Consider the following 56,328-nt stretch of genomic DNA (forward strand, 5'->3'; position numbering starts at 1 on the left):
AATTACCGTCTGCAAACTGGCGACTTAACCCAAATTCCTATGTAAAACATAGCGATAACAACCTGGATAAAAGTTAAATACATGTTTTTGAAGAATGATTAATGCGATATCAATAATAACCTCATTAAACTGTTTTTAGATAACATTGCACGCCTGCCTCATTTCTTTTCCTGCAAAATGCTGTAAACTGCGAGATATTGCGACATTTTGCAGGATAGTGCCCTCATGCATAAAACCGCCAGACAGAAATATGTGCTTGATATTATTAGTGAACAAGGCCAGGCCAGCATCACCGAGCTGGCAGAAAGGCTACAGGTATCGGCTGACACCATCCGTCGCGATTTGACCGACCTGGAAAAGCAGGGCCTTGCGCAAAAAAACCATGGTGGAGCCATCGCACTCAATCTCTCGACGATGACCCGTGTCAGCAGGAATACCTTGCTTCCTGAAATTAAGCAGCAGTTGGGTAAACAGGTGGCGCAACATGTGCCTGCGGGCTCGACGCTTTTTCTGGACGCGGGAAGCACAATACTGGCCGTTGCCTCTTTCCTTCAGGGGCCGCTGACCATCATTACCCCTTCTCTCGATATCGCCCAGCTGGTTAGCGCTCGGGAGGATATTGACCTGATCCTGCTCGGTGGAAAGTGGGATCAGAAACAGCGCCTGTTTGCCGGAAGTGCCACCCTTTCCCTGCTCTCTCGCTACCGGGCAGATATCGCCATTCTTGGCGCATGCGCCATTCATGCCGAGCTCGGGTTAAGCGCCAGTCAGGAGGCGGATGCCGAGGTCAAGCGAGCCATGCTGGCCGCAAGCCAGGCGCGCTGGATAGTCGCCGATCACCTGAAGCTCAACCAGTGCGAACCGTATCTGGTTTCGGGGTTATCCCAGATTCATCAACTGTTTTTAGATCGTCCCTGGGCAGAGCTCGGGGACCCTGGCGCCTTGCAGGTTACCGTTTGCGCGCATTAACGTGGAGAAGGTCATGAATAAAGTGAAGACAATCAATATTGCGCTGATCGGGTATGGTTTTGTAGGTAAGACGTTTCATGCCCCGCTGATCCGGTCCGTCGATGGCCTGAAGCTGGCGGTGGTCTCATCCCGGGATGAAGAGAAGGTCAAACGCGATCTGCCCGACGTCCTCGTTGTCGCCACGCCAGAAGAGGCCATTCAGCACCCGGATATCGACCTGGTGGTGATCGCCTCCCCCAACGCGACCCATGCGCCGCTGGCTACGCTGGCCCTGAACGCCGGCAAGCACGTGGTGGTAGATAAGCCGTTCACGCTGGATATGCAGGAAGCGCGGGATCTGATTACGCTGGCTGAAGAAAAACAGCTGCTGCTTTCTGTCTTCCATAACCGCCGCTGGGACAGCGATTTTCTCGGCATTAAGCAGGTGATTGCGCAAGGCAGCATCGGCAAGGTAAAACACCTTGAGTCACATATCGATCGTTTCCGCCCGGAAGTTCGCGTGCGCTGGAGAGAGCAAAACGTTCCCGGCAGCGGCCTGTGGTTTGACTTAGGCCCGCACATGATTGACCAGACGCTACAGCTTTTTGGACTGCCACAGTCGGTGCAGGGCAACATCGCCACGCTGCGTGACGGCGCAGAGATTAACGACTGGGCGCACGTGGTGCTGAATTATCCTGAACACAAAGTGATCCTCCATTGCAGCATGCTGGTGGCGGGCGGCGTTTCACGCTTTAGGGTCCACGGCGACAAAGCGAGCGTGGTGAAAGCGCGCATCGACCAGCAGGAAGCCCAGCTGCTGGCGGGCGTCATTCCAGGCAGCGAAAGCTGGGGTGAAGACAGCGACGATATGGTGCTGTTTAATGCTCAGGGTGAAGCCAGCGCTATCCCTGCGCCAAAAGGCGATCAGCGACAATACTATATCAACGTGCGCGATGCCCTGAACGGCAAGATTGATAATCCGGTCCATCCGGTGGAAGCGCTGGCGGTGATGGCGGTGCTGGAAGCGGCGGTAAAATCGTCGGAAACGGGTTCAACCCAGACGCTGGAGTTAACGGCGCAGGAATGCGCGCAGCTGCAATAAACAGCGAAAAAAATGCCCTGCGGACTGGCAGGGCATTATCGTTTACTGACGCTTTTTCGGCATCATGCGCAGCAGCGTGTTGTCCTTCCAGAAGTAGTGATGCATTAGCGCGGCAAAGGCGTGCAAACCAATGACGAAATAGCCCAGATTCGCCAGGGTCACGTGCCACTCTTTTAGGCTGTCCACCAGGTCAAAATTCCCCTCCGCCGCATGCGGCATCGTCAGGCCAAAGGCAAACCAGTCATTTCCGCGGTTATACATCATCACGATGCCGATCAGCGGCAGCGCAATGAACAGCAGGTAGATAACCAGGTGCCCCAGATGAGACAACCCGGTGATCATTGCTTTTGGCTTCGGTTGAATAGGCGGAGCCGGGAATTTAAGGCGAATAAGCAGGCGCGCCACCATCAGCACCAGGATGCTGATCCCGCAGGAAACGTGGATCATATTAATGAGCGGACGATCGCTTCGCGGGAACCATCCCCTGAACTCCATGGCGCAATAGGCCATAATGACTAACAGAAAAACCAGCCAGTGAATGCTGATTTGCAGACCCGTATATTTTGTGCGCATGTCGTTTCCCGATAAATAACAACTAACGCGCCAACATAACCACCTTTCCTGAAAATGTGAACCCCCTCGCACGGAGGGGGCTCTTAATTACGACTGCAAATAGACCACCTGCGTCTGCAAATACTCATTCAGACCGTGTTTACCGTCCGCCCCGCCGATACCGGATTTCCGCCAGCCCGCATGGAAGCCCTGCATCGCTTCAAAGTTTTCGCGGTTAATGTAGGTCTCACCGAACTTAAGCCCTTTAATGGCTTTCATGGCGACGTTCAGATCCTGCGTATAAACAGACGAGGTTAAACCGTAGTCACTGTCGTTGGCCATTTTCAGCGCCTCTTCCAGCGTGTCGAAAACCACCACGGGCAGCACCGGACCAAAGGTCTCTTCGTGCATGATGGTCATATCCTGACGCACGTCCAGCAGCAGCGTTGGGGGATAGAAATACCCTTTGCCTTCTGCTGCCTTACCGCCAAGGACAACTTTTGCCCCTTCCTGCACCGCGCGCGCCACCTTCTGCTCCACGCGCTCCAGCGCGGCGGCGTTGATCAGCGGCCCCATGGCAATGTCGGTTCGTTCCGCCGGATTGCCGAACTGGACGGCTTTCATGGCCTCGCCCAGACGATTGACAAAGCGGTCGTAGATCCCTTTCTGGACGTAAACACGTTCAGCGCAGTTACAGACCTGTCCGGTGTTGATAACGCGTGAATCGACAATGGCCTTCACGGCCAGCTCGAGGTCGGCATCGTCCATCACGATAGCCGGTGCTTTACCGCCCAGCTCCAGCCCAACTTTGGTGATGTTTTTCGCAGCCGCTGCCATGATCTTCTCACCCGCCCCGACGCTGCCGGTCATGCTTACCATCGCCACCTTCGGGTTCCCGGCCAGCTCCTGTCCAACGGTTTCACCGCGGCCCAGCACCAGGTTAAAGACGCCTTTCGGCAGGCCAATCTCGTCAACGATTTTGGCGAACGCAATGGCGTTGTTTGGGGTAAATTCGCTCGGTTTGATAACGATGGTGTTGCCGGTGATCAGCGCGGGGGCGAGCTTACGGGCGATCAGGAAGAAGGGAAAGTTCCACGGCAGGATACCGGTGGTCACGCCGAGGGCGCGTTTAAACACCAGAATATTCTCGCCCGGACGGTCGCTCTGAATGATTTCCCCTTCATAACGACGCGCCCACTCGGCCATATAGTCGATATAGTCAGCGGTAAAGTTCACTTCCACTTCCGCCAGCTGCTGGATCTTGCCGCCTTCGGCCACAATCAGCGCGCTGATTTCACTGACGCGCTCGCGGATCCCGGCGGAAATTTTGCGCAGCCAGCCTGCGCGTTCAATGGCAGGCAGCGCCTCCCAGCCAGCCTGCGCGCGCTCTGCCGCATCAATGGCTTTGCGGGCATCCTCGGCGCCGCCGTCGGGAATACGGGAAATGACCTCTTCCGTGGCCGGATTGATCACGTCAATCCATGCATCACCCTGCCAGGCAACAAACTGTCCATCGATATACATAGGATGTTGTACGGGTACTGTCATAACCTGCTCCTGTAATTACACTGTTTTCAACAAGTAAACTTATTGTTAAAAACTATAATTACCGGGGCAAATGCCTACTGTATGAGCTTGTTTTTGTGAGATATCTCATAAAAGAAACGGGTCAGCACGCTTCAGGAATTACAAATCGGCAACATGAGATGCCCGTTTGCGTAAAAGATGGCGCAAACGGGCAGATTGCTACAGCAGAGAACGGCTCACCAGCGCGTCGGTGAGAATGACGTCGTTTCGCAAGGTCTGCCACGCCGACTCCACCTCGGCGGGGATGTCGACGTGGGCAATAAAGTCACGCCCCGCCGGACCGTAGCCGTTAATGTCGTCCCTTAATCGCGGAAGTTCACCCAGCACCAGCGACAGGTAGCGCTCTACCGGCCATAACCCCTCAACCGGGCCGCTAAAGAGCAGACCGTCGTCGCTGTTTTGCAGCACCGGGGTCAGGCCGGGGTGACTCACCCAGGCGGGCGATACGCTCTCGTCGCGGCATACGCGGGCAAACGTAGCCATTGTGCGACGCTGCATCGTCGGGTCCTGCACCACCAGCACCCGTGCGGCGTTCAGGCCGGATTGTTTCATTAACGCCCAGCTGAAGCGGGCGTTTTCCCCGCAGTTGGTGGACTGGTCCTCAACGTGCAGTTTCTCAGCAGGAATATTCCAGAACTCGCGGGCAATGTCGGCCAGGATAGCCGCCTCGGCCCGCCCGGTGGTGGGTATCCTGTTGTAGCGGGGGTGTTTCGCAATCGCGGCGTAAAGGAAGGTCGTCGAGTGACCGATCCCGCCGCTGATGATCAGAGGAACACCCTGTTCAGCCGCGATTTTACAGGCAGCATCAATCGCGGGAATAACCGCGTTACCCGCCAGAATCACCAGATCAACGGGCTGGTTGTCCTGATAGTCATCCTGAGCAAGCCACGCCCCGACGGTATTCACGGCGTCGAGGGTTGTGCCAGGCAGACAGGGGAAAAGTGCCATTGTCATCGTTACCTCCTTACAGCATTCATCTTTAGAGTACTTCACGCAACAGGGTTGAAAAGGAGATCACTCTGAAAGCGGAGGTGCTCATTACGCTGCATATTTGTCATTTTGATGAAATAACCAGAAACATCCAAAAACAATTGGGTTGCACCCTGGGTTTGTGCTTTTGATTATCTGCCCTTCAATACATCCTGCCAAAACAGCGTGCTGAAAAAGCACCTGTTGCTGCTTAATCCATCGTGATCTGACCCGTTTTAGTTCTGGCTGACTTGCCAAATGTAACATCAAACCCTAAGTTTCTTAACAATTTAACAACCATTACACACCGACAGGTTGCACCTGAAGCGCGCCAGGTAACACCTCTATTATCATCCACGTGGCGGAGTTTTGAGTCATGACACAACATGAGAGCACGACAACGGTATTGCGGAAAAACAAAAAGGTATTAATTGCCAGTCTTACGGGAAGTTCTATTGAATGGTTTGATTATTTTCTCTATGGCACCGCTGCCGCCCTGGTGTTTAACAAGATTTTCTTTCCGATGGTCGACCCGGTAATCGGGCTGATCCTCTCCTATCTCTCCTTCTCGTTGACCTTCTTTATTCGCCCCATTGGCGGCGTTCTCTTTGCACATATCGGGGATCGTATCGGTCGCAAAAAAACGCTTGTCCTCACCCTTTCATTGATGGGAGGTGCAACCGTGATGATTGGCCTGCTGCCCACCTACGACATGATCGGGATGTGGGCGCCCGCGTTGCTGATCCTGATGCGTATTATTCAGGGGATGGGTATCGGCGGTGAATGGGGTGGCGCGCTGCTGCTGGCTTACGAGTATGCTCCAGAAAAACGCAAAGGCTTCTTCGGCAGTATTCCGCAGGCGGGCGTTACCATCGGCATGTTGATGGCGACATTTATCGTCTCGCTAATGACGCTGTTCAGCGAAGAGGATTTTCTCTCCTGGGGCTGGCGCATTCCGTTCCTGCTCAGTTCCGTGCTGGTATTATTGGGGCTGTGGATCCGGAAAGATATTGACGAAACGCCTGATTTCCAGAAAGTGAAAAAATCCGGTCAGGTTGCGAAAGCTCCGCTGCGCGACACCCTAAAACACCACTGGCGTGAAGTGCTAATTGCCGCCGGGTTTAAGGTTGTTGAGACAGCTCCGTTCTATATTTTCTCCACGTTTGTGGTGAGCTACGCCACTACTACCCTGACCTATCAGAAATCCCAGGCGCTGGAGGCAGTAACTCTTGGCGCACTGGTCGCCACTATCATGATCCCGCTGATGGGGCTGCTCTCCGACAGGGTTGGCCGCCAGCGAATGTACGCCGTCAGTGTCTTCATGCTCGGCCTGTTTATCGTGCCCTGGTTTATGCTGCTGAATAGCGGTACCACCTGGGGAATTGTGCTCGCGACCGTTATCGCTTTTGGCGTACTGTGGGCACCGGTGACGGCAGTTCTCGGGACGCTCTGCTCTGAAATTTTCAGTGCCAACGTTCGCTACACCGGTATCACGCTGGGTTATCAACTTGGGGCCGCGCTGGCAGGCGGAACGGCACCGCTAATAGCTACCGGACTGCTGGCGAAATACGACGGCGACTGGGTACCCGTGGCCTGGTATCTGGGCGTGACGGTCGCTATCTCCCTCGTTGCAATTTTTTGTGCCAGCCGCATCAACCGTGAACGCCACCTTCAGGCGCAGCCGGAACAGCGATAATATTATTGCGGCTCCGTTCGCGAGCCGCACTTTTTCTTCATTATTCCCTCTACATTTGATTAACATACAATAATCGTATTCACTTGAATTATGATTTGCGGCAACCGTAGAATCATTAGCCCGCTCACAATTCAACTTTTTGAAAGGTAAACCCCGTTATGCGCCTGCCCCAACGCGATCCTTATGCTCCTCGCGAGTGGCAGCCACACGAGAAACCCGCCCTGCTGGGTTCCCCTTCCACCCCGGAACATCCCACCCCAAAACGGATCGCCTATGGCGTGGTCGGCCTGTTGGTGTGTTTGACCGGGGCGCTGGGTAACGCGGTCGTCACCGCCAATCTGCAAAATCTGCAAGGCACCTTCGGCGCCTGGTCGACCGAAATCGCCTGGCTGCCCGCGGTCTATGTTATGACCAACGTCTCCATAAACTTGCTGCTGGTGAAGTTTCGCCAGCAGTACGGTTTACGCGCGTTTACGGAAGGCTTCCTGGTGCTGTATGTGCTGGTCACCTTTTTCCACCTGTTTGTGAACGATCTCAGCTCGGCGCTGATGGTGCGTGCGGCGCACGGGATGGTCGCCGCCGCGCTCAGCTCGCTCGGCATTTATTACCAGATACAGGCCTGGCCCGCGAAGCATCGACTGAAGGCGCTGACCATCGGCATTACCGGATCGTCGCTGGCGATCCCGCTGGCGCGGCTGTTCTCCACCGAGCTGTTACAGCTTGACGAGTGGCGCGGACTGTACTTCTTCGAACTGGGGCTGGCCCTGATATCGCTGGCCTGCGTGATGGTGCTAAAGCTGCCCCCGGGCGATCGGCGCAAAGTTTTCGAGAAGAAAGATTTCATCACCTTCTTTTTGCTGGCACCCGGCATGGCGCTGCTGTGCGCGGTTCTGTCGTTAGGGCGTCTGGACTGGTGGTTTGAAGCGCCGTGGATCGGCTGGGCGCTGGCTCTCTCGCTGGTGCTGATTGTCTCAGCGATTGTGTTTGAGCATAACCGCAGCAACCCGCTGCTCAATACCCGCTGGCTCTCCAGCGGCAGCATCGTACGTCTGGGGCTGATTATGCTGCTGATCCGCATCGTGCTGGCGGAGCAGAACACCGGCGTCATCGGCTGGCTGCAATATGTAGGCCTACAGAATGAACAGATGACCCATCTGGCATGGGCTATTTTCGCCGGGATTGTCTGCGGTATCGTCACCAGTTGCCTGACGATAAAACCCACTAAACTGGCCTGGCCGATAATCACCTCGCTGGCGCTGATGATTATCGCCTCGCTGCTGGACAGCCAGTCTAACAACCTGACCCGACCGGATCAGCTAATGTTCAGCCAGTTCCTGCTGGGCTTCGGCAGCGCTTTCTTCCTCGCGCCTGCGATGCTGGCCGCCATTGGCGGGGTGATCGCCGACCCGCGCAACCTGGTCAGCTTTTCCGTGATGTTTGGCATGAGTCAGAACCTTGGGGGCCTGCTGGGTTCCGCGATCCTCGGCACCTTCCAGACCTGGCGCGAGAAGTACCATTCCAGCCTGCTGGCCGACCAGCTCACCACCCTGAACCCGCTGGTGAACGAACGTATTCAGCTTTACACCCAGATGTATAAAAGCCTGATTGGCGACAGTTCCCTGCTGGGCACTCAGGCCATTACCCAGCTCCAGACGGTGACGGCGCTTGAGGCAAATATTCTGGCTTACAACGATACTTATTTACTGACGGCGAGCATTGCCACTGCCACGCTGGTCTGGATTTTATGGCGTTTGCTGCGCCTGCGCATTACCGCCCGTATGGCCCTTAAGAACGCCACTGGCAATAAGTCATGATTATTTTTCAGGAGAGGTTATGAGTCAGCAGGATGCCGCCAAAGAGCAGGCCAACACCCGTAAAAACGTGCGCGTCGTGTCCATTTTCACCGCCGCGGCTATCGGTATTGTCGGGGTGCTGGTGATCCTTTATGCCTGGCAGTTGCCTCCGTTCACGCGTCACGCGCAGTTCACCGATAACGCCTACGTGCGCGGCCAGACAACGTTCATCAGTCCACAGGTAAACGGCTACATTACCGAGGTACACGTTCAGGATTTCGTGCAGGTTAAAAAAGGCGATCTGCTGTTGCAGATTGACGACCGGATCTATCGCCAGCGCGTCCATCAGGCCGAGGCGCAGCTGGCAATGAAAATCGCTGCCCTGAACAACAACCTGCAACAACGCAAAAGTGCGGAAGCGGTGATTGCCAGAAACGAGGCGGCGCTGAAAAACGCCCGTGCCCAAAGCCTGAAAACCCAGGCGGATCTGAGGCGCGTGAAGGATCTGACCGCAGACGGCTCCCTGTCCATCCGCGAGCGCGATGCAGCGCTGGCGAGTGCCGCGCAGGGTAGCGCCGATATCGATCAGGCAAAAGCGACGCTTGAGATGTCGCGCCAGGATTTACAAACGGTCATCGTTAATCGCGGTTCGCTGGAAGCGGACGTTGAAAATGCCAAAGCCGCCCTTGAACTGGCGCAGATCGATCTGCAAAACACCCGAATTGTCGCCCCGCGCGACGGCCAGCTCGGGCAGGTTGCGGTGCGTCTGGGGGCGTACGTGACTGCCGGAACGCACTTGACCACGCTGGTTCCGCCGCAGCACTGGGTGATCGCCAACATCAAAGAGACGCAGCTGGCGAATATACGCGTCGGCCAGCCGGTGAAATTCACCGTCGATGCGTTGAACGATAAAGCCTATCAGGGGCGCGTAGAGAGCATTTCCCCGGCCACTGGCGTGGAGTTCAGCGCTATCACCCCGGATAACGCCACAGGCAACTTTGTCAAAATCGCCCAGCGCATCCCGGTGCGCATTGAGGTTCTCGGTGAGGCGGAGGACTACCGGCTGCTGCGCCCTGGCATGTCGGTGCAGGTCACCATCGACACGCGGGAGGCGAAACAATGACGCTTCGCCCGATCGCTGGCCTGCTGATGATGGCTATCCTGGCGGGTTGCCAGTCGGTAGACGTTGAGCCCGCCACATCGTCACTGCACATTCCGGCCCAGTGGCGCGCCACGTCGGGGCCGTCCAACCCGGCAGAGCAGCTCTGGTGGCGCAATTTTCACGACAGCCATCTGAACCGCTATGTGGATCAGGCGCTGAAGAACAACAGCGACGTGCTGATTGCCCGCGAACGGATTAATGAGTATCAGGCCCGGGTGTACGCCGCCGACGGCAGCCTGTTTCCGTCGCTAGATGCGGGCGTGACGGGAACGCGCGGACGCTCGCAGTCCGCCGCCACCGGGCTTCCGGTATACGGTACGCTGTATAAAGGTAGCCTGACCGCCAGCTACGACGTGGATATCTGGGGCGTAAACCGCGGCACCGCCCGTGCCGCTGAAGCATCGCTGGAGGCACAAAAAGCGGCGGCTGCGGCGGCAGATCTTACCGTCGCGTCGTCGGTGGCCTCCGGGTACGTCATCCTGCTGTCGCTGGATGAACAGCTCCGCGTGACCCGTGCCACGCTGAAGTCGCGTGAAGAAGCGTTTAACCTTGCTAAACGGCAGTTTGAGACGGGATATAGCTCTCGCCTTGAGCTGATGCAATCGGATTCTGAGCTGCGCGCCACCCGCGCGCAGGTTCCACTTCTACAGCACCAGATTGCGCAACAGGAGAATGCGCTTAGCCTGCTGCTTGGCGGCAATCCGGGTGACGTTCCGCGCGGTGAAAGCTTCGACGCCCTGACGCCGCTGAAACTGCCTTCACAACTGCCGTCGACGTTACTTAACCGACGTCCGGATATCGTCCAGGCGGAACGTCAGCTCGTTGCGGCGGACGCGACGCTGGCGTCATCGCGCGCCAGCCTGCTGCCGTCGATCAACCTCACGGCCACGGGATCGGTGCAGGATCGCACGCTGTCGGGGTTGCTGGATAACCCCCTACAGCTCTGGAGCGTGGGCGGCAGTATTCTTGCGCCGCTGCTGAACCGTCAGGCGCTGAATGCACAGGTGGATATCTCTCAGTCCCAGCGTAATCAGGCACTCTACAGCTACGAAAAAACCGTACGTAACGCGTTTGTCGAGGTGAATGATAGCCTTGATGCCATCACCCGCTATCAGGAACAGCTTACCGAGCTGCTGGCACAGCAGCAGGTCGCGCAGGAGACGCTGCGGATTGCGCAAAACCGCTACCGCAACGGGTACTCTTCCTATCTGGATGTGCTTGACGCGCAGCGCACCTTATTCTCGGTGCAGACCAGCGTGGTACAGGTGAAAAATAACCTGCTGCTGGCGCAAATTGATTTGTATAAAGCGCTGGGAGGCGGTTGGGCCAGTGCGTGAAAACATGCCGGGTGGCGGCTACGCCTTACCCGGCCTACACGTCTGGTGATGGTGGAACGCGGCCACGCCTCACGAGGCATACATATGTTTCTGTAGGCCCGGTAAGCGCAGCGCCACCGGGCAAAGGTTTTAGCCGGAGAAACGATAGTGGCGGCTACGCCTTACCCGGCCTACACTTCGCATCTGGCGATCCCCCCAAGGAGTCAATCTATGCAACAGCAGTGGTGTTCAGTAGATAATTACATGATTTCGTCGCTTATTCCTGAAGATGAGGTTCTCCAGAACGTTCTTGAAAACAACAAACGCGCCGGTTTACCCGAGCACGACGTTGCCGCAAATCAGGGGCAACTGCTGGCGCTGTTTGTCCGCATGATGCAGGCCCGCCGCATTCTGGAGATCGGTACGCTTGGTGCATATAGCTCAATCTGGATGGCGCGCGCCCTGCCGCCGGACGGAAAGCTGATTACGCTAGAAGCGGACCCGACACATGCCGCAGTTGCACGACAGAATATTCATCTTGCTGGACTCGGCGATCGCATAGAACTGTTTGAAGGCCCGGCGCTAAAGTCGCTCGAGAATTTCGGTGACGTCCCGCCCTTTGACCTGATCTTTATTGATGCCGATAAGCCAAACAACCTCGGCTACCTGGAGTGGGCGCTGCACTACTCCCGTCCCGGCACAGTCATTATCGGCGATAACGTGGTGCGCGACGGCGAGGTGGTTAACGGGCAAAGCGACGATGCACGCGTGCAGGGGGTACGGAAGTTTATCGAGATGACTGGAGATAACCCACGCTTAACCGCCACCGCGCTGCAAACGGTGGGCGTTAAGGGATGGGATGGGTTTACGCTGGCGATGGTGGAACGATAAAAAGCCGGGTGGCGGCTACGCCTTATCCGGCCTACATGTTCTTCCGTAGGCCGGATAAGCGCAGCGCCACCGGGCAAATGTTTTAGCCGGAGATCTGCTCCATCGCCTGCAAGATACGCTTGTCCGAAATCGGGTACGGGGTGCCAAGCTGCTGAGCGAAGAAGCTGACGCGCAGCTCCTCGATCATCCAGCGGATCTCCTGCACGTCGTCATCCTCCCGACGCGCCGGCGGCAGTTTGTTCAGCCACTGCTGCCATGCCTGCTGCACGTTTTCGACTTTCAGCATCTGCGCCCGGTCGCGATGCGGATCGATCGCCATTTTCTCCAGACGTTTTTCGATCGCCTGCAAATAACGCAGCGTATCGCCCAGCCGCTTAAAGCCGTTGCCGGTCACAAAACCGCGATAGACCAGCCCGGCCATCTGCGCCTTCACGTCCGACAGCCCCAGCGCCATGGTCATATCCACCCGCCCTTTCAGGCGCTTGTTGATATTGAACACGGCGGTGAGGATCTGCTCGACCTGTTTCGCAATCTCTACCACGGTATCGTTCAGCTCCGCGCGCACCTTTTCATGAAGCTGAGCAAAGCCCTCTTCCGTCCAGACCGGACCGCCCGCCTCGTGGATCAGCTTGTCCACGCCGCAGGAGATGCAGTCGTCAATCAGATCCAGCACTTTGCCGTACGGGTTAAAGTACAGCCCCAGCTTGGCTTTGTTCGGCAGCTTCTCATGCAGATACTTAATCGGCGATGGGATGTTGAGCAGAAGCAGTCGACGCAGCCCGCGCCACATCATCTGCTGCTGCTCTTGGGGATTGTCAAAGAGCTTAATCGCCACGCTGTCGCGCTCATCCACCAGCGCAGGCCAGGCTTTCACCTTGTAGTTGCCGCGCTTCTGCTCGTAGCTTTCCGGAAGCTGACCAAAGCTCCAGATATGCAGCCCGCTCTGCTCGATACCGTCGTCCGCCACGGCAGACAGGGTCTCCTGCACTTTGCCCTTCAGGGCGTCCTTCAGTTCCGAAAGCGAGCGGCCTTCCAGCAGCTTTTTGTTTTTATCGTCCACCACGCGGAAGGTGATTTTCAGGTGATCGGGCACCTGATCCCAGTTCCAGTCCTCGCGGTCAATGGTGGTCCCGGTCATACGGCGGAACTCGCGCTCAAGCGCGTCCAGCAGCGGCAGCTCCAGCGGCGTGACGCGGCCTAAAAAGGCTTCGGCGTAGTTCGGTGCTGGCACAAAATTGCGCCGTACCGGCTTTGGCAGCGACTTGATCAGCGCAATCACCAGCTCGCGGCGCAGGCCGGGAATTTGCCACTCAAACCCGCTCTCTTCCACCTGGTTTAACAGCGGCAGCGGAATGTGCACCGTCACGCCATCGGCATCCGCGCCCGGCTCAAACTGATAGGTCAGCCGCAGCTTGAGGTTCCCCTGATGCCAGAAGTTCGGGTAGTCGAGCTTGCTGACCGACTCCGCGCCCTCTTTGATCAGCATGCTCTTTTCGAAGTTGAGCAGGTCTGGGGTCTCTTTGCTGGCTTTCTTCCACCAGCTGTCGAAATGGCGCGCCGAGATCACATCGTGGCTGATGCGCTGGTCGTAAAACTCAAACAGCGTCTCGTCGTCCACCAGAATGTCGCGGCGGCGGGACTTGTGCTCAAGCTCTTCCACCTCGGCGCGAAGCTTCAGGTTTTCGCGGAAGAACGCGTGGCGCGTCTGCCAGTCGCCCTCCACCAGCGCATGGCGGATAAACAGCTCGCGACTTAACGCCGGATCGATCTGGCTGTAGTTAACCTTCCGCGCAGCGACCACCGGCAGGCCATAGACGGTGACTTTTTCGGTTGCCATCACCGCGCCCTGCCCGCGCTCCCAGTGCGGCTCGCTGTACGAGCGTTTCAGCAGGTGCTGCGCAACCGGTTCAACCCACTCCGGATCGATGCGTGCGGCAATTCGCCCCCACAGACGGCTGGTTTCCACCAGCTCGGCGACCATGGTCCACTTCGGCGGCTTTTTGAACAAGCCCGAGCCCGGGAAGATGGAGAAACGCGCGTTACGTGCCCCGGTATACTCCTGCTTATCGGCATCTTTCATCCCGATATGGGACAGCAGGCCAGTCAGCAAGGCGATATGAATTTCGCGGTACTCCGCCGGTTCACTGTTCACCGGGATGCCCAGCTCTTTTACCACCTGGCGCAGCTGGGTATAGATATCCTGCCACTCGCGCACGCGCAGGTAGTTGAGGAAATCCACCCGGCACTGACGGCGGAACTGATTCGAAGAGAGCGCTTTTTGCTGCTCGCCGAGATAGTTCCAAAGGTTCACAAAGGCCAGGAAATCAGACTCTTTATCGTGGAAGCGACGGTGTTTTTCATCCGACGCCTGCTGTTTGTCCATCGGGCGCTCGCGCGGATCCTGAATGGAGAGCGCCGAGGTGATGATCATCGCCTCGCGCACGCAGCCATGCTTTTGCGCTTCCAGCACCATGCGCGCCAGACGCGGATCAACCGGGAGCTGGCTAAGCTGACGGCCTAATGGCGTTAGCTTGTAGGCCGTCGCCTGCTCGTCGGTGGTGATGGCGCCCAGCTCTTCCAGCAGGCGCACCCCGTCCTGAATATTGCGCTTGTCCGGCGCTTCCACAAACGGGAAGGCGGCGATATCGCCCAGCCCCAGCGCGGTCATTTGCAGAATAACGGACGCCAGGTTGGTGCGCAGGATCTCGGGGTCGGTAAACGCCGGGCGCGACAGGAAATCGTCTTCCGAATAGAGACGAATACAGATCCCTTCCGACACGCGGCCACAGCGCCCCTTACGCTGATTCGCCGATGCCTGCGATACCGGCTCGATCGGCAGGCGCTGGACCTTGGTACGGTAGCTGTAGCGGCTGATGCGCGCCGTGCCAGGGTCGATCACGTATTTGATGCCCGGCACGGTGAGCGAGGTTTCGGCCACGTTGGTCGCCAGCACGATGCGGCGCCCGCCGTGCGGCTGGAACACGCGGTTCTGCTCGCTGTTCGACAGGCGCGCGTACAGCGGCAGGATCTCAGTATGGCGCAGGTCGCGCTTGCTGAGCGCATCGGCGGTGTCGCGGATTTCGCGCTCGCCGCTCATAAAGATCAGAATGTCGCCCGAACTCTCATTGCCCAGCTCGTCGACGGCATCAAAGATGGCCTGAAGCTGGTCGCGCTCGGTATCGTCCGCCTCTTCAACAATCGGGCGATAGCGCACTTCCACCGGATAGGTGCGGCCCGACACTTCAATAATCGGCGCGTTGTTGAAATGTTTTGAGAAGCGCTCCGGGTCGATGGTCGCGGAGGTGATGATGATTTTCAGATCCGGACGGCGCGGCAGCAGCTCTTTCAGGTAGCCGAGCAGGAAGTCGATGTTCAGGCTGCGCTCGTGCGCTTCATCGATGATGATGGTGTCGTATTGCATCAGCAGACGATCCTGCTGGATTTCCGCCAGTAGAATACCGTCGGTCATCAACTTAACCATGGTGTTGTCGCTGACGCGATCGCTGAATCGCACCTTGTAGCCGATGCAGCCGCCCGGCTCCGTTTGCAGCTCTTCGGCAATACGGTTCGCCACGGTGCGCGCCGCCAGACGACGCGGCTGGGTATGGCCAATCAGCCCCTTCACCCCGCGGCCCAGCTCCATGCAGATTTTCGGCAGCTGGGTGGTTTTACCTGAACCGGTTTCGCCCGCGACAATCACCACCTGGTGGTCGCGTACGGCCTCAAGAATGTCCTGTTTTTTCTGGCTGACGGGCAGGTTTTCCGGGTAGGTAATCTCCGGACGTGCGGCTTCGCGCAGCACAACCTTCCCTGCCGCCTGTTCAATCTCTTTGGCCATCTCCTGGTAAATGGCCTGTTGTGCATCAGGATTTTTAACCTTCTTAACGCCGTGCAGGCGGCGCGCAAACCGCTGTTTATCGCGCAGCATCAGCGAATTAAGCTGCTGCATCAGCATCGGGAAGGTCAATTTTTGTTGTTCTGTCATAGCGTTAACGGGCAGTGCACTGCCGGATAAAATCTCTTTTTAATGATTGCTATAGAGTACCACATCAGCGCTTTTCGCGCCTTATTCAAAAAATTCGAACATAGACTTCGATATATTGCGCTATCCCTGTGGCAGGATTGTGAATAAAGTGTCAACAAGCAACGGGGCAACCCCCTTCAATCAAATACAAAACAGGAATTTCCCATGAGCAAAGTATTAGTGTTGAAATCCAGTATTCTGGCAGGGTACTCACAGTCTGGTCAGCTGTCCGACTATTTCGTTGAGCAGTGGCGCGAACAGCATACTGCGGATGAAATCACCGTTCGCGACCTGGCGGCAAACCCGATTCCTGTGCTGGACGGCGAGCTGGTTGGCGCGCTGCGTCCGAGCGATGCGCCTTTGTCCCCACGTCAGCAGGAAGCCCTGGCGCTCTCCGACGAGCTGATTGCTGAATTGCAGGCGCACGACGTTATCGTGATCAACGCCCCAATGTACAACTTCAACATTCCTACCCAACTGAAGAACTACTTCGACCTGGTGGCGCGCGCTGGCGTAACCTTCCGTTACACCGAGAACGGCCCGGAAGGTCTGGTAAAAGGTAAACGCGCTATCGTCCTGACCAGCCGCGGCGGTATCCACAAAGATACCCCAACCGACCTGGTGGCGCCGTACATGACCCTGTTCCTCGGCTTCATCGGCATTACCGACGTGAACTTTGTGTTCGCTGAAGGTATCGCTTACGGCCCGGAAGTGGCTACCAAAGCGCAGTCCGACGCGAAAGCCGCTATCGACAGCCTGGTCGCTGCCTAAGATCTCCCCCTCTCACCGCCCGGTGGGAGGGTTTTTCTTTTCCTGCATATTTCGTTATCATCCGCACCCACTCTCCAGCCGGGCGGCCTGATGTCTGTCATTATCGATACTTTTATTGCACCCCCCTGTCACGACGACATTGAGATCTTATGGCAGGACGAACATCTGCTGCTGATCAACAAACCTTCCGGCCTGCTTAGCCTCTCGGGAAAAAATCCGCAAAACCGCGATTCCGTTCACCATCGTCTGGTGCAAACCTTTCCTGGCTGCACGCTGGTGCATCGCCTTGATTTTGGCACCTCAGGCCTGATGGTCATTGCGCGTAACAAGGCGATTAACGCCGCTCTTTGTCACCAGTTCAGCCAGCGCGCCGTGAGCAAGGTTTACACCGCCCTGCTGTGCGGACATGTGGAAGAGGATGAAGGGACAGTGGATGCGCCGATTGCCAAAGATCCGGCGCTGTTTCCGCTGATGACGATCTGTTCACTGACCGGTAAACCCGCCCGCTCCCGCTACCGGGTGGTGGAACGTGTATACCAGGATACGAAAATGCCGTTAACGCGGGTGGAACTTATCCCGGAGACCGGGCGCACCCACCAGCTGCGCATTCACTGCCAGCAGTTAGGCCACCCTATATTAGGGTGCGATCTGTATGGGGGTCTGGAATGGCCGGGCGCTGAAGAAACGCCCCGGCTGATGCTGCATGCAAGCGTTCTGAGTTTTATGCATCCGCTGAGCGGCGAGACCATGAATGCCCGTCACGCCGCGCCATTCTGAACGAGATTTACCACATTAAATCGTCAGGGATTTTGAAGTCTGCGTACGGATCGTCTTCGTCCTGCTCTTCCTGACTCAGCGCGCTGTTTAGCACAATGCTGTCCGCATCGCGCTGGGCAATTTTATCCGCAACCACCGCCGGAATAATCGCATATTCACAGTCGCCATTCGCGTTGATCACCAGACGGGCAATGGCCAGACGACCGTTAATCAGCTGGGTTTGTGTCTGCTTATCGACGTCGATTTTTTTGATCAGGTTGCCGTCGGTAAAGTTAAAGGTGATGTTACCCCTCGCCACGGTGATGCGGTTCATCTCAATCAGCTGCTTCACCTGCGCCTTAAACTCTTTCGCCAGCACCGCCTGTTTTTGCTGTTCGCTCAGCTGCTTGTCACGCTCAAGCTGCGCTTTCTTATTCTCTTCAACGGCTTCTCTCGCCTCGCGAGCCTGGACGCGGGATTTTTTTGCCGTGCGCTGGACCTTCGCCATCTTTTTGCTGCTGACTAAGCCCGCTTTCAGCATCTGCTCTTGTAGGGTGAGTTTTGTCATGATCGTTTAAACCGGTTGGAAATGTCGGGGGATTATACCTGAATTGCGCAGTTCATGAAGAACCCTCATGACGCAGTGAAATTAAGTCACTTCCCCTGCGCCAGTGGTTCAGGCATAAATTATGCATTGATAACGTCCCGGCAACATGAACTTAGGATGCATAACGAAAATGAGTCAGGCTTTCACATTTACCCTTAAGCGCAGTTGCTTTGATGAAAACTATAACCCGTCAGAAAAAACGCGCACGACCACCAACTTCGCCAACCTCGCCCGTGGGGAGAAGCGTCAGGAAAACCTGCGCAATACGCTGGTGATGATCAACAATCGCTTTAACGCGCTGGCGAGCTGGGATAACCCCAAGGCGGACCGCTACGCCGTTGAGCTGGAGATTGTATCGATCGATATGAATATTGGCGGGGAATTTACCTTCCCGGCCATCGAAATTCTGCAAACGACGATCGTGGATAAAAAGACCGGCGAGCGCATTGAGGGCATCGTCGGGAATAACTTCTCATCCTATGTCCGTGACTATGATTTCAGCGTCCTGCTGCTGGAGCACAATAAAGATCAATCCCGTTTTACTCTCCCCGAGAATTTCGGTGAGCTGCACGGCAATATCTTTAAGTGTTTTGTGCATTCTGCGGAATATCGGGAGAACTTCAAAAAAGCGCCGGTGATTTGCCTGAGCGTCTCCAGCAAAGACACCTACCGCCGCACCGGTAACCACCATCCGGTGCTGGGCCTGGAGTACCAGCCGGACGGCGCGTCGCTGACGGAGCAGTATTTCGCCAAAATGGGCCTTAAGGTTCGCTACTTCATGCCTGAGAACAGCGTCGCGCCTTTTGCCTTCTTCTTCACCGGCGATTTACTGCGAGATTACACCAATCTGGAGCTGATCGGCACCATCAGCACGATGGAGACGTTCCAGAAGATTTATCGCCCGGAAATTTATAATGCTAATTCCGCCGCGGGGCAGTGCTATCAGCCCGACCTGAATCAGCAGGATCACTCATTAACCAAAATCGTTTATGACCGTGAAGAGCGCAGCCGTCTGGCCATTGAGCAGGGGAAATATACCGAAGAGCGGTTCATCAAACCCTACAAAACCCTTCTTGAGCAGTGGTCTCAGCACTTCACGCTTTAATTTAATACGGATAAAAGGTTTCTACTTATGAAAACATTGCTCCCGACATCGACGGCTGGCAGCCTGCCGAAACCCACCTGGCTTGCGCAGCCGGAAACGCTCTGGTCGCCGTGGAAATTACAGGACGACGAATTACTGGCAGGGAAACAGGATGCGCTGCGTTTGTCTCTGGACGAGCAACTCCGCGCGGGGATTGATATCGTCAGCGATGGCGAACAAACCCGCCAGCATTTCGTTACCACCTTTATTGAACACCTGAGCGGAGTGGATTTTGAGAACCGCCAGACGGTACGCATCCGTAATCGTTATGATGCGAGCGTGCCGACCGTGGTGGATGCGGTAGCGCGCCAGAAACCGGTGTTCGTTGATGACGCGAAGTACCTGCGCCAGCTTACGGACAAGCCGATCAAGTGGGCGCTGCCCGGCCCCATGACCATGATCGACACGCTTTACGATGCCCACTATAAAAGCCGCGAAAAGCTGGCCTGGGAGTTCGCTAAAATCCTCAATCAGGAAGCGCGCGAGCTGGAAGCGGCAGGCGTTGACATCATTCAGTTCGATGAACCGGCCTTTAACGTCTTTTTCGACGAGGTGAACGACTGGGGTATCGCCGCGCTGGAGCGCGCCATTGAAGGGCTGAAGTGCGAAACCGCAGTACATATCTGCTACGGTTACGGCATCAAAGCTAATACGGACTGGAAAAAGACGCTCGGCTCCGAGTGGCGCCAGTATGAAGAGGCGTTTCCTAAATTGCAGACCTCGAAGATCGATATCATTTCGCTGGAGTGCCACAACTCGCGCGTGCCGATGGATCTGCTGGAGCTGATCCGCGGTAAAAAAGTGATGGTCGGGGCGATTGACGTCGCCACCCAAACCATCGAAACGCCGGAAGAGGTCGCCGATACGCTGCGCAAGGCGTTGCAGTTTGTGGATGCAGACAAGCTTTATCCGTCGACCAACTGCGGCATGGCTCCCCTTTCCCGCCAGGTTGCCAACGGTAAGCTCAAGGCGCTAAGCGCCGGGGCAGAGATCCTCCGCCGCGAGCTTGCTCGTTAATCCTCAGGTTTGCCAGTACAGCGGCGTACCGAACCGTTCAATATAGTAATCAATCACCGCCCTGACGTTCAGGGGCGGATGACGCGCGTTCGGGTAAATTGCCGCAATCGTCAGCGGCTCCGTGTTGATTGAACACTCCCTCTCCGGCAGCAATGCCACCAGCTCACCGCTTTTCAGCCGTTCGCTCACCATCCAGTCGGGGAAAAGCACAATGCCCATGCCGCCCAGCGCCGAAATCAGGAGCGTTTCCGCGTTATTGGAGGTCATCAACGGTACGACGGGATAGTGAACCCACGCCTCGCCCGGCGACCGGATCAGCCAGCGGTTAGGCCCGGACGATCCGCGGTACACCAGACAGCGGTGACGACTAAGATCGTCCGGCCCCTCAGGCGCGCCATGTTTGCGCAGATAGTCCGGCGAGGCCGCCAGATGGTAGAACTGCTGCCCAAACACCCGCGCGTGAAACGAGGAGTCCGTCAGCGCGCCGATGCGAAAGATAACGTCCGCGGCGTCGCGGTGAGGATCGATAAAATCGTCGGTGAGGGTAAGTTCAACGGAGAGACGGGGATAACGCGCCAGAAGCCCAGGCAGGCCCGGCGCGATGTGCCGTTGTCCGAAAAAAACCGGGCCATTGATGCGCAGCGTGCCCGACGGCTCGCGGGCGCGTTCATCCAGCTCGCGTCGCGCATCCTCCAGGTTCCCGGCCATCGCCCGCGCATAGCGAACAAAAAGATGTCCGCTCTCTGTGGGCATAATCGCCCGCGTGTTGCGGTAGAACAGCTGTTGCCCGAGGGCGTCCTCAAGCTGGTGGATCACGCGTGAAACCTGCGACGCGGAGATCCCTTCCCGCCGCGCGACCACGGAAAAATTTTGCGTTTCGTATACGTCGATGAAGATCAGCAGCGCGCGAATGCTGATATGTCCGGCATCCATCATTAATGCATTTCCTGCACAGGTGTTTCCTGCATTATGGCATTTTTCTCAATGATGTTCAGACGTAATCTTCTCCGCCTGGAAAAAGGAGAAAAAGCGTTATGCACATTATTTTAATTTTACTGGTGATTGCCGGCGGCATGGGGCTGTCCGTGGAAGCCGGGCTGCTGGGGCCGCTGGGCGCGGAGGTAGGCGATCTGTGGGCTGCGTTCAGCATATTCAGCGTGGGAACGGGGCTGACGTTTCTGCTGATGCTGTTTTTCAGCCCGCGTAACAGCCCCTCATTTTTTGCGCAACCGTCATGGCATCTGCTGGGCGGCGTGCTCGGTCCGGTTTACGTCATCATTCTCACCATTGCCACCCCGGCGATCGGCATCGCGATGACGATGATTGGCATTCTGGCCGGTCAGGTATTTAAAAGCCTGATTATTGACCACTATGGCCTGCTGGGTACGCCGCACCGCAGGATCGATACAAAACGCATTATTGCGCTGGGGTTTATCATTGCGGCGCTCATTCTCGTGGCTCAGGGGTAACGTTATGACAGTAATTATGATTATTCTGGCCGTGATTGGCGGCGCGACGCTGAGCATTCAGGCTGCCATTAACGGGCAATTAGGCAGCAGCGTGGGGGTTTTCAAAAGCGCGTTTCTGACGTTTTCCGTCGGCGCGCTGGTGACCGCCCTGCTCATCTTCTTCTTTGAGCCGAAACAGGCGGTCAGCCTGATGGATGTGCCCAAATGGCAGCTTCTGGGCGCCCTGTGCGGCGTGCCTTATATCGTGATTATGGTGCTCGCGGTGCAGCGCATCGGCACCGCCGTTGCCACGGTAGCGGTGATCCTGGGCCAGCTGGCCATGAGCATGCTGATTGATAACTTTGGCTGGCTGAACAATGAAGCCATTCCATTTTCAATGAGCCGTCTGGGGGCCGTCGTCTGCCTTAGTATTGCACTCTTCTTCATCTACTCAAGCAGTAAACCTCAGCCCGAAGAGGATTAACCGCCCTCTTTGCGGGTAAAGAACAGCGTCACCGTGGCGACGGTGACGCCAAATTTCTTCATCTCGGTTTTATTGAACAGACGGGTGCCGTCCTGCAAATACATCCAGTCATCGAAGTGCAACAGCCAGGTTTTGCCGTCCGCCTTCACGTTCATGCTGTAGCGCCAGTTAAGGGCGTTGCCCGCCGCCTGGCCTGACGCCACACCCTCAATATCGCCCGCTGTGCCCTCGTAGCGATTCTGACCAACGCGGCGGATGTGCCACACGCGCTGCTGCTTCTCGCCGTCGTCGTAGACAAAATGCTCATTCAGGGTCAGCGTATCGCCGATAACATCGCCGGCGATCTCGACGTGGAAACGGCGGATCTGCTTACCGCTGCGATCCTGAACCATCCCCCACGCCTCGGTTTTCCCCTGGAAATAGGTGAAAATATCCAGCGTCGGCTGCTGCTGACGATACTCTGTCACCTCGGTGCTGCATCCGGCCACCAGCATCGTCAGGGCAAGCGCCATTAACAGGAAACGTTTCATTTTGGTCCTCCGATTAACTGCTGACGCAGTTCAGGATACTCAGTGCGGGGATCGAGCCAGATCGCCAGAAAGCGCGAGCTAAACGCTGCCGACTGGCGCGGCCCGAGTGGCGTAAAGGTTTTCTGGGACGCTGTAGGGCGATACCAGAATTGCCCCTGTCCGTCCTTCAGCACAAACGCGAGCTGCGCGCCGGGCGTGACGTCGGGCCAGAGCGTGGACAGCATACGTAGCCAGGCTTCACTCTGCGGCTCCTGCTGTAAAATGCCCTGCGCCTGCCACTGGTCGCGGGTCGCCTCGACCAGGTCGTCGGCAGCAATGTCGCGGGCGTAGGTAATAATCAGCGCGTTATCGCTGTCTATCCCCGCGTAGCGCCCGTCGGGCGTGAGAAGCTGAGAGGTATAGACGGTAAGCGGCCCCCAGGTGAGCGTGGCGTCGCCCACCTTGCGCCAGATCAGCCAGTCAGCCGCCTGCGCGCTACAGGTGTTTACGGTCAGCGCGAGCATGAATAACAGATTTCTCATTGTTGTCTCCCCATCAGCAGGTGGAAAAACAGCATCAACACCAGCCAGCCCGGGATCATCCAGCTGAGGACGATAAAGGTCGGTTCCAGAAACGTTATGGCCCCCAGACGCTCGCCGATCAGGTAGGCCACCGGCCCGCCCACGGTCGCCAGCGCCGTCAGCAGCCAGCCCGGCAGCGTTGTCGTGCGGGTTAGCTGCGTCCAGACGCAGGCAAACATCAGCCACAGCGCGACCATCCATAGCGGCATTAGCGACGCACCGGTAAAGGCAATCAGCCCGGTCAGCGCCCAGAGGGCGTATAGCCGGTGCGAAGGCGGTAACAGCAGCCAGGCAAGCACCGCCAGCGCGATCCAGATGACCAGACCCTGTTCGCGAAACAGCACCACCAGCGTCCAGTAGAGATCGAACCCGATGGCCAGCAAAAAGACCTGCCCGTAGCGCTTCATACGCGTTCCGCAGTGAGCTGCACCACGCTGATGGTGCGGGCGTTAAACCCGGCTTCACAATAGCCAAAGTAGTACAGCCACATCCTGCGGAAACGTTCATCAAACCCGAGCTTTTCTATCTCCTGCCAGGCGTGAATGAAGCGCTGCCGCCAGTGGGCGAGCGTGCGGGCGTAATCCGGCCCCATGTCAAAGAGGTTACGCACCACAAAATCCGTGTGGCGCGTCATCAGGTCATTCATGGCGGTGATGCTGGGCAAAAAGCCGCCGGGGAAGATGTAGCGCTGTATAAAATCGACGCTTTTGCTGTAGTCGCGATAGCGCTGATCCTGAATGGTGATGGCCTGAATCGCCATCCGCCCGCCTGGACGCAGACGCGCCTGACAGGTGCGGAAAAACGTTGGCAGGTAGCGTTGGCCGACGGCTTCGATCATCTCAACCGACACCAGCTTATCGTACACCCCGGTCAGATCGCGGTAGTCGCAGAGCAGCACCTCAACGCGATCCTGCAAGCCTGCCCGCGCGATCCGCGCGGTGGCCCAGTGGTACTGCTCCTGCGACAGCGTGGTGGTGGTCACCCGACAGCCGTAGTGACGGGCGGCGTACTCCGCCATCGCCCCCCAGCCGGTGCCAATTTCCAGCAGATGATCGTTTGCGGTGAGCGCCAGCTGGTCGCACAGCCTCGCCATTTTTGCCTGCTGAGCCGCCGCCAGATCCTGCTCTTCCCCGGTAAACAGCGCGCTGGAGTACAGGAGTTGCTCATCAAGGAAATGGGCGTAAAAGGTGTTGCCGAGATCGTAATGGGCGGCAATATTTTCACGCGCCTGAGCGCGGGAGTTGCGCCGCGTCCAGTGCCGTAGCCGCTCCACCGGCTTCGCGAGCAGGCGAAACCCTTTTTCCAGCTGCCCGAGGATCTGGCTATTGCGCGCAATCAGCTCCAGCAGCGGCGTCAGGTGGGCCGTCTCCCAGTCGCCATCCATCCACGCTTCCGCCGCGGCAAGGCTGCCTCCCGTTAAAATGCGCCAGTAGACGCCCGGAGATCGCACCTGCACTTCGGCGTGAAGCGCGGCGGACGCGTCGCCGAAATGGAACGTCTGGGGCCCTTCACGGAGCGTCAGCGAGCCTCCGCGCAGGCCGTTCAGCAGGCGAAAAAGCAACCAGCGCGCGACGCGAGCGTTGCGCGGGATATCGGGTTCAAGCGCAAAGACGGGATCGGTCATGATCGTTCACTCCTGCTGAGGGGATGGTTATGCAGCGGCACGCGCTTGAGCCACAGCCTGAGCGCCTGCCAGTAAATGGCAAAAACGGTTTTAAGGGTCATCAACGGGATCCGCACCAGCATCGCCCGCAGCGCCCCACGCGTTAGCGGCGCCCGGCGTAGCGTCAGCGTGGCATCAAACACCTTTGTTTCCTGATGGTTTTCAATATGCATGCGCAGCGTGCTGTCCGGGCAGTTGAAGCGCCAGTGGTAAACCATGTCCATCGGGTTAAAGGGCGAAACATGAAATGCTTTCTCCGTCGGCGGAGCGTCCTGCCCCGCCACGGCGTAGTAATGCCGTTCATTCCACGGCGTGTTACGCACTTCGGCGAGAACCCAGCGCAGAGTGTCTTCGCCGTCATAGCAGTAGTAAAAATTGACCGGGTTAAAATGAAAGCCGAAATAACGCAGCTGCGTCAGGAGCATGATCCGCCCCGCCGGACGCTGGCCGGTCAGATTTTCCAGACGCTCAAGGACGCGCTCTTTAAGCGGCGTGCCCAGCGGGTAATCCGCATCATAAAAGGCCGCGGGCGCAAAGCGATTTCGCCGTACGCCGACGGAGGGCAGTCTGTCCAGCTCATCAAGATCGAGCCACGCCATAAACACGCTATAGGTAAAATGGTGCGCTTTCGGCGTAAGACGGCGATGGCGCAATGCGCCGTGGTAAAGGCAGCTGTTCATCTCACTTGCCCTCCCCGGCCGCGAGTGCATTCACCACGTCCAGCGCGCTGCGCACGCCATCTTCGTGAAAGCCGTTGTACCAGTACGCGCCGCAGAACCAGCTCCGCTGGCGACCGTTTATCTCGCCGCGCCGGGCCTGGGCATGCCAGCTCTTCGGGTTAAAAAGCGGATGCTCATAGACAAAGCGGCGCAGCACAAAGCGCTCATCCACCGGCGTTTCCGGGTTGAGGGTGACGCAGAACAGCGGACTGCCGTCGGGCAGCCCCTGCAAAATATTCATGTTGTAGGTAACGCAGGCGCTGGCATCATCCTGCTCGCTGAGGCGATAGTTCCAGCTGGCCCAGGCGCGCTTGCGCACCGGCAGCCAGCGCGGATCGCTGTGAAGTATTACCTCGTTACGCTGCCAGCCGATATCCCCCAGCACCTCGCGTTCAGCCTGCGTCGGGCTGGCAAGCATCGCCAGCGCCTGTGCCGAGTGGCAGGCAAAGATCACCTGATCGAAGGTATGCGTAACACCTTCCCGCTCAATGTCGACGCCGCGATCGTGGCGAACAACCTTCTGAACCGGCGCGTTGAGGTGCAGCGTCAGGCGATCGCCAAGCTTGTCCATCAGCGCGCGGATGTACTCCCGGGAGCCGCCCGGCACCACGTACCACTGCGGACGATGGGTGATGTCCAGCAAACCGTGGTTGTCGAAAAAGCGTAAAAAGAGCGGCAGCGGGAACCGTTTCATCTCCTGTAGCGACGATGACCAGATCGCCGCCCCCATCGGCAGGATGTAGTGACGGGCAAAAAAAGGCGTGAAGCGGTGCTGGCGCAGGAACGTCTCCAGCGTGGCGGACTCGCTAACGTCGCCCTCGAGCGTCTGTTTCGCCAGCCGGTTAAAGCGCACGATCTCCTTCAGCAGCGTCCAGAAGCCGGGGTTCAGCAGGTTACGACGCTGGGCGAACAGCGACGTCAGGGTATGCCCGTTGTACTCCAGCCCGCTCTGCGGGTTGTGCACCGAAAAGCTCATCTGCGTTTTTTGCCCGCTGATGCCCAGCTCGCTGAGCAGCCCCATAAAGCGCGGATAGGTGCGGTCGTTATAGACGATAAAACCGGTGTCGATGGCATACGTTCCCTGCGGGGTGTCAACATCTACCGTTGCGGTATGGCCGCCCGGCGTAGCCTGCGCTTCAAAAAGCGTGACCTGATGATGTCCGGCGAGCCGCCAGGCACAGGTTAATCCGGCGATGCCGCTACCGATAATTGCAATCTTCATGGCCGCACCATCCTGCGCAGCAGTGCGCGCTGAAGTACGTTGGGCAGGCCGGAAAGCAGGCGCAGCGCCAGGCTGAACCCGGCGGGAAACGCGATAGTATCTTTCCCTTTTGCCAGACCGCGACGAATAGCGCTGACGGCCTGCTCCACGCTAACCCGGCCCGGCATCGGAAAATCGTTTTTGCGGGTCAGCGGCGTGTCGACAAAACCGGGTGAAACGACCGTGACGGCAATCCCTTTCGGCTCCCAGTCGAGGCGCAGCGTGTCGGCAAACCAGCTTAACGCCGCCTTGGAGGCGCCATACGCTTCGGCCCGGGGGAAGTGAAGCCAGTGCGCCATTGAACTGACCAGCACCACGCGGTTGCCGGATACCAGCTGCGGCTGCAACGCGGCAAGGCAGTTTACCGGGCCCATGAAGTTTGTGGTCATCACCCGCTCCACCAGCGCGGCATCCACCTCGCCGCGATCGAGATACTCGCAGGTTCCGGCGCAGAGGATCACCGTATCGGCAGCACAGTCCGCCAGCGCCTGGCGACAGGCGTCCCTGTCCGTCATATCGAACAGGCGCACCGCAATATTGGGGCTGTACTGATGCAGGTCCGCCAGGCGTTGCGCATCGCGCCCGCAGGCAATCACCCGGTAGCCGTCGTCGGCGAAAGATGTCGCCAGCCCTGCCCCTATTCCCGAGCTTGCGCCGGTAATCAGAACCGTTTTCATGATTTCACTCTCCGCTTAACGCCGCGTACGGCCCAGCCGAGCACCGGAAGGTGTTCATAAATCATCTCTCCGGCATCGTAGTAATCGCGCTGGCGAACAATGCGATCGTCGCACATGTCTACCACGGAGCAGCCCGGCAGTTGCCGCATTGCCCCCCGGGCGATACGCGGGTGCGACCAGTGCATAATCCAGGTGACAACAAAGCGCTCGCCCTGCTGCAACGGTGCATCGACGGTAAAGCGACAGTGCTGAACGTTAGCCAGCAGATGGGTGAAATAGCGCTGAAGCGCGAACAGCCCGCTGTGTTCGCCAAAGGGATCGATAAGCGTGGCATCGGCGCGATAAATCTCCGCCAGCGCCGAGGGTGGCTGGGTATCCAGCGTGGTGTAGTAATCAACGAACCGACTGATGACGGACGGCAACGTGCTCATAGGTCACATCCTGGCTGTAAACAACGTAGCGAAATCGCATAATTAAAACTTACACAATTGTCGTTATTTGTCCAAGTTCAGGAGAATATATTTTTTATTGTCGCTTATTTTCAACAGGTTAAATGCAGCCCGCGCAGCGCCTTTTTTTTGATAAAAGTTAGACTCAATCACGGCAGCCCGCTTTTTTAGGGATAACCTTAAGGCAAAAGTGCCATTTATCTTCCAGACTTATCCTTTTAATTCATAAGGATGTCACGCGATGAAAAATTTACTGATGGCGCTCTTTTCCAGCCCGGAATCTTTGTTGCAGGTCATGAGTCACCAGGAAATTATCGAAGCCGTAGAGGATGGCGACCGCATTATTATCGACCAGGATGGAAACGCCTCGGTTAACTACAAAAGCAACGAGGTACGGCAGGACTTTCTGCGCCATGTCAACGCGCTAAAGAGGGCCTGAGATGGGAACGGCAATATTTATGGTATTGATGGTATGCGGATACTGGTACACCAGCCGCGACCTGTCAACGCGATTCAAAATTAAGCGTTCATTCGGCTGGGACGTCTATTTTCTCGTGGCGCTGTATGGCTGTATTTTCGTCCTTCAGGGGGTAATCGCCACCGGCCTGCTGTGGCTGCTGTTGTTCGCCCTTTCCGCCGCCGATAACACTTTCCATTTCACGTCTGCGAAATATGCCGACTGGCAAATTGATTTTATGAACTGGAGCTTCCTGGGTATTCAGGCCCCGGTAGTGGTAATGCTGGCCTTTGCGATCCTGTTCTGTCTCTACCGCTCGAACTGGGCCGGCAGCGCGCGGCTCGACGGCGAAGGCCGGAAAAAATTGTACAAGCGGCTGGCGCAGTCGAGCGGTATCGAACAGCTGCTCTATCAGTGCATGGAAGAAGGCGAGCTGGCGCACGTCACGCTGAAATCGCGGCGGATTTATATTGGCATGATCCATACCGCCACGCTGGAGTATGAAAAAACCGCCAATATTGTGCTTATTCCGATGCTGAGCGGCTATCGTGACGGGAAAAACATGCAGCTGTGCATTGAACACAACTACAGCAAATGGTACGCCGAGCATGAGGTTACGCTCGACTCAGAGCCAAAAAGCGCCATGGATTTCCGTAAGGTGATCATGCTGGACCAGATTGAGAGTATTTCGCTATTCGACCCCGCAAGCGCGAGCGCGCTGGCGATGCGTGAATAAAAAAATGGCGCCTTATTTCTAAGGCGCCAGGATTAAGAGGATGAAACCTAAACTTACGGCGTTACGATATTGAACCAGAAGTCAAACGTATCCATGTAGCTCAGCATCTCTTCCAGCTTCGCCCCGTCTCCGCTCACCTTCACGTCACCCTTGTCCACTGCCTGCTTCAGCGTCTCTTTCTTCAGGATGATGTCGTTAAGTGTGGTACGGTCAAGCGCGATGGTCGCGTCGGCATCCTTCGCCTGCGCGTTGGCGGTATGGTTCAGCACGCCGTTTTCCAGCTCCAGCTTGTATTTGCCGCCATCCATACCGAGATCGACGTTAAACACCGCTTTGGCGTTACCGGCACGCACCCCGTTGATGTGCACACCCAGGTAATCGAAGAACATTTCTGGCGTCATCGCACGCACGGTATCCGGGCTGGCGGTGTTCGGCGTCGGCAGCTTTTTCACGCCATTTCGCAGCTCCTGCGCGCCGGTCAGATAGAAGTTACGCCAGGTGCCTGCTTCCGCCTGATAACCTAACTGCTCCAGCGCATCGGCCTCCAGATTACGTGCCGCCTGGTTGTTAGGATCGGCAAAGACCACTTTGCTCACCACCTGGGCAACCCAGCGGTAATTGCCCTGCTGATAATCCGCTTTGGCTTTCTGCATAATGGCATCAGCGCCGCCCATGTACTGCACGAACTTCTTCGCTGCCTGTTCAGGCGGCAGCTCGTCGAGGGTTGCCGGGTTGCCGTCGAACCAGCCGAGATAAAACACGTAGGTGGCTTTGACGTCGTGGCTAACGGAGCCGTAGTAACCGCGGCTCGCCCACTGCTTCTCCAGCGATTCCGGCAGCTTAAATTCTGCGGCAATTTCATCGCGGGTCAGGCCCTTGTTGGCCATACGCAGGGTCTGATCGTTGATGTAGCGGTACATATCGCGCTGGCCTTTCATCAGCTTGACGATATTCTCGTTACCCCAGGTCGGCCAGTGGTGCTGCGCAATAATCACTTCCGCGTCCGCGCCCCAGCGCTCAATGGCGGCGTTGATGTACTTAGACCAGGCCAGCGGATCGCGAATTTTCGCGCCGCGCAGGGAGTAGGTGTTGTGCAGAGTGTGGGTCACGTCCTCTGCGGCCTCGATCATTTTCTTCTCTTTGACGTACCACAGCATCTCCGACGGGGCTTCCGAACCCGGCGCCATCATAAAGTCGTAGGTCAATCCGTCGATCACTTCTTCCTGACCGGTATGGGTGATGTAGTTGGTCGGGGGGATGAGGGTGACGGTACCCGCAGAGGTGGTGGTGCCAAGGCCCGCACCCACCTGGCCTTTTGCGTCCGGCTTCAGCAGGTTGCCGTACATATAGCTGGCACGGCGGCTCATCGCGTTTCCGGCCATAATATTTTCCGAAACCGCCTCTTTCATAAAGCCATCCGGCGCGTAGATTTTTACTTTGCCTGACTTCACGTCGGCTTCGTCAACCACGCCGCGCAGGCCGCCGTAGTGGTCAACGTGGCTATGGGTGATCACCACCGCCACCACCGGCTTCTTGCCGCGGTTTGCATAGTAGAGATCCAACGCTTCTTTCGCCGGTTCAGCGCTTAGTAGCGGGTCGATAACGGTAATGCCCTTCTCGCCCTCAATGATGGTCATGTTGGAGAGATCGAGATTACGGATCTGATACACGCCGTCGGTGACCTTAAACAGTCCGCCAATGTTGATCAGCTGTGACTGGCGCCACAGGCTCGGGTTCACCGTATCCGGGGCTTTTTCACCCTCTTTCACGAAGTCATACTTCGCCGGGTTCCAGATAACGTTTCCTTGCTCGCCTTTGATCATGTTCTGCGGCAACGGAGCGATAAAGCCCTTATGGGCGTTCTCAAAGTCGGTTTTATCGGCAAAGGGCAGTTTATTATACAGGGCGTTATTAGCCTGCTGGGTTGTGGGTGTGGCATCCTGCGGCTGCACTTCAGCCCATGCAGAAAGCGAAAGCGATGTTAACACACCGGCCAGCGCCAGTTGCTTAGCGATTATCGTTAATTTCATTAAATGGCCTCATAGATTAATTGCGCCGCCCGGATATTTACTGCTGGCGGATAATTTAATGCGAACTCATTGAGGACCATTCTAAACAGAATACTTTCCCATCATAGTCCCATATGGGACTGGTATGAGGTTGTCTCGTCATCAGGACGCGACTCCTGCTATACTCGATTCGACGACAGACGTTGCGGGACGAGGCCTAGCGTGAATTTTCGGGACATCCATACCTATTATCAGCAGCTTAATATTGGGCGCCTTTTTCCACAAATCCTGTCTTCAGGAGAAGCGCTAACCGTTGCCGCAAATAAAAAGTTAGCCGTCGAGCCAGGCTATATTTATTTCTGTACCGAAGGTTCTCTGACGATATTAATGCCTGAAGATGGGTTGAATATTGGCAATACCATTGAATATATGCCCATCGGGCTAATGGAACGCTATTGCCCGCTAGCGAAATTTGAATATCGCAGCAGTGCGAAGGTTAAACTGGTAAAAATTCCCTACGCCGATTTCGACCAGCTATTTTTGCACGGCGGGCCAGAATGCGTACAGGCGCTGGCCACTATTCTGACCTTCATGTCGATTTTTACTATCGATCTGCACAACGAGCGCGGACAGGTCACGAGCTACCAGACCATCAAACACATGCTGTACCGCTATCTCTATCGGCAGGAAACCCACACGGGCGAAAATGAAGGCCTGGCGCTGTTTATCATCAAGCGCACCAACCTGTCGCGAACGCATGTTTTTCGCGTGCTGGCAGATCTTAAAGTCGGGGGGTATATCACCGTGAAGCGCGGAAAGCTGGTGTCGATTGACCGGCCGTTGCCGGAAGCGTATTAAGCTCGGCCTCACGGATTTAAAAGACGCGCACAACCGGCGATTAATCATCCCGACCAGCCGATTTTGGCCGCAAATTCTCATCGAAAACCAGCCGCTTGCGTCCGGGCTCTTCTTCGCGCAGCGGCTCCACCTGATGCAGCGTCTGCTTACAGCGGTCCACCAGCACCTGATACTCCCGCGTGCCCTGCATTTTCCACTCGATTTCCTGCGCGCTCAGCTCACGAATCGCTTTTGCCGGACTGCCAAGGATCAAATGATTCGCCGGCATCTCCGCTTTCGCCTTCACAAACGCCGCCGCCCCAACGATGCTGTTTTCGCCGATCGTCGCCCCGTCCATCACCACCGCATTCATCCCCACCAGCGCATTACGGCGGATGACGCAGCCATGAAGGATTGCGCTGTGGCCGATATGCCCGTCCTCTTCCACCACGGTGTCCTGCTCCGGAAAACCGTGCATCACGCAGTTATCCTGAATGTTCGCGCCGTCTTTCACCACGATTCGGCCAAAATCACCGCGCAGGCTGGCGTTGGGACCCACGTAAACGCCTTTCCCGAGGATCACGTCGCCAATCAGCACCGCCGTCGGGTGAACATAGCTCTCTTCAGGCACGACCGGCGTCAGACCATCAATTTGATAAACAGGCATACCCTCTCCTTATGTGATATTCAGACCACCAAAGCGCTGATGATAAAGCGTGCCGGGCGCGGGCAGCTCGCCCACGGAGGTCTCGCCCTTCTCGCTGACAAACGCCAGGGCGCCCGACGCCACGCGCTGGTAGATGTTAATGCACAGCTGCCGCGCGCTCTGTCCCGCCCAGTGCGCAGGGAGTAACTCCTCCGGCAACAGCGGATCTTTCAGCACCACGCGACGATAAAAATGAATGAGTAACAGCTGGATCTGGAAGCAGCGCTCCGGGGTTAACTCCTCCGGCGACGCCTCCTTCAGAAGCGGAAGCAGTGGACGAAACGAATGGATAAACGTTTCGTACATCGCGTTTTGTTCAGTCAGCTGCCAGCACTCTTCCACGCGGGCTCGTAACGCCGCGCGTGATAAGGCCAGCGGTGAATGGGCCTCAAAGAAGATGACGTTTTCCGCTACGCCCGCGTCATGCAGCAGAGACTGCACATCCGCCAGGTTCTGCGACGGCGAGGCCATCAGGCTCGGTGCCAGCGTGCCAAACCCTTGCCAGATAAGCTGTTTTTTTACATCCGCGAGCGTGGTTTTATCCAGCCCCTCGGAGAGCAGCAGCAGCCATTTACCGTCCCAGGCCGGCAATTCCGCACGGTAGATTTTATTTTCCGCGCGACGGGTCAAACGCAGACCCTTGTCGCTGAGACGGTAAAAGCTGCGGCGCCCAATACGGGACACGTCCAGCCAGCCCTCTTTGTTGAGGCGAAACAGCGCGGTGCGCACAAAGCGTTCGCCAAATCCCATCCCTTCCAGCAGGGCCGCCAGGCTGCCGAGCCAGATCTCTCCGCCACGATGGGAAAGCGCGTCGCCATACAGCGAGGAGATAAGCGACGTTCCGCTCACCGGAACCGAGCTGACCGCGTGCTGGATAAAAGCGTCAAGTTTATTCATGTGATTCATTCTGTTGTTATTTTTTTCCTGGATGAATCATAGCACAGGAATTTAGGTTTCCCCCTCACCCCAGCCCTCTCCCTCAAGGGAGAGGGGGCCGTCATGTTGTGAGGTTCCTTCACCCGTTAGCCGCGACCTTACGCAGATCAAACACCCGACAGGCTTTGCCTTCGGAACGCGGAATACTGCCGCAGTTCACGATCGTCACGTCCGTTGAGATCCCCACCATCGATTTAATACGGTGCCGCAGCTGGTGGCAGACCTGACAGCGCTGTTCATGCGTCAGCGTTAAGCTGCTCTGTTTTAGTTCAACCTTCACCGAAAGTGAATCAAGATGTCCACGACGGTTGACCTCCAGCTGATAGTGCGGCGAAAGGTGTTCGAACTTGACGATCTCCTCTTCCAGCTGTGACGGGAAGACGTTCACGCCGCGAATGATCAGCATGTCGTCACTGCGCCCGCTGATGCGATCCATCCGGCGCATGGTGCGCGCGGTGCCCGGCAGCAGGCGCGTCAGGTCGCGGGTGCGGTAGCGGATCACCGGCAGCGCCTCTTTGGTCAGGGTGGTGAACAGCAGTTCGCCCTGCTTCCCGTCGGCCAGCGGCGTGCCGTCATTGGGGTTAACGATTTCCGGGAAGAAATGATCTTCCCAGATGGTCGGGCCGTCCGCGGTTTCCAGACACTCCATCGCCACGCCCGGCCCCATCACTTCCGAAAGACCATAGATATCCAGCGCGGTAATGCCCAGCCGTTTTTCAATTTCGCCGCGCATCGCCTGCGTCCACGGCTCGGCGCCGAAGACGCCCACGCGCAGGGAACAGGCGCTGGCGTCACCGCCCATCTGACGCTCCAGCTCTTCGATAAGGTTCAGGCAGTAAGAGGGCGTCACCATGATCATATCCGGCTGAAAATCGCGGATCAGCTGCGCCTGCTTCTCCGTCTGGCCGCCGGACATCGGGATCACCGTCGCCCCCAGACGCTCGGCACCGTAGTGCGCGCCCAGCCCGCCGGTGAACAGCCCGTAGCCATAGGCCACGTGAATTTTATCCTTCGCGCTGCCCCCGGCGGCGCGCAGGGAACGGGCGACGATATTGGCCCAGTTGTCGATATCATTTTGGGTATATCCCACCACGGTCGGCTTCCCGGTGGTGCCCGACGAGGCGTGGATACGCACCACCTGCTCCATCGGCACCGCAAAGGTATCGAACGGGTAGTTGTCGCGCAGATCCTGCTTGGTGGTGCACGGGAATTTTTGCAGGTCCGCCAGCTCGTTAAAATCGTCAGGGTGAACGCCCGCGGCGTCAAACTTGCGTTTGTACATCGGAACGTTGTGATAGGCGTGGTTCAGCGTCCACTTCAGGCGCGCGGTCTGCAACGCCTGTAATTCATCAACGGACGCGGTTTCGATCGGATCAAGCTTTGTTGTATTTATCATCGCAGGGTACTCACATTATTGTTCGCTCAAACACGCTCAAGGATCATGGCAATGCCCTGACCCACACCGATGCACATCGTACACAGCGCGTAGCGCCCGCCGCGTCGGTGCAATTCATTGCTTGCCGCCAGCGCCAGTCTGGCACCGCTCATGCCCAGCGGATGACCTAGCGCGATCGCCCCACCGTTCGGGTTAACGTGCCCGGCGTCATCCGGCAAACCCAGCTGGCGCAGCACGCCCAGTGCCTGGGCGGCGAAGGCTTCGTTCAACTCAATGACGTCCATATCGGTGATGCTCAGCCCGGCACGCTCCAGCACCTTGCGGGTGGCGGGCACCGGGCCTAACCCCATCAGACGCGGCTCGACGCCCGCGGTCGCCATTGCCACAATGCGCGTGCGCGGCGTTAACCCCTGGGCATGCGCCATCGGCTCGCTGGCGATAATCAGCGCCGCCGCGCCGTCGTTCACGCCGGAGGCGTTCCCCGCCGTCACCACCCCGTTCTTACGGAACGGGGTTTTCAGCGCGGCAAGCTGTTCAAGGGTGGTTTCGGCGCGGGGATGTTCATCCACGCTCACTTCCGTCACCGCTCCTTTTTTCCCCGCCACCTGTACCGGAATAATTTCCTGCGCCAGAACGCCGTTCTGCTGCGCCCGCGCGGTGCGCTGCTGGCTGCGCAGGGCAAACGCGTCCTGATCGGTACGGCTGATATTTAACAACTCCGCTACATTCTCTGCCGTTTCGGGCATACTGTCAGTTCCGTATTGCTGATGCATGAGCGGATTCACAAATCGCCAGCCGATGGTGGTATCGAAGATCTCCGCCTGACGCTGAAACGCAGCGGTGGCTTTGCCCATCACGAACGGCGCGCGGGACATCGACTCCACGCCACCGGCGATCAGCAGATCGCCGTCGCCCGCCTTAATGGCGCGTGCGGCAAAACCAATCGCGTCCAGCCCCGACCCACACAGGCGGTTAATGGTGGTGGCGGACACCGTCTGCGGCAGCCCGGCCAGCAACGCCGACATTCTTGCCACGTTGCGGTTATCCTCCCCGGCCTGATTTGCGCAGCCGAAGATCACGTCATCAATGCGCTCCAGATCGAGCTGCGGATAACGCGCCAGCAGCGCGCGCAGCGGCACGGCCCCTAAGTCATCGGCGCGCACGCTGGACAACCCTCCGCCGTAACGGCCGACCGGGGTACGCACCCCCTCACAAATAAATGCGTCACGCATCAGGCTTCTCCTGTCACACTGCCGCCGGTGCGGTGGGATTTCCCGCGAAAAAGCGCGACGGTTTTCTGGTGTTGGTTCTGAATTTCAATGTCGTATACGCCGGTCAGCTTGCCCTGATGCTTCACCCGCGCGGTGGCGGTCAGCTTGTCTCCGGCAAAGCCCGGTCGCAGAAAGTCGATGGCGCAGCCTGAGGCTACCGCCGCCAGCCCCTGACTGTTGCAGGCGTAGGCAAAGGCAGTGTCGGCCAGCGAGAACAGCTGTCCGCCGTGGCAGGTTTTATGCCCGTTAAGCATTTGCGGGGTGATGGTCATGGTCACCACCGCATAGCCCTCGTCCATGTCGATGATATCCATCCCCATCGCCTGCGCGCAGGCGTCTTGTTCGTACATCGCGCGGGCGTTATGCCAGGCGTTATGACTCATAGCTACTCTCCAGAAGCGCACGCTGGCGCAGCAGTGAACAGGGGCGATAGCGTTCCTCGCCGTAGTGACGTTGCAGGTTCTCCAGCAGCGTTAACAGACGCTGCCAGCCAAGGCGCTCGCCCCAGGCGATGGGGCCGCAGGGATAGTTGACCCCTAAGCGCATGGCGGTATCGATGTCTTGCTCGCTGGCGACCCCTTTTTGCAGGGCGTCCAGCGCTTCGTTGGCAATCATCGCCACCGTGCGCCAGACCAGCAGGCCGGGGTAATCCGCAATCTGTAACACCCGCTTCTCCTGATGCTGCAACCAGTAAATGGCCTTCTGCGTGGCGGAGCGCGGGTTGCCGGGCGCGGCGGCAATCACAGCCACATCCCGCTCGATACGATCAACTACCACCACCGGGCAGCCGTGGCGCAGCGCCAGCGCCTGTGCGGTTTCACCCTGCGTTTCAATCAGCAGCAGTTCGTCAATTTCCGTGACACCGTCACTTCTTCGCTGTACGCGCATCGGGCTGAAGCTGTCGCTGACCGGGTCGAGCCAGCTGACGGCGGGTTTTTCCTCCTGCCAGCGGTAAACGCCCTGCCCGCTTTTTTTGCCCAGACGCCCTGCCAGCACCAGCTCCTGCTGCATCAGCGACGGCAGAAAACGGCGCTCCTGCCAGAAGGCGTTAAACACGGAGCAGGTCACGGCAAAGTTGACGTCCTGACCGATCAGGTCCGTCAGCTCAAGCGGCCCCATCGGGAAGCCGCCGCCGTCTCGCAGGGCGGCGTCGATCGCCTCGGGCGTTGCCACCTGCTCTTCCAGCGCGCGCCAGGCTTCCGAATAGAACGGACGCGCCACGCGGTTGACGATAAACCCCGGCGTGGACTGACAGCGTACCGGCTGCTTTCCCCAGCTCAGCGCCAGCTCGCACAGCGCATCGGCCACTTCGGACGAGGTGGCCAGCCCGCTGACCACCTCCACCAGCTTCATCACCGGCGCGGGATTGAAGAAGTGCAGCCCGGCGACGCGTTCAGGGTGGCTAATCTCCGCCGCAATCGCGGTAACGGAAATGGACGAGGTGTTGCTGGCGAGCAGCGTCTGCGGCGGACAGACCTCTGCCAACTGGCTAAACAGGGCTTTTTTCACCTCAAGCCGTTCGGAGGCTGCCTCGATCACCAGATCGGCTTTCGCCAGGGCATTGATAGTCGTCACCGGCGTCAGGCGGGACAGGATCTGCTCCGCGGCGTCGGCAGAAAGTTTTCCGCGCGAAACGCGAGAGGTCAGGCGCTGGCGAATGCCGTCAACGGCGCGGGAAATCACCGCTGCGTCAATGTCGTACACCAGCACCGGATGACCGTGGCTGGCCGCCACTTCGGCAATGCCGGCACCCATGGTGCCGCTGCCGATCACGGCGATCGTATGAAGGTTGGTCGCCATCTTATTTCCCCGTAAAGTTCGGCGTGCGTTTTGCCAGAAACGCGCTGACGCCTTCCCGGTAGTCGTCGCTGCGTCCGGCCAGACGTTGGTAGTCGCGCTCCAGATCGAGCTGGGCATCAAGGGTGTTGGTTTCGGCGGCGTTAATCGCCTGCTTGATCAGGCCCAGGCCAAAAGTAGGCTGAGAGGCAAAATGCAGCGCCATCTGCCGGGCGGTGTCAGAGAGCTGCTCATCGTCCACCACCTGCCAGATCATCCCCCAGGCCTGCGCCTGTTCGGCGCTGAGCTTATCGCCCAGCAGCGCCAGCCCCATGGCGCGGGCGCGTCCGGCCACGCGCGGCAGCAGCCAGGTGCCGCCACAGTCCGGCACCAGTCCGAGCTTGCTGAAAGCCATCACAAAATTGGCAGAACGGGCGGCAATCACCATGTCACAGCCGAGGGCCAGCGTGGCACCCGCTCCCGCCGCCACGCCGTTAACCGCGCAGATCACCGGCTTCGGCAGCTTCGCCAGGCGGCGCACCAGCGGGTTGTAAAAGGTCTCAACGGACATGCCCAGATCCGGCGCGGGACCGTTGGGATCCACGTTACGATCGTTAAGGTCCTGCCCGGCGCAGAAACCGCGCCCCGCCCCGGTGATCAGCAGACAACGGATGGCGTCATCGCGCTCGGCCTGCTTCAGGCATTCGGAAAGCTGCTGGTGCATGACATCGTTAAAGCTGTTCAGGCGATCCGGGCGGTTCAGCGTAATGGTCATTACGCCCTGCTCAACATGGCTCAGAATACATTCCACAATTAGCGTCCTTTGAAGTCTGGGGTGCGTTTTTGTAAGAAGGCGTCGATACCTTCCCGGCGATCGTCGGTGGCCGCGAGCAGCGTAAACAGCTGACGCTCCTGCGCCAGCCCGGCCTGGAGCGGGACTTCCTGCGACTGGCGTAGCGCCTGCTTCGCCGCCTGTAGCGCCAGCGGCGAGTGGCTCGCCATCCGTGCCGCCAGCTTCAGGGCGTACTCCAGCGTCAGCGAGGCCGGGAAGACGTCGCTGACCAGCCCGGCCCTGTGCGCCTGAACCGCCGTGAGGCTTTCACCCGTCAGCACCATTTTGCAGGCCAGGGATTTACCCACGCTGCGGATCAGCCGCTGGGTGCCGCCTGCGCCCGGCATGATCCCGAGGGTGATTTCCGGGAGGCCAAAACGGGCGTTATCGCCGGCAATCACCACGTCGCAGAGCAGCGCCAGCTCGCAGCCGGCGCCCAATGCGTAGCCATTCACGGCGGCGATCAGCGGTTTATTGAAGGCGTCTATCCGCGCCCACAGCCGGGAGCGGATATCGTTCAGGGTGGCGGACAGATCTTTCTCCGCCATTTCGTTCAGATCGGCCCCGGCGGCAAAGCAGCGTTCATTGCCAGAAATCACGCAGACGGCGATTTCAGCATCCGCTGCGGCGGCCTCAAGCTGTTCGGCAAGCTGCATCAGCAGCGCATTGTTGAGCGCGTTGCGCGCCGCCGGACGGTTTAGCGTTAGCTGCAACACGCGGCCATGACGGGTGACAATCAGTTCGCTCATGCCATCCCCTTCGCATCAAAATCGACGATGACGTCGGCGGTTAACGGTAGCGCCTGACAGCTCAGCACATAGCCCGCAGCCAGCTCGTCCGGCTCCAGGCTGTAGTTGGTCGCCATATCGACTTTTCCGCGCAGCACTTTGCATTTGCAGGTGGCGCATACGCCGCCCTTGCAGGCATACGGCAGATCCGCGCCCTGACGCAGGGCGGCGTCCAGAATGCTCTCATCGTCCGCCGTCAGGGTGATTTCCCTGTCGCGTCCGTCCTGACGGACGGTGACCTTCTGCCCCTCGGCCTGCACGCTGTGCGTTCGTTTCACGGTAGTGCCCGGCGTGTTAAACCGCTCAAGATGGATCGCTTTTTCCGGCATGCCGAGCGCTTTCAGCGCCGCCTCTGCCTCGTCCATCATCGCCGACGGGCCGCAGATAAAGGCTTCGTCGTACTGGCGGAAATTGATCAGCGTTTTTGCCAGCGCCTGGAGCTTTTCGCCGTCAATGCGGCCATGAAGCAGATCGCTGTCGAGCGTCTCCTGGCTGAAGATGGAGACCAGCTGCAAGCGCTGCGGATATTTGTCCTTCAGGTCTGCCAGCGCCCGACGGAACATCATGCTCTGGCTGCTGCGGTTGCCGTAAATCAGGGTGAAGTGGCTGTGCGGTTCCGTGGCCAGCGTAGCGGATAAAATGGCCAGCATCGGGGTGATCCCGGACCCGGCGGCTATTGCCAGATAGTGGCCTTCGCGTTCAGCCTGCGGCTGGTAGCCGAACTGCCCCTGGGGCACCATCACCTCTAAAGCCATGCCCTGCTTAATCTCGTCCCGGGCGTAGCGGGAGAAGCGCCCGCCGTCGATGGCTTTGACCGCTACGCTGATCTCCCCCGGTGCGGTGCTCCGGCAGATGGAGTAGCAGCGGCGCAGTTCGTCACCGCCAAGCCTGGCTTTCAGGGTCAGATGCTGACCGGGGCGGAAGCGGTACGCCTCCTGCAACGCCTGCGGCACCGCGAAGGTAATGGTCACCGCGTCGCGGGTTTCAGGTTCTACTTTTGCCACTGTTAATGAATGAAACGTTGTCATGGCGGCCTCAAATACATTTGAAATAGTCGAAGGGCTCACGGCAGGTATTGCAGCGGTAGAGCGCTTTGCAGGCCGTCGAACCAAATTCACTGATAAGCGCGGTATCGGTGCTCGCACAGCGCGGGCAGCTCACCTCTGCGGGAGCGTGGGCATGGCAGCTATGGCCGACAGGCGGGCTGATACCATATTCACGCAGGCGCCTGCGCGCATCGCCGGTCATCCAGTCGGTGGTCCAGGCGGGCTCCAGTTGCAGCACAATATGTACCGGGGAAAAGCCGTTCCCGCTCAGGGTTTCGCGGATGGCCCCCAGCAGATGCTCCGTTGCCGGGCAGCCGGAATAGGTCGGCGTGAAGCCAATAACCCAGCCTTCCCCCTGCGCCTTCACGCTGCGCACCATGCCTAAATCGGTGATGGTCAGCACCGGCACTTCCGGGTCGGGGATCTGGCTTAGCAGCGCCCAAATCTGCGGGATTTGGGCAGGCGCAATGTCGACGAGGCGTTGCATAGCGTTCTCCTTCACCACTGCTGGCCGGGGTAGGCGCGCTGGAGATACTGCATCTCTGCCAGCATCGGCCCCAGATGTTCGGTATGAAGACCCTGCTTGCCGCCCGTGCGATACGCCACGTCTTCGGGCACGCGGAGGGTGGCTTCCGCCAGCCCGGCAAACACTTCGCGCTCCCACGGCTCGCGCAGGGTGCGGGGATCGACCGCCACGCCGGCGTCAATCAGCGCCAGCTCGACGTCGTCGGCATCGAACAGCTCGGCCGTAAAGCGCCACAGGCTATCCACCGCCTGCTGCATTTTCTGGGCGGAGGTTTCTGTTCCGTCGCCCAGACGCACCAGCCAGCCGCGGCTAAAGCGCAGGTGATAGCGCGCCTCCTTAATGGCTTTTGCGGCGATGGCGGCAAGCTGGCCGTCGCTGCTGTGGATCAGTCGCTCGTACAGCGCCACGTTCCATGCATCCATAAGGTACTGACGGGCAATGGTGTCAGCGAAGCTGCCGTTTGGCTGCTCCACCAGCAGCAGATTGCTGAACTGACGCTCATCGCGGCCATAGGCCAGGGTGTCTTCATCCCCCGTTCCGTCCAGCTCAGCGGCGTAGGTCAGGAAGTTGCGCGCCTGGCCGAGCAGGTCGAGGCCGATGTTGGCGAGGGCCAGGTCAATCTCCAGCTCCGGCGCGTGGCCGCACCAGGCGCCCAGGCGCTGGGAGAGCACCAGACCGTTGTCGCCCAGTCGCAGGGCATATGCAGATACGTTGTTCATCCCTACCCTCACATGTGCTCAATGCCATCAGGGATGGTGTAAAACGTCGGATGGCGGTAGACCTTGCTTTCCGCCGGATCGAAAAATTCACCGCTCTCTTCCGGCTGGGAGGCGACGATTTCGCTCGCCTTCACCACCCAGATGGAACAGCCTTCGCTGCGGCGGGTATAAGCGTCACGCGCGTTTTCCAGCGCCATGCGGTCGTCGGCAGCGTGCAGACTGCCCACGTGACGGTGCGACAGACCCTGCTTAGACCGGACAAACACTTCGTATAACGGCCAGTAAACATTGCTCATGGTTAATTCCTCTTATGCGGCCTGGCGGGCGCGTTGTTTTTCGGCATGCGCCAGCGCGGCTTCACGCACCCACGCGCCGTCGTCCCAGGCTTTACGTTTGGCGGCCAGACGTTCGTGGTTACAGATCCCGCGCCCGTTGATGACCTCGTCAAATTCCTGCCAGTCGATATCGCCGAAGCGGTAGTGGCCGCTCGCGTCATCAAACCGCAGGTCAGGGTCCGGCACGGTCATGCCGAGCATTTCCACCTGAGGCACCGTGTTATCAACGAAGCGCTGGCGCAGCTCATCGTTGCCGAAGCGCTTGATCTTCCAGGCCAGGCTGCGGGCACTGTTTGGCGAGTTGTCGTCGTTGGGTCCAAACATCATCAACGCTGGCCACCAGAAGCGGTTGATGGCGTCCTGCAACATCTGACGCTGGGCTTCGCTGCCCTGCGCCAGCGCCATGCAGGCCTCAAAACCCTGACGCTGGTGGAAGCTCTCTTCTTTACAGATTTTCACCATCGCCCGGGCATACGGGCCGTAAGACGTGCGGCACAGCGCCACCTGGTTCACGATGGCCGCACCGTCCACCAGCCAGCCGATAACGCCGATATCGGCCCAGCTCAGGGTCGGATAGTTGAAGATGGAGGAGTATTTCATCTTGCCGTCAAGCATCTTTTGATAGATGTCCTCCCGGGCGCAGCCCAGCGTTTCCGCCGCGCTGTAGAGGTAGAGGCCGTGTCCGGCTTCGTCCTGCACCTTCGCCAGCAAAATGGCTTTCCGGCGCAGCGTCGGCGCGCGGGCGATCCAGTTCCCTTCCGGCAGCATGCCGACAATTTCAGAGTGGGCGTGCTGTCCAATCTGGCGGATCAGCGTCTTGCGGTAAGCTTCCGGCATCCAGTCCTGCGGCTCGATGGCCGTCTCCTGCGCGATGCGTTGCTCAAAGCGTTGTTCTTGCGTCACATAACCACCTTTATGATTCGTTAGATCACCATATGTAGCAAAATGGTGAATCACTTGGTTTCTTAAAAGTTACACAAAGGTTAAATATAACCCCAAGAAGCGTTTGCTTATTTTGTGACGACGCTCGCAAGGGTTTTCGTGAACAGCAGGAATCGCGCGGGTTTTTCATGACGAAGCTGAGTAATGCAGATCACAACGTTAACAATTCATTAAAACTCAGCTTGATTTTTATGATTCATGATCAAACTATCTATAGTGAAATCACGAAACATCTGGAGAGAAGAAATGCAGCAGTTAGCCAGCTTCTTGTCCGGCACCTGGCAGTCAGGCCGGGGCCGCGAGCGCACCATAACCCACGCTATCAGCGGGGAAACGCTATTTGAAGTCACCAGCGAAGGGCTGGATATGGCGGCCGCACGCCGTTACGCCATTGAACACGGCGGGGAGGCGCTTCGCGCAATGAGCTTTATCGAGCGTGCCGCCATGCTGAAGGCGGTGGCCAAACACCTGCTGAGCCAGAAGGATCGGTTTTACGCCCTTTCAGCCCAGACCGGCGCAACGAAGGCCGACAGCTGGGTGGACATTGAAGGCGGTATCGGCACCCTCTTCACCTACGCCAGCCTCGGCAGCCGCGAACTGCCGGACGATACCCTGTGGCCAGAAGATGAGCTGATCCCGCTGTCGAAAGAAGGTGGCTTTGCGGCGCGCCACGTGTTGACGTCCAGGTCCGGCGTGGCGGTACATATCAACGCGTTCAACTTCCCGTGCTGGGGGATGCTGGAAAAACTTGCCCCGACCTGGCTTGCCGGGATGCCCGCCATCATCAAACCCGCCACCGCCACCGCGCAGGTCACGCAGGCGATGGTGAAAGCGATTGTCGAGAGCGGTCTGGTGCCGGACGGCGCCATCAGCCTGATCTGCGGCGGCGCGGGCGATCTGCTGAGCCAGCTCGACAGCCAGGACGTGGTGACGTTTACCGGATCGGCCAGCACCGGACAGAGCCTTCGCGTGCACCCGAATATCGTCGCCAATTCCATTCCGTTTACCATGGAAGCGGATTCCCTGAACTGCTGCGTGCTCGGTGAAGACGTAACGCCGGAGCAGCCGGAGTTTGCGCTGTTTATCCGTGAAGTGGTGCGCGAGATGACCGCCAAGGCCGGGCAAAAATGTACCGCCATCCGCCGCATCATCGTGCCGGAAGCGCAGGTTGAGGCCGTCAGCCAGGCGCTGATTGCGCAGCTGGAGAACGTGGTCGTCGGCGATCCGGCGCAGGAAGGGGTTAAGATGGGGGCCCTGGTCAACCATGAGCAACGCGCCGACGTGCAGGAAAAAGTTGATCATCTGCTTGCCGCGGGCTGCCAGATCCGTCTGGGTGGTAAGGCCGATTTGCAGGCGGCTGGCGCATTCTTCCCGCCCACCCTGCTGTTCTGCCCGCAGCCGGACGAGACGCCGGCCGTTCACTCCACCGAAGCCTTTGGCCCCGTCGCCACCCTGATGCCGTATCGCAATACCGAACACGCCATGCAGCTGGCGCGAGCGGGCGGCGGCAGCCTGGCGGGAACGCTGGTCACGGCAGATTCAAACGTGGCGCGGCAGTTTATTGCCGGGGCAGCACGCGCCCACGGACGTATTCAGATCCTCAACGAGGAATCTTCCAAAGAGTCTACCGGACACGGTTCCCCGCTGCCGCAGCTGGTGCACGGCGGTCCGGGACGTGCGGGCGGCGGCGAAGAGCTGGGCGGCCTGCGCGCCGTGAAGCACTATCTTCAGCGCACGGCCATTCAGGGCAGCCCGTCCATGCTCGCCGCCATCGGCAAACAGTGGGTGCGTGGCGCCGGGGTGCAGGAAGATCGCGTTCATCCGTTCCGTAAATACTTCGAAGAGTTACAGCCGGGCGACAGCCTGCTGACCCCGCGCCGTACCCTGACGGAAGCGGATATCGTGAATTTTGCCTGCCTGAGCGGAGATCACTTCTATGCCCATATGGACAAAATTGGCGCGGCGGAGTCGATTTTTGGCGAGCGCGTGGTGCACGGCTATTTTCTGATTTCCGCCGCGGCGGGGCTGTTTGTTGATGCCGGGGTTGGGCCGGTTATTGCCAACTACGGTATGGAAAACCTGCGCTTTATCGAGCCGGTTAAACCGGGCGACACCATTCAGGTGCGCCTGACATGCAAACGTAAAACGCTGAAGAAACAGCGTGCTGCCGATGAAAGGCCCACCGGCGTGGTGGAATGGGCGGTTGAGATTTTCAACCAGCATCAGCAGGCCGTGGCGCTCTACTCCATCCTTACGCTGGTGGCGCGCCAGCAGGGTGATTTCTGATCAAAGCAACAAGATTGACGTTGCTGCATCAATTGTTTAAGAACATCAAAAAGCCTGAATAGAAACATGGACTGGATGGCTTTGATTAATCAAACCATCCAGTCAGCCCGGTCTGGATAAGTTACAACCGGAAACAGTAAGTAAATTGACCATATTGTTAGCATGGTTATTATTTAGCGACAGGAATATTCCCGCGTTAAATTACATGGAAGAGTATTAGGCTATGGCAATTCCTGTTTATCTTTTCTTAACTGATGATGGTGGCGCAACAATTACAGGCTCGGTGGATATACGTTATCGTGAGGGAAGCATTGAAGTCACTGGCTTTACACATAATCTAAGCCTACCAACCGATCCATTGACTGGGAAAATTACCAGTAAACGCAACCATGCCCCAGTCGTTTTTCAAAAAGAAATCGATTCCTCCTCCCCTTTCCTGATGAAAGCCGTTGCGACTGGCCAAAGCCTTAAAACGGCTGAATTCAGGTGGTATCGCATTAATGACGCGGGGCAGGAAGTAGAATATTACAATATGCGCCTCGATAATATTCGCGTCGTTTCCGTTACGCCATTGATGCATGACATTAAGGACCCGACGAAAGAAAAACACAATCATCTTGAAGTCGTGGAACTACGCTACGATAAAATAACCTGGACGTATTGTGATGGTAATTTACAGTTTGCTGACTGCTGGGCTGAGCGTTGAATATGCGAACTCCATCATATTCAACACCCTATAATATTGCATCCTTTGCACCACCTGGCGTAGACGTTGTGAGCCACATGGTAATTGCGCGATTTCACGGTGGCCCCTCATTAATGACCTACATATGGTTTTATCAAATGGTCAGGAATCATGGCCCCTGGGATTATAAACGAGGCCGGGCACAATTTGCCAACTTTGGCAATTTTCATTACGGTGCCGTTGGCGCCGCTGCGGGTATTCCGGATGGCATTCTGCTCCGGGGGGCAGGTACTGCACAGATTCTTGCCGGGACAAGCGATCCTGTCGAATTTGCAAAATTCCAGAGTCATAATAACTACGGTGATGACCCAGTCGATCAGTTATGGATAAAGGCAGGAATTGATTATGCACGACGTTCGGGTTTTTAACTGGCGCGCTGGTGTGATTTTACTTTTTTTTCTTATATTCATTGCATACCCTTTCCGCGATCTGTTTACCGTATATGAACATTTGCAGGAAAAAATCCAGGTTAACGAGCGTTTAACGCTTTATATTACCCAGGTTGAGGCAGGTTCACTGTCTAAGAACAGGTATCATATTTATCTCTTTGATGCGAAAAAAAGCACGGAAGATTTCATGTCCAACGTTAAGGACATTACCCCCGTCATGATCACCGATGATGATAAAACTTCGGTGACGATTAAAGAGGGAGACATTTATTTTCGCGTTCGCGGTAAGGTCTATTCGTTCACGACGGTAGGTTTCGACGTCCGCATACATCTCGACAGTTCACCTTATTGAAGCACCCTTTTTCTGTCACGGGGTGTGATGCACTCCCGGTCTTTTTTTAACCTGGCAAGACTGACAAACAACCTGGCAGATGCAGGCAAACGATTTTCGTGCGCGCCTGTCAGGATAAGGCTGACATAACACAATAAACACAACAAGATGAGGTCTGCGATGGGAAGCTATTCTTCTTTTTCTGCCCGTAGAACGGCGCTGGCCATGGCCGTTGCGCTCTGTTGCGCCTGGCAATCCCCGGTTTACGCGCACGGCAGCGAGGCGCATATGGTTCCGATGGACAAAACGCTCCAGGCGTTCGGGGCTGACGTGCAGTGGGATGATTATGCCCAGATGTTTACCATCGTTAAAGACGGTGCCTTTGTGAAGGTCAAACCCGGCGCCAATACCGCCATCGTTAACGGCACGCCGTTGGCGCTACAGGTGCCCGTGGTGATGAAGGACAACAAGGCATATATCCCGGAGACCTTTATCAACGATGTCTTTCAGTCCGGTCTTGATCGGACCTTCCAGGTCGAAAAAAGCCCCCATCCGTTAAACGCGCTGACGGCTGATGAAATCAAGCAGGCCGTGGAGATTGTGAAAACCTCTGCGGATTTTAAGCCCAATACCCGCTTTACCCAGATCGCGCTGGCGGAGCCAGATAAAGCCAAAGTCTGGGACTTTGTGCTGAACGGCACGGCGGTGGATGCGCCCCGCCAGGCCAATATCATCATGCTTGACGGCAAACGCATCGTCGAAAGCCGGGTGGATTTGAAGGACAAAAAGATCCTCCACTGGGCGCCGATCAAAGACGCGCACGGCATGGTGCTGCTGGATGACTTCAACACCGTGCAGCAGATCGTCAGTGAGAGCCCGGAGTTTGCCGCGGTGCTGAAAAAGCGCGGCATTAACGATCCAAAAAAAGTGATCACCACGCCGCTTACCGTCGGCTTTTTTGACGGCAAGGATGGGCTGAAACAGGAAGATCGCCTGCTGAAAGTGATCAGCTATCTCGACGTGGGCGACGGGAATTACTGGGCGCACCCGATTGAAAACCTGGTCGCGGTGGTGGATCTTGAGCAGAAGAAAATCCAGAAGATTGAGGAAGGCCCGGTCGTGCCGGTGCCGCTCACCCCGCGGCCGTATGATGGCCGCGACCGCGTTGAGGCGGAGAAAAAACCGCTGGATATTATCGAGCCGGAAGGCAAGAACTACACCATCACCGGGGATAGGGTGCACTGGCAGAACTGGGATTTTCATCTGAGCCTGGACTCACGCGTCGGCCCGATGATCTCCACCGTGACCTATAACGACAACGGCAAAAAGCGCCAGGTGATGTATCAGGGTTCGCTCGGCGGAATGATCGTGCCGTACGGCGACCCGGATATCGGCTGGTACTTTAAAGCCTATCTGGACTCCGGTGACTACGGCATGGGTACCCTGACCTCCCCGCTGGTGCGCGGTAAAGACGCGCCGTCTAACGCCGTGATGCTCAACGAAACTATCCCGGACTACACCGGTGCGCCAATGGAGATCCCCCGCGCGATCGCCATTTTCGAGCGTTACGCCGGGCCAGAATATAAGCACCAGGAGTTAGGTAAATCCAACGTCAGCACCGAACGCCGCGAGCTGGTCGTGCGCTGGGTCAGCACCGTGGGTAACTACGATTACATCTTCGACTGGGTGTTCCATGAAAACGGCACCATCGGCATTGATGCGGGTGCCACGGGCATTGAAGCGGTAAAAGGCGTACAGACAAAAACGATGCATGACGCCACCGCGAAAGATGATACGAAATACGGGACGCTGATCGACCATAACATTGTCGGTACCACGCACCAGCACATCTATAATTTCCGTCTGGATATGGACGTGGATGGCATTAACAACAAGCTGGTGGCCATGGATCCGGAAGTCAAACCAAACGCCGCTGGCGGCCCGCGCACCAGTACCATGCAGGTTAATCAGTATGATATTGATACCGAACAGCAGGCCGCCCAGAAGTTCGACCCGGGCACCATCCGCCTGCTGAGCAACACGCGCAAAGAGAACCGCATGGGCAACCCGGTTTCGTATCAGATTATCCCTTACGCGGGGGGCACCCACCCGGTGGCGACGGGCGCGAAGTTTGCTCCGGACGAGTGGATTTACCACCGCCTGAGCTTTATGGATAAACAGCTGTGGGTGACCCGTTACCATCCTGACGAAATGTATCCGGAGGGGAAATACCCGAACCGTTCCACCCACGATACGGGCCTCGGGCAGTACAGCAAAGATAACGAGTCGCTCAACGACCAGGATAACGTCATCTGGATGACTACCGGCACCACCCACGTCGCCCGCGCCGAAGAGTGGCCGATCATGCCGACGGAATGGGTGCACACGCTGCTCAAGCCGTGGAACTTTTTTGACGAGACGCCAACGCTCGGCAAGAAAAAAGCCGAGTAAAAATAAGCAACCGCCGGGCGCAATGCCCGGCTTTTCATCCGCTTACTTGCTGAATCCCCCTCCCGAATTATAGTTAATGTTACTTCGCTTAATCCTTTTGCAACTCTTGAAACATTTTGCAGCAACCGAAGTTTCCACAAACGACGCGAAATACCACCGAGAGGTTTTAGGATGAAAATCAATCAGATAGTCAGAGGGCTGGTGCTGGCAGGATGTGTTGCATCCGCAAGTTCAGCCTGGGCAGCCGAAGCACCCAAGGACGCAACCGCAGCAACGCAACAGGCCAACAACGCACTCTTCAACCAGCTCCCTTTCTCCGATAACACCGATTTTACGAACGCCCACAAAGGGTTTATTGCCCCTCTTCCTCAGGAAATGATCAAAGGTGAACAAGGCAACACCGTCTGGGATCCGAAGCAGTACGCCTTTATCAAAGAAGGCGATAAAGCGCCCGATTCGGTTAACCCGAGCTTATGGCGTCAGTCCCAACTGATTAACATTAGCGGCCTGTTTGAAGTCACCGAGGGCGTCTACCAGATCCGTAACCTCGACCTGTCAAACATGACCATAATCGAAGGTAAAGAAGGCATTACCGTCGTTGACCCGCTGGTTTCGGCGGAAACGGCCAAAGTCGGGATGGATCTTTACTATAAAAATCGCGGCAAGAAACCTGTCGTCGCCGTGATTTACACCCACAGCCACGTTGACCATTACGGCGGCGTGCGCGGCGTGGTGGACGAAGCCGACGTGAAGGCCGGCAAGGTCAAAGTCTACGCGCCAGCCGGATTTATGGAGGCCGCCGTCGCGGAAAATATCATGGCGGGTAACGTCATGAGCCGCCGCGCCAGCTATATGTACGGCAACCTGCTGAAGCCGGATGCGAAAGGCCAGGTCGGCGCGGGTCTCGGCACCACCACCTCCGCCGGGACGGTTACCCTGATTGCCCCGACAAATATCATCGAGAAAGATGGACAGAAAGAGGTCATCGACGGCCTGACCTACGATTTTATGCTCGCGCCGGGCTCCGAAGCACCTTCCGAGATGCTCTGGTATATCGAAGAGAAAAAGCTGATCGAGTCAGCGGAAGACGTCACCCATACGCTGCATAACACCTACTCCCTGCGCGGCGCGAAAATTCGTGAACCGCTGCCATGGTCGAAATACATCAACCAGGCCATTGTACGCTGGGGTGATAAGGCCGACGTCATTATGGCGCAGCACCACTGGCCGACCTGGGGCAACGAAAATGTGGTTAACCTGCTGAAAAGCCAGCGCGACCTCTACCGCTACATCAACGACCAGACCCTGCGCATGGCGAACGAAGGGCTGACGCGTGACGAGATCGCCGCCAACTTCAAGCTGCCAAATTCTCTGGCCAATACCTGGGCCAACCGGGGCTATTACGGTTCCGTCAGCCATGACGTCAAAGCCACCTACGTGCTCTATTTAGGCTGGTTTGACGGCAACCCGGCGACCCTGGACGAACTGCCGCCTGAAGAAGCCGCGAAGAAATTTGTGGAGTATATGGGAGGCGCGGATGCCATCCTGAGCAAAGCCAAAACCGACTTTGACCAGGGGAACTATCGCTGGGTGGCTCAGGTTGTCAGCAAAGTGGTCTTTGCCGATCCAAACAATCAGGCTGCGCGAAACCTGGAAGCGGACGCGCTGGAGCAGCTCGGTTACCAGGCTGAATCAGGCCCGTGGCGTAACTTCTACCTGACCGGCGCGCAGGAACTGCGTAACGGCGTGGTGAAAGGCCCTACTCCGAACACCGCCAGCCCGGATACCGTGCGCGCAATGACGCCAGAAATGTTCTTTGACTATCTGGCGGTGCACATCAACGGCGAAAAAGCGGCGGACGCTAAATCGGTCTTTAACATCGACCTCGGCAGCGACGGCGGCAAATACAAGCTGGAGCTGGAAAACGGCGTGCTGAACCACACGGCGAACGCCGAAGCGAAAGACGCTGACGCGACCGTGACCCTCAACCGCGATACGCTGAATAAAATTATCCTTAAAGAAGTGACGCTAAAACAGGCACAGGATAACGGTGATATCAAAGTGACCGGCGATGCCGCCAAGCTCGATGCCATGCTCGGTTATATGGATAAATTTGAATTCTGGTTTAACATTGTGACCCCGTAACGGCATGCACACGCGGGCGGACCTTCCGCCCGCTCAAGGAAAATTCTCTTTAATGGAAAAAAGACATCCAACGACACCCGAGCCTGCAACATGGCCTACCCGTAAATCAATGGTTGTCCACGGGCTGGCCGTGAATCTGCCCTGGCTCGCCTTTGTCAATGCGAGCTTTGCGCTGATGGTTCTGCTGCGCAATTCCCTGTTCGGCCATTTTGACACCCTCTTGCACATCAGCCCGCCTCTCAGACAGATGATTGATGCTTCCATGCTGGGGGTAGTCATTCTTTCCGTGGCGCTGGTCATCATGGCCTGGCGCCACATCCGCGGCGTCAGCGCCGTGCTGTTTATGTGCAGCCTGCTGTGGTCGATAAGCTGTTACTGGTTTATCACTGTGATCCAGCTTCCTCATCCCTGGCCGGTATTCGTTACCCTGCTGATGGCCGGTATGACCGCGCTCTATTTTCATCCTGTGGGGCTGGTGTGCTTTATCGCGCCGCTGTGGATCACTCTGTCCGTTGCCAGCATGCTGCTGAATCACGAGATTAACCTTCGCTTTGTCGGGCTGTGGGTGGTCTTCACCTTCATTCTCGTTTGCGGACGCTACATCCTGTTGAGCTGGTTTGAAGAGGCCTGGCGTCGTAACCAGCAGAATCAGCGTTTAATTTCACGGCTGGATGCGCTGGCCCACCAGGATCCGCTGACGAGAACGGCCAATCGCCGGGCGATGGAGCTGGTGCTGGAAAACGCGGTGGAGCAAGGCAAACGCTTTACGGTGCTGATGCTGGATGTCGACTACTTCAAGCTTTATAACGACACCTATGGTCACCAGGCAGGAGACGATTGCCTCGCGCGGGTTGCAGAGGTGCTGAACGCCTCGGTGCGCACCCCGGAGGATGTGGTCTCCCGCTACGGTGGCGAGGAGTTTGTGGTGATCCTCTTTGACTGTGCTGAAAACGTTGCTGAAAAAGTCGCTGCGCGGATCCAGGAAGGCCTGCGCGCGGCAGCCATTCCGCACGGTGCGTCGAAGGTCAGTGAATATGTGACGGTCAGCATGGGGATTGCCGCCCATAGCGCAGGACTTGCCGGTCCGGAAATCATCGCCCGCGCCGATGCGGCGCTGTACCGGGCGAAAGAGGCCGGGCGGGATTGTTGGAGGCGTTAAGTTATGCCGGGTGGCGCTGCGCTTACCCGGCCTACGAAACCGATCCCCTAGGCCACCCGGCGTTTTATTAATACCGCACGCACACCGACTTGTTTTCACACCAGCCATCCAGCCAGTCGGGGCCGAAATCGCGCCCGGTGCCGGACTGCTTCATACCGCCGAACGGCAGGTTGGCGTCGATTAGCGTGTGGCTGTTCACCCACACGGTTCCGGCCTGTAGCCTGTCGGTATACTCCAGCGCTTTGCTGATGTTCTGCGTCCAGACGCTGGCCGTTAAGCCATATTCAGTGTCGTTCGCCAGCTGAAGCGCCTCTTCCCCGTCGGCGACACGGACCAGGTTGACCACCGGCCCGAACACCTCTTCACGCGTCAGGCGCAGATGATTATCCGGGTTGACCACCAGCGTTGGCGAAACGTAAAAGCCTTTGCCGTCTGGTCCCCGGTTCCCGGCGATCAGCTCCGCATTGTGTGCCTTCGCTTCATCCAGGAACGCCTGGACCTTATCGCAGTGGGCGCGCGACACCAGCGGATTGATAAACGCCTCGGGCGACATGCCCGGCCCGACGGTCAGGGATTTCACGGCCTGTTCAAACCCGCTGACCAGCGTGTCAAACAGCGGGGCCTCAATATAAATGCGCGAGCTGGCCGCGCAGACCTGCCCCTGATTCAGGAAGCTGCCGGTCATCAGCCCTTCAATCACCCACGCCGGATCGGCATCTTTCAGCACGATGGCCGGGTTTTTGCCCCCCAGCTCCAGCGTCACGCCCGTTAGCGTATCCGCTGCTGCGCGGGCTATCTGCTTGCCCGTCGCCGTCGAACCGGTAAAACTCACTTTGGCAACGCGCGGGTGCGAGGTCAGCGCTGCGCCACAGACAGCGCCACTTCCGGTTACGACGTTGAACACGCCATCCGGGACACCCGCCTCGCTCGCCAGTTCCGCCACCCGTAACAGGGTGAGCGGCGTGGTTTCGGAGGGTTTGATCACGATGGAACAGCCCGCCGCCAGCGCGGGCATCACTTTCCACATGCCAATCATCAGCGGGAAGTTCCACGGCACAATCCCCGCCACGACCCCCACCGGCTCTTTGCGCGTCCACGCCTGATAGCGCGCGCCCTGCGGCAGAGGAATAGAGAGATCGAGAGTTTTGCCGGCAATTTTGGTGGTCAGCCCCGCCGTGTAGCGCATCCAGTTCAGAGTACAACCCACCTCAAAGGCGCGGGAAATATTGATGGATTTCCCCTGCTCCAGGGTTTCGAGCTGCGCCAGCTCTTCGCCGTGCTGTTCCACCAGATCCGCAAACCGCAGCAGGATGCGTTCCCGCTCTGCCGGCAGGCGCCCGGCCCAGCTTCGGGCGACAAAGGCGCGCCAGCCGGACATCACCGCACGATCGACATCGTCGACGCTGGCATCGGCGGTGGAGGCAATCACCTCTCCGGTCGCCGGATTGTAGACGTTCAGACGTTTTTCGCTGTCGGATGCCGCCTGACGCCCTTCAATCCACAGGCCGTGCTGACGGTCTAAAAACTGCTGCACGCCCGGCAGGACGGCGACGTGTGATTCGGACATAGGGTACTCCTTCGTTATGCTTCGCAGGGTGTGTAAGCAGTCTAAGAGGGGTTTCGCATTCCTGCTTTTGTCTGTGTGACATTCGCTTTGCCAGCTGTGACAGGCTCCGCAAATCGTGATAATTCCCGCTTATAACGCTGTCACCGGTAAGCGTTCTTTCCTATAGTCAGCCTCGTAGCCCAGACAAAATGCAACATAAATGCAACAATGCGAAAACGGTGACGGTGCAGCGAGAAAAGCAATGGCATGTGCAAGCGAACAGGACAATTTTCAGCAGTGGCTGGCGCAAATTAACCAGGTTTGCGGGCGCTTTGCGGCGCGTCCGTTAGAGGGAGCGTTTCTCGGCGAACTGGAAACCAGCTACACCCAAAGTCTGAAGTTGAGCACGGTGACCACCGCAGGCGTTAACCTGTTTCGCACCCGTCATGAGATCAAAAGCGGCAATGACGCCTGGTTCTACACCGTATTTCAGCTGGAAGGCAGCGCGGGGATAGAACAGGACGACCGGCGCTCGGTGCTGAAAGCCGGGGATATCACGCTGATTGACGCCTCCCGCCCGTGCTCCATTTACTGGCAGGAGCGTTCCCGCCAGATTTCGCTGCTGCTACCGCGACAAATCATTGAGCAATACGCACGTTTTCAGGAAGTACGCTGTGCGCTTCCCCTCTCCCGCAGCCTGCCTACGGTGCAGCTGAGCTACCGTCTGTTGCAGGAGAGTATGGGGAATGCCGATCTGAGCGCCAGAGAAAGTGAAGCGGCGCTGGAGGCAATGGTGTGTCTGCTGCGTCCGGCGTTCCAGCAGCGTGACGAGGCGCTGCCGCGCAAGGAGCGTCAGTTCCGGCACGTTCTCTCCCTGATTGATGACCACATTCAGTCGGAGGCGTTAAGACCGGAATGGATAGCCTCAGAGAGCGGCATGTCCGTGCGCAGCTTGTACCGCATGTTTGCCGAGAAAGGGCTGGTGGTGGCGCAGTACATTAAGAATCGTCGCCTCGATTTGTGCGCGCAGGCGCTACGTGGCATCAGCGACGATGAAAAGCTGGCGGGAATTGGCTACAGCTGGGGCTTCACCGACCATAGCCATTTTTCCACCGCGTTCAAGCAGCGTTTCGGGGTTTCGCCGGGCGAGTACCGTAAGCGTTACCGCTAGCTATTTTTTCAGCCACTTGCCGTTAATCCCCTTCACGTACTCGCCCGGCTGGGCGCGGGCCACCAGCTTTTGTCCCGCCATTTTCGCCACCTCGTCGACGGGCAAATTATTATCGTCAGCCAGCTGCTGATAGCTTTCCGTGCGCGCGGCGTTGATACGGTTCACCAGCGCCAGCGTTTCAGCGTCGTGCTGAACGGGCGCCAGATAGCCGCTCAGGGTTTCCCCTACGCGTCCCTGGGCGCGCGCATCGTTGAGCGTCAGCGTGGCGGCGTGAACGTTCATCCCCAGCGCCAGTAACATCAGAACTAATCGTTTCATGGCATCCTCAGAACAGATCGCTGCGGGACTTCAGCAGGGCTTCAACGTCTTTATCCACTTTGATATGGATTTCATGCTCGATTTTCACGTTCATGTTGATGGTGATCGGCTCCTTGGGCGCCGCCACTTCAATGCGCGGCGTGCAGCCTGACAGCAGCGCGACGACGGCCACGGTGAGTACACCAGCCCTCTTTTTCATCGTTGTTCCTCACTTTCCTTGCCTGTCGCACTGCGGAGAAGGGGTATCGCCGCATGTTGCTCAAACCATGTTTGCAAATTGTCCCCAAAGCGCAGACTGCGCCAGAGGGTAAAAATATTTTCTTCATGGGTGTAATTCAGGTTCACGAAG

General features: G+C 57.7%; 56 protein-coding genes (1 of these 56 only partly in view). 24 read left to right on the forward strand and 32 right to left on the reverse strand.

The genetic code is table 11. The annotated features are described in order from the left end of the window. The first annotated feature begins 225 nt into the window (after positions 1 to 225). Positions 226 to 969, forward strand: a complete 744-nt coding sequence (locus IM267_RS00695) for a DeoR/GlpR family DNA-binding transcription regulator (protein ID WP_063866762.1) — start codon at positions 226 to 228, stop codon at positions 967 to 969. Between the two features lie 13 nt (positions 970 to 982). Continuing rightward, a complete protein-coding gene (locus IM267_RS00700) occupies positions 983 to 2,050 on the forward strand; it encodes an oxidoreductase (protein WP_193032470.1) in 1,068 nt (355 codons plus the stop codon). A 42-nt stretch (positions 2,051 to 2,092) separates the two neighbouring features. On the opposite strand, the gene cybB is transcribed toward IM267_RS00700, so the two are convergent. The 3 genes from cybB to IM267_RS00715 form a co-directional block, all read right to left on the reverse strand. Then, entirely contained in the window at positions 2,093 to 2,623 is a 531-nt protein-coding gene (gene cybB, locus IM267_RS00705) for a cytochrome b561 (RefSeq protein ID WP_063451386.1), read from the reverse strand. A gap of 87 nt (positions 2,624 to 2,710) precedes the next feature. After that, positions 2,711 to 4,150: an aldehyde dehydrogenase gene (gene aldA, locus IM267_RS00710; RefSeq protein ID WP_063866765.1), complete on the reverse strand. Its 1,440-nt coding sequence runs from the start codon at positions 4,148 to 4,150 to the stop codon at positions 2,711 to 2,713. A gap of 198 nt (positions 4,151 to 4,348) precedes the next feature. Then, the gene (locus IM267_RS00715) at positions 4,349 to 5,143 is read right to left on the reverse strand and encodes a YdcF family protein (protein ID WP_193032471.1); all 795 of its coding nucleotides are present in this window, start codon (positions 5,141 to 5,143) and stop codon (positions 4,349 to 4,351) included. Between the two features lie 391 nt (positions 5,144 to 5,534). On the opposite strand from IM267_RS00715, the gene IM267_RS00720 reads away from it, so the two are divergent. From IM267_RS00720 to IM267_RS00740, 5 genes are all read left to right on the forward strand, one after another. Next, a complete protein-coding gene (locus tag IM267_RS00720; RefSeq protein ID WP_193032472.1) occupies positions 5,535 to 6,854 on the forward strand; it encodes an MFS transporter in 1,320 nt (439 codons plus the stop codon). 158 nt (positions 6,855 to 7,012) lie between these two features. Beyond that, positions 7,013 to 8,668, forward strand: coding sequence for an MFS transporter (locus tag IM267_RS00725; RefSeq protein WP_063451390.1), 1,656 nt, complete (start codon positions 7,013 to 7,015; stop codon positions 8,666 to 8,668). Positions 8,669 to 8,687: 19 nt separating this feature from the next. Further along, on the forward strand, positions 8,688 to 9,770 hold the full coding sequence (locus tag IM267_RS00730; RefSeq protein WP_107535312.1) for an HlyD family secretion protein: 1,083 nt from the start codon (positions 8,688 to 8,690) through the stop codon (positions 9,768 to 9,770). Next, positions 9,767 to 11,146, forward strand: a complete 1,380-nt coding sequence (locus IM267_RS00735; protein WP_193032473.1) for an efflux transporter outer membrane subunit — start codon at positions 9,767 to 9,769, stop codon at positions 11,144 to 11,146. The genes IM267_RS00730 and IM267_RS00735 overlap by 4 nt, the downstream gene beginning before the upstream one ends. Positions 11,147 to 11,356: 210 nt before the next feature. Next, positions 11,357 to 12,016, forward strand: coding sequence for an O-methyltransferase (locus tag IM267_RS00740; RefSeq protein WP_193032474.1), 660 nt, complete (start codon positions 11,357 to 11,359; stop codon positions 12,014 to 12,016). Between the two features lie 82 nt (positions 12,017 to 12,098). On the opposite strand, the gene hrpA is transcribed toward IM267_RS00740, so the two are convergent. Continuing rightward, entirely contained in the window at positions 12,099 to 16,001 is a 3,903-nt protein-coding gene (hrpA, locus tag IM267_RS00745; RefSeq protein WP_193032475.1) for an ATP-dependent RNA helicase HrpA, read from the reverse strand. 204 nt (positions 16,002 to 16,205) lie between these two features. Between hrpA and azoR the strand changes: the two genes are divergently transcribed. Together azoR and IM267_RS00755 are read left to right on the forward strand one after the other, a co-directional pair. Further along, positions 16,206 to 16,811 carry an FMN-dependent NADH-azoreductase gene (azoR, locus tag IM267_RS00750; protein WP_063451395.1) on the forward strand — a complete coding sequence of 202 codons (606 nt, stop codon included), beginning with the start codon at positions 16,206 to 16,208 and terminating at the stop codon, positions 16,809 to 16,811. A 90-nt stretch (positions 16,812 to 16,901) separates the two neighbouring features. Beyond that, positions 16,902 to 17,588: an RluA family pseudouridine synthase gene (locus tag IM267_RS00755; RefSeq protein WP_193032476.1), complete on the forward strand. Its 687-nt coding sequence runs from the start codon at positions 16,902 to 16,904 to the stop codon at positions 17,586 to 17,588. A 7-nt stretch (positions 17,589 to 17,595) separates the two neighbouring features. On the opposite strand, the gene IM267_RS00760 is transcribed toward IM267_RS00755, so the two are convergent. After that, positions 17,596 to 18,135, reverse strand: a complete 540-nt coding sequence (locus IM267_RS00760) for a DUF2058 domain-containing protein (RefSeq protein ID WP_063451397.1) — start codon at positions 18,133 to 18,135, stop codon at positions 17,596 to 17,598. 169 nt (positions 18,136 to 18,304) lie between these two features. On the opposite strand from IM267_RS00760, the gene IM267_RS00765 reads away from it, so the two are divergent. Both IM267_RS00765 and IM267_RS00770 read left to right on the forward strand, forming a co-directional pair. Next, positions 18,305 to 19,279: a DUF1852 domain-containing protein gene (locus IM267_RS00765; RefSeq protein WP_193032477.1), complete on the forward strand. Its 975-nt coding sequence runs from the start codon at positions 18,305 to 18,307 to the stop codon at positions 19,277 to 19,279. A 27-nt stretch (positions 19,280 to 19,306) separates the two neighbouring features. Beyond that, the gene (locus IM267_RS00770; RefSeq protein ID WP_063866773.1) at positions 19,307 to 20,335 is read left to right on the forward strand and encodes a methionine synthase; all 1,029 of its coding nucleotides are present in this window, start codon (positions 19,307 to 19,309) and stop codon (positions 20,333 to 20,335) included. 3 nt (positions 20,336 to 20,338) lie between these two features. Here the strand turns inward: IM267_RS00770 and IM267_RS00775 are convergent, their stop codons facing one another. Then, a complete protein-coding gene (locus tag IM267_RS00775) occupies positions 20,339 to 21,271 on the reverse strand; it encodes a LysR family transcriptional regulator (RefSeq protein ID WP_193032478.1) in 933 nt (310 codons plus the stop codon). Positions 21,272 to 21,369: 98 nt separating this feature from the next. On the opposite strand from IM267_RS00775, the gene IM267_RS00780 reads away from it, so the two are divergent. Together IM267_RS00780 and IM267_RS00785 are read left to right on the forward strand one after the other, a co-directional pair. After that, the gene (locus IM267_RS00780; protein ID WP_003857304.1) at positions 21,370 to 21,804 is read left to right on the forward strand and encodes a DMT family transporter; all 435 of its coding nucleotides are present in this window, start codon (positions 21,370 to 21,372) and stop codon (positions 21,802 to 21,804) included. A gap of 4 nt (positions 21,805 to 21,808) precedes the next feature. Continuing rightward, a complete protein-coding gene (locus IM267_RS00785) occupies positions 21,809 to 22,267 on the forward strand; it encodes a DMT family transporter (RefSeq protein WP_107535305.1) in 459 nt (152 codons plus the stop codon). On the opposite strand, the gene IM267_RS00790 is transcribed toward IM267_RS00785, so the two are convergent. From IM267_RS00790 to IM267_RS00825, 8 genes are read right to left on the reverse strand one after another with little or no spacing between them, the layout of a single operon-like run. After that, complete coding sequence (locus tag IM267_RS00790; protein WP_063866776.1) at positions 22,264 to 22,797, reverse strand: DUF3833 domain-containing protein; 534 nt, start codon at positions 22,795 to 22,797, stop codon at positions 22,264 to 22,266. The two genes, IM267_RS00785 and IM267_RS00790, sit on opposite strands and share 4 nt — an antisense overlap. Further along, positions 22,794 to 23,318 carry a hypothetical protein gene (locus IM267_RS00795; protein WP_193032479.1) on the reverse strand — a complete coding sequence of 175 codons (525 nt, stop codon included), beginning with the start codon at positions 23,316 to 23,318 and terminating at the stop codon, positions 22,794 to 22,796. The genes IM267_RS00790 and IM267_RS00795 overlap by 4 nt, the downstream gene beginning before the upstream one ends. Beyond that, a complete protein-coding gene (locus IM267_RS00800; RefSeq protein ID WP_193032480.1) occupies positions 23,315 to 23,764 on the reverse strand; it encodes a DUF2878 domain-containing protein in 450 nt (149 codons plus the stop codon). Before IM267_RS00800 ends, IM267_RS00795 begins: the two co-directional genes overlap by 4 nt. Further along, positions 23,761 to 24,981, reverse strand: coding sequence for a cyclopropane-fatty-acyl-phospholipid synthase family protein (locus IM267_RS00805; RefSeq protein WP_193032481.1), 1,221 nt, complete (start codon positions 24,979 to 24,981; stop codon positions 23,761 to 23,763). The genes IM267_RS00800 and IM267_RS00805 overlap by 4 nt, the downstream gene beginning before the upstream one ends. Continuing rightward, positions 24,978 to 25,700 (reverse strand): DUF1365 domain-containing protein, encoded by a 723-nt coding sequence (locus IM267_RS00810; RefSeq protein WP_193032482.1) that lies wholly within the window; start codon positions 25,698 to 25,700, stop codon positions 24,978 to 24,980. Before IM267_RS00810 ends, IM267_RS00805 begins: the two co-directional genes overlap by 4 nt. Position 25,701: 1 nt before the next feature. Further along, positions 25,702 to 26,961 carry an NAD(P)/FAD-dependent oxidoreductase gene (locus IM267_RS00815; RefSeq protein WP_193032483.1) on the reverse strand — a complete coding sequence of 420 codons (1,260 nt, stop codon included), beginning with the start codon at positions 26,959 to 26,961 and terminating at the stop codon, positions 25,702 to 25,704. Beyond that, positions 26,958 to 27,677 (reverse strand): SDR family NAD(P)-dependent oxidoreductase, encoded by a 720-nt coding sequence (locus IM267_RS00820; protein ID WP_193032484.1) that lies wholly within the window; start codon positions 27,675 to 27,677, stop codon positions 26,958 to 26,960. The genes IM267_RS00815 and IM267_RS00820 overlap by 4 nt, the downstream gene beginning before the upstream one ends. Beyond that, the gene (locus IM267_RS00825) at positions 27,674 to 28,108 is read right to left on the reverse strand and encodes a nuclear transport factor 2 family protein (RefSeq protein WP_063451410.1); all 435 of its coding nucleotides are present in this window, start codon (positions 28,106 to 28,108) and stop codon (positions 27,674 to 27,676) included. Before IM267_RS00825 ends, IM267_RS00820 begins: the two co-directional genes overlap by 4 nt. Positions 28,109 to 28,367: 259 nt before the next feature. Here IM267_RS00825 and IM267_RS00830 point away from each other — a divergent pair, with 259 nt between their 5' ends. Continuing rightward, complete coding sequence (locus IM267_RS00830; protein ID WP_022648035.1) at positions 28,368 to 28,565, forward strand: hypothetical protein; 198 nt, start codon at positions 28,368 to 28,370, stop codon at positions 28,563 to 28,565. A gap of 1 nt (position 28,566) precedes the next feature. Next, positions 28,567 to 29,319 carry a hypothetical protein gene (locus IM267_RS00835; RefSeq protein ID WP_063866783.1) on the forward strand — a complete coding sequence of 251 codons (753 nt, stop codon included), beginning with the start codon at positions 28,567 to 28,569 and terminating at the stop codon, positions 29,317 to 29,319. 53 nt (positions 29,320 to 29,372) lie between these two features. Here the strand turns inward: IM267_RS00835 and IM267_RS00840 are convergent, their stop codons facing one another. Then, positions 29,373 to 31,349 (reverse strand): alkyl/aryl-sulfatase, encoded by a 1,977-nt coding sequence (locus IM267_RS00840; RefSeq protein WP_193032485.1) that lies wholly within the window; start codon positions 31,347 to 31,349, stop codon positions 29,373 to 29,375. Positions 31,350 to 31,550: 201 nt separating this feature from the next. On the opposite strand from IM267_RS00840, the gene IM267_RS00845 reads away from it, so the two are divergent. Further along, the gene (locus IM267_RS00845) at positions 31,551 to 32,186 is read left to right on the forward strand and encodes a helix-turn-helix domain-containing protein (RefSeq protein ID WP_193032486.1); all 636 of its coding nucleotides are present in this window, start codon (positions 31,551 to 31,553) and stop codon (positions 32,184 to 32,186) included. A 40-nt stretch (positions 32,187 to 32,226) separates the two neighbouring features. Here the strand turns inward: IM267_RS00845 and paaY are convergent, their stop codons facing one another. From paaY to paaA, 13 genes are all read right to left on the reverse strand, one after another. Next, on the reverse strand, positions 32,227 to 32,832 hold the full coding sequence (paaY, locus tag IM267_RS00850) for a phenylacetic acid degradation protein PaaY (RefSeq protein ID WP_193032487.1): 606 nt from the start codon (positions 32,830 to 32,832) through the stop codon (positions 32,227 to 32,229). 9 nt (positions 32,833 to 32,841) lie between these two features. Continuing rightward, the gene (gene paaX, locus IM267_RS00855; protein WP_193032488.1) at positions 32,842 to 33,777 is read right to left on the reverse strand and encodes a phenylacetic acid degradation operon negative regulatory protein PaaX; all 936 of its coding nucleotides are present in this window, start codon (positions 33,775 to 33,777) and stop codon (positions 32,842 to 32,844) included. Positions 33,778 to 33,886: 109 nt separating this feature from the next. Then, positions 33,887 to 35,203, reverse strand: coding sequence for a phenylacetate--CoA ligase PaaK (paaK, locus tag IM267_RS00860; protein ID WP_193032489.1), 1,317 nt, complete (start codon positions 35,201 to 35,203; stop codon positions 33,887 to 33,889). A gap of 26 nt (positions 35,204 to 35,229) precedes the next feature. Then, positions 35,230 to 36,435, reverse strand: a complete 1,206-nt coding sequence (gene pcaF, locus IM267_RS00865; protein ID WP_193032490.1) for a 3-oxoadipyl-CoA thiolase — start codon at positions 36,433 to 36,435, stop codon at positions 35,230 to 35,232. Further along, positions 36,435 to 36,857: a hydroxyphenylacetyl-CoA thioesterase PaaI gene (paaI, locus tag IM267_RS00870; RefSeq protein ID WP_063866790.1), complete on the reverse strand. Its 423-nt coding sequence runs from the start codon at positions 36,855 to 36,857 to the stop codon at positions 36,435 to 36,437. The genes pcaF and paaI overlap by 1 nt, the downstream gene beginning before the upstream one ends. After that, the gene (paaH, locus tag IM267_RS00875) at positions 36,847 to 38,274 is read right to left on the reverse strand and encodes a 3-hydroxyacyl-CoA dehydrogenase PaaH (protein WP_193032491.1); all 1,428 of its coding nucleotides are present in this window, start codon (positions 38,272 to 38,274) and stop codon (positions 36,847 to 36,849) included. Before paaH ends, paaI begins: the two co-directional genes overlap by 11 nt. A 1-nt stretch (position 38,275) precedes the next feature. Beyond that, positions 38,276 to 39,064 carry a 2-(1,2-epoxy-1,2-dihydrophenyl)acetyl-CoA isomerase PaaG gene (paaG, locus tag IM267_RS00880; protein WP_131637603.1) on the reverse strand — a complete coding sequence of 263 codons (789 nt, stop codon included), beginning with the start codon at positions 39,062 to 39,064 and terminating at the stop codon, positions 38,276 to 38,278. Next, complete coding sequence (gene paaF, locus IM267_RS00885) at positions 39,064 to 39,831, reverse strand: 2,3-dehydroadipyl-CoA hydratase PaaF (RefSeq protein ID WP_193032492.1); 768 nt, start codon at positions 39,829 to 39,831, stop codon at positions 39,064 to 39,066. The genes paaG and paaF overlap by 1 nt, the downstream gene beginning before the upstream one ends. Beyond that, positions 39,828 to 40,898 (reverse strand): 1,2-phenylacetyl-CoA epoxidase subunit PaaE, encoded by a 1,071-nt coding sequence (gene paaE, locus IM267_RS00890; RefSeq protein ID WP_063866793.1) that lies wholly within the window; start codon positions 40,896 to 40,898, stop codon positions 39,828 to 39,830. Before paaE ends, paaF begins: the two co-directional genes overlap by 4 nt. A gap of 7 nt (positions 40,899 to 40,905) precedes the next feature. Next, a complete protein-coding gene (paaD, locus tag IM267_RS00895) occupies positions 40,906 to 41,403 on the reverse strand; it encodes a 1,2-phenylacetyl-CoA epoxidase subunit PaaD (RefSeq protein WP_193032493.1) in 498 nt (165 codons plus the stop codon). An 11-nt stretch (positions 41,404 to 41,414) separates the two neighbouring features. Next, positions 41,415 to 42,161, reverse strand: coding sequence for a 1,2-phenylacetyl-CoA epoxidase subunit PaaC (gene paaC / locus IM267_RS00900; RefSeq protein WP_193032494.1), 747 nt, complete (start codon positions 42,159 to 42,161; stop codon positions 41,415 to 41,417). Between the two features lie 8 nt (positions 42,162 to 42,169). Then, positions 42,170 to 42,457 carry a 1,2-phenylacetyl-CoA epoxidase subunit PaaB gene (gene paaB / locus IM267_RS00905; RefSeq protein ID WP_003857353.1) on the reverse strand — a complete coding sequence of 96 codons (288 nt, stop codon included), beginning with the start codon at positions 42,455 to 42,457 and terminating at the stop codon, positions 42,170 to 42,172. 12 nt (positions 42,458 to 42,469) lie between these two features. Then, complete coding sequence (gene paaA, locus IM267_RS00910; protein WP_063866796.1) at positions 42,470 to 43,399, reverse strand: 1,2-phenylacetyl-CoA epoxidase subunit PaaA; 930 nt, start codon at positions 43,397 to 43,399, stop codon at positions 42,470 to 42,472. Positions 43,400 to 43,684: 285 nt separating this feature from the next. On the opposite strand from paaA, the gene paaZ reads away from it, so the two are divergent. The 7 genes from paaZ (at position 43,685) to IM267_RS00945 (ending at position 52,944) form a co-directional block, all read left to right on the forward strand. Next, positions 43,685 to 45,724: a phenylacetic acid degradation bifunctional protein PaaZ gene (gene paaZ, locus IM267_RS00915; protein ID WP_193032495.1), complete on the forward strand. Its 2,040-nt coding sequence runs from the start codon at positions 43,685 to 43,687 to the stop codon at positions 45,722 to 45,724. Positions 45,725 to 45,947: 223 nt separating this feature from the next. Next, positions 45,948 to 46,430: an Hcp family type VI secretion system effector gene (locus tag IM267_RS00920; RefSeq protein ID WP_063451427.1), complete on the forward strand. Its 483-nt coding sequence runs from the start codon at positions 45,948 to 45,950 to the stop codon at positions 46,428 to 46,430. A 113-nt stretch (positions 46,431 to 46,543) separates the two neighbouring features. Then, complete coding sequence (locus IM267_RS00925) at positions 46,544 to 46,837, forward strand: polymorphic toxin type 44 domain-containing protein (RefSeq protein WP_226847812.1); 294 nt, start codon at positions 46,544 to 46,546, stop codon at positions 46,835 to 46,837. After that, complete coding sequence (locus tag IM267_RS00930) at positions 46,815 to 47,210, forward strand: hypothetical protein (protein ID WP_193032496.1); 396 nt, start codon at positions 46,815 to 46,817, stop codon at positions 47,208 to 47,210. The genes IM267_RS00925 and IM267_RS00930 overlap by 23 nt, the downstream gene beginning before the upstream one ends. Before the next feature lie 159 nt (positions 47,211 to 47,369). Then, positions 47,370 to 49,640 (forward strand): primary-amine oxidase, encoded by a 2,271-nt coding sequence (gene tynA / locus IM267_RS00935; RefSeq protein ID WP_193032497.1) that lies wholly within the window; start codon positions 47,370 to 47,372, stop codon positions 49,638 to 49,640. 171 nt (positions 49,641 to 49,811) lie between these two features. Then, entirely contained in the window at positions 49,812 to 51,785 is a 1,974-nt protein-coding gene (locus IM267_RS00940) for an alkyl/aryl-sulfatase (RefSeq protein ID WP_107535285.1), read from the forward strand. Between the two features lie 52 nt (positions 51,786 to 51,837). Beyond that, positions 51,838 to 52,944 carry a GGDEF domain-containing protein gene (locus IM267_RS00945; protein WP_193032498.1) on the forward strand — a complete coding sequence of 369 codons (1,107 nt, stop codon included), beginning with the start codon at positions 51,838 to 51,840 and terminating at the stop codon, positions 52,942 to 52,944. Between the two features lie 67 nt (positions 52,945 to 53,011). On the opposite strand, the gene IM267_RS00950 is transcribed toward IM267_RS00945, so the two are convergent. Continuing rightward, positions 53,012 to 54,511, reverse strand: a complete 1,500-nt coding sequence (locus tag IM267_RS00950; RefSeq protein WP_193032499.1) for an aldehyde dehydrogenase family protein — start codon at positions 54,509 to 54,511, stop codon at positions 53,012 to 53,014. Positions 54,512 to 54,752: 241 nt separating this feature from the next. Here IM267_RS00950 and feaR point away from each other — a divergent pair, with 241 nt between their 5' ends. Beyond that, a complete protein-coding gene (gene feaR, locus IM267_RS00955) occupies positions 54,753 to 55,661 on the forward strand; it encodes a transcriptional regulator FeaR (RefSeq protein WP_131637587.1) in 909 nt (302 codons plus the stop codon). Here the strand turns inward: feaR and IM267_RS00960 are convergent, their stop codons facing one another. The 3 genes in view from IM267_RS00960 to IM267_RS00970 are tightly spaced (at most 7 nt apart) and all read right to left on the reverse strand, a layout consistent with a single transcriptional unit that may run on beyond the window. Further along, the gene (locus tag IM267_RS00960) at positions 55,662 to 55,979 is read right to left on the reverse strand and encodes a YdbL family protein (protein ID WP_063451434.1); all 318 of its coding nucleotides are present in this window, start codon (positions 55,977 to 55,979) and stop codon (positions 55,662 to 55,664) included. It abuts the gene before it with no gap. 7 nt (positions 55,980 to 55,986) lie between these two features. Further along, positions 55,987 to 56,178, reverse strand: coding sequence for a YnbE family lipoprotein (locus IM267_RS00965; protein WP_003857369.1), 192 nt, complete (start codon positions 56,176 to 56,178; stop codon positions 55,987 to 55,989). Then, positions 56,175 to 56,328: the end of a YdbH family protein gene (locus IM267_RS00970; protein WP_193032500.1), read on the reverse strand. It continues 2,486 nt past the right edge of the window; 154 of the gene's 2,640 nt are visible here — the last part of the coding sequence; its start codon lies beyond the right edge, outside the window; the stop codon is at positions 56,175 to 56,177. The genes IM267_RS00965 and IM267_RS00970 overlap by 4 nt, the downstream gene beginning before the upstream one ends.

It is taken from the genome of Enterobacter cloacae complex sp. P15RS (assembly GCF_014895905.1).
Taxonomy (GTDB): domain Bacteria; phylum Pseudomonadota; class Gammaproteobacteria; order Enterobacterales; family Enterobacteriaceae; genus Enterobacter; species Enterobacter quasihormaechei.

Coding starts and splice junctions, on each gene's coding strand:
- IM267_RS00960 (WP_063451434.1), bottom strand. CDS start 55,979: ATGAAACGATTAGTTCTGATGTTACTGGCGCTGGGGATGAACGTTCAC.
- IM267_RS00725 (WP_063451390.1), top strand. CDS start 7,013: ATGCGCCTGCCCCAACGCGATCCTTATGCTCCTCGCGAGTGGCAGCCA.
- IM267_RS00740 (WP_193032474.1), top strand. CDS start 11,357: ATGCAACAGCAGTGGTGTTCAGTAGATAATTACATGATTTCGTCGCTT.
- IM267_RS00800 (WP_193032480.1), bottom strand. CDS start 23,764: ATGAAGCGCTACGGGCAGGTCTTTTTGCTGGCCATCGGGTTCGATCTC.
- IM267_RS00815 (WP_193032483.1), bottom strand. CDS start 26,961: ATGAAGATTGCAATTATCGGTAGCGGCATCGCCGGATTAACCTGTGCC.
- IM267_RS00755 (WP_193032476.1), top strand. CDS start 16,902: ATGTCTGTCATTATCGATACTTTTATTGCACCCCCCTGTCACGACGAC.
- paaB (WP_003857353.1), bottom strand. CDS start 42,457: ATGAGCAATGTTTACTGGCCGTTATACGAAGTGTTTGTCCGGTCTAAG.
- IM267_RS00820 (WP_193032484.1), bottom strand. CDS start 27,677: ATGAAAACGGTTCTGATTACCGGCGCAAGCTCGGGAATAGGGGCAGGG.
- IM267_RS00730 (WP_107535312.1), top strand. CDS start 8,688: ATGAGTCAGCAGGATGCCGCCAAAGAGCAGGCCAACACCCGTAAAAAC.
- paaH (WP_193032491.1), bottom strand. CDS start 38,274: ATGGCGACCAACCTTCATACGATCGCCGTGATCGGCAGCGGCACCATG.
- IM267_RS00945 (WP_193032498.1), top strand. CDS start 51,838: ATGGAAAAAAGACATCCAACGACACCCGAGCCTGCAACATGGCCTACC.
- IM267_RS00940 (WP_107535285.1), top strand. CDS start 49,812: ATGAAAATCAATCAGATAGTCAGAGGGCTGGTGCTGGCAGGATGTGTT.
- tynA (WP_193032497.1), top strand. CDS start 47,370: ATGGGAAGCTATTCTTCTTTTTCTGCCCGTAGAACGGCGCTGGCCATG.
- IM267_RS00765 (WP_193032477.1), top strand. CDS start 18,305: ATGAGTCAGGCTTTCACATTTACCCTTAAGCGCAGTTGCTTTGATGAA.
- paaZ (WP_193032495.1), top strand. CDS start 43,685: ATGCAGCAGTTAGCCAGCTTCTTGTCCGGCACCTGGCAGTCAGGCCGG.
- IM267_RS00930 (WP_193032496.1), top strand. CDS start 46,815: ATGCACGACGTTCGGGTTTTTAACTGGCGCGCTGGTGTGATTTTACTT.
- IM267_RS00770 (WP_063866773.1), top strand. CDS start 19,307: ATGAAAACATTGCTCCCGACATCGACGGCTGGCAGCCTGCCGAAACCC.
- IM267_RS00835 (WP_063866783.1), top strand. CDS start 28,567: ATGGGAACGGCAATATTTATGGTATTGATGGTATGCGGATACTGGTAC.
- IM267_RS00965 (WP_003857369.1), bottom strand. CDS start 56,178: ATGAAAAAGAGGGCTGGTGTACTCACCGTGGCCGTCGTCGCGCTGCTG.
- IM267_RS00830 (WP_022648035.1), top strand. CDS start 28,368: ATGAAAAATTTACTGATGGCGCTCTTTTCCAGCCCGGAATCTTTGTTG.
- feaR (WP_131637587.1), top strand. CDS start 54,753: ATGGCATGTGCAAGCGAACAGGACAATTTTCAGCAGTGGCTGGCGCAA.
- aldA (WP_063866765.1), bottom strand. CDS start 4,150: ATGACAGTACCCGTACAACATCCTATGTATATCGATGGACAGTTTGTT.
- paaK (WP_193032489.1), bottom strand. CDS start 35,203: ATGATAAATACAACAAAGCTTGATCCGATCGAAACCGCGTCCGTTGAT.
- IM267_RS00790 (WP_063866776.1), bottom strand. CDS start 22,797: ATGAAACGTTTCCTGTTAATGGCGCTTGCCCTGACGATGCTGGTGGCC.
- paaE (WP_063866793.1), bottom strand. CDS start 40,898: ATGACAACGTTTCATTCATTAACAGTGGCAAAAGTAGAACCTGAAACC.
- IM267_RS00695 (WP_063866762.1), top strand. CDS start 226: ATGCATAAAACCGCCAGACAGAAATATGTGCTTGATATTATTAGTGAA.
- pcaF (WP_193032490.1), bottom strand. CDS start 36,435: ATGCGTGACGCATTTATTTGTGAGGGGGTGCGTACCCCGGTCGGCCGT.
- cybB (WP_063451386.1), bottom strand. CDS start 2,623: ATGCGCACAAAATATACGGGTCTGCAAATCAGCATTCACTGGCTGGTT.
- paaI (WP_063866790.1), bottom strand. CDS start 36,857: ATGAGTCATAACGCCTGGCATAACGCCCGCGCGATGTACGAACAAGAC.
- IM267_RS00720 (WP_193032472.1), top strand. CDS start 5,535: ATGACACAACATGAGAGCACGACAACGGTATTGCGGAAAAACAAAAAG.
- paaY (WP_193032487.1), bottom strand. CDS start 32,832: ATGCCTGTTTATCAAATTGATGGTCTGACGCCGGTCGTGCCTGAAGAG.
- IM267_RS00810 (WP_193032482.1), bottom strand. CDS start 25,700: ATGAACAGCTGCCTTTACCACGGCGCATTGCGCCATCGCCGTCTTACG.
- hrpA (WP_193032475.1), bottom strand. CDS start 16,001: ATGACAGAACAACAAAAATTGACCTTCCCGATGCTGATGCAGCAGCTT.
- paaC (WP_193032494.1), bottom strand. CDS start 42,161: ATGAACAACGTATCTGCATATGCCCTGCGACTGGGCGACAACGGTCTG.
- IM267_RS00780 (WP_003857304.1), top strand. CDS start 21,370: ATGCACATTATTTTAATTTTACTGGTGATTGCCGGCGGCATGGGGCTG.
- IM267_RS00840 (WP_193032485.1), bottom strand. CDS start 31,349: ATGAAATTAACGATAATCGCTAAGCAACTGGCGCTGGCCGGTGTGTTA.
- IM267_RS00805 (WP_193032481.1), bottom strand. CDS start 24,981: ATGACCGATCCCGTCTTTGCGCTTGAACCCGATATCCCGCGCAACGCT.
- paaX (WP_193032488.1), bottom strand. CDS start 33,777: ATGAATCACATGAATAAACTTGACGCTTTTATCCAGCACGCGGTCAGC.
- IM267_RS00775 (WP_193032478.1), bottom strand. CDS start 21,271: ATGATGGATGCCGGACATATCAGCATTCGCGCGCTGCTGATCTTCATC.
- IM267_RS00715 (WP_193032471.1), bottom strand. CDS start 5,143: ATGACAATGGCACTTTTCCCCTGTCTGCCTGGCACAACCCTCGACGCC.
- azoR (WP_063451395.1), top strand. CDS start 16,206: ATGAGCAAAGTATTAGTGTTGAAATCCAGTATTCTGGCAGGGTACTCA.
- IM267_RS00920 (WP_063451427.1), top strand. CDS start 45,948: ATGGCAATTCCTGTTTATCTTTTCTTAACTGATGATGGTGGCGCAACA.
- IM267_RS00950 (WP_193032499.1), bottom strand. CDS start 54,511: ATGTCCGAATCACACGTCGCCGTCCTGCCGGGCGTGCAGCAGTTTTTA.
- paaF (WP_193032492.1), bottom strand. CDS start 39,831: ATGAGCGAACTGATTGTCACCCGTCATGGCCGCGTGTTGCAGCTAACG.
- IM267_RS00795 (WP_193032479.1), bottom strand. CDS start 23,318: ATGAGAAATCTGTTATTCATGCTCGCGCTGACCGTAAACACCTGTAGC.
- IM267_RS00925 (WP_226847812.1), top strand. CDS start 46,544: ATGACCTACATATGGTTTTATCAAATGGTCAGGAATCATGGCCCCTGG.
- IM267_RS00760 (WP_063451397.1), bottom strand. CDS start 18,135: ATGACAAAACTCACCCTACAAGAGCAGATGCTGAAAGCGGGCTTAGTC.
- IM267_RS00735 (WP_193032473.1), top strand. CDS start 9,767: ATGACGCTTCGCCCGATCGCTGGCCTGCTGATGATGGCTATCCTGGCG.
- IM267_RS00700 (WP_193032470.1), top strand. CDS start 983: ATGAATAAAGTGAAGACAATCAATATTGCGCTGATCGGGTATGGTTTT.
- IM267_RS00785 (WP_107535305.1), top strand. CDS start 21,809: ATGACAGTAATTATGATTATTCTGGCCGTGATTGGCGGCGCGACGCTG.
- IM267_RS00825 (WP_063451410.1), bottom strand. CDS start 28,108: ATGAGCACGTTGCCGTCCGTCATCAGTCGGTTCGTTGATTACTACACC.
- paaD (WP_193032493.1), bottom strand. CDS start 41,403: ATGCAACGCCTCGTCGACATTGCGCCTGCCCAAATCCCGCAGATTTGG.